The 57,671-nt window shown below is 39.5% G+C and carries 60 protein-coding genes (1 of these 60 running past the window's edge); 29 read left to right on the forward strand and 31 right to left on the reverse strand.

All coding sequences use genetic code 11. The annotated features are described in order from the left end of the window. From IE080_RS13865 to IE080_RS13875, 3 genes are all read left to right on the forward strand, one after another. A partial coding sequence (locus IE080_RS13865) for a type II toxin-antitoxin system RelE/ParE family toxin (RefSeq protein ID WP_189583718.1) occupies positions 1-240 on the forward strand: 240 nt, incomplete at its 5' end. After that, positions 237-545 carry a helix-turn-helix domain-containing protein gene (locus IE080_RS13870; protein ID WP_189583722.1) on the forward strand — a complete coding sequence of 103 codons (309 nt, stop codon included), beginning with the start codon at positions 237-239 and terminating at the stop codon, positions 543-545. The genes IE080_RS13865 and IE080_RS13870, both read left to right, overlap by 4 nt. 227 nt (positions 546-772) lie before the next feature. Beyond that, on the forward strand, positions 773-1,813 hold the full coding sequence (locus IE080_RS13875; RefSeq protein WP_189583724.1) for a Fic family protein: 1,041 nt from the start codon (positions 773-775) through the stop codon (positions 1,811-1,813). 392 nt (positions 1,814-2,205) lie between these two features. Here IE080_RS13875 and lolA1 read toward each other — a convergent pair whose 3' ends face one another. The 11 genes from lolA1 to IE080_RS13930 all read right to left on the reverse strand — a co-directional run bounded on the left by lolA1 (position 2,206) and on the right by IE080_RS13930 (position 12,674). Further along, entirely contained in the window at positions 2,206-2,865 is a 660-nt protein-coding gene (gene lolA1 / locus IE080_RS13880) for an outer membrane lipoprotein periplasmic chaperone LolA1 (RefSeq protein WP_189583726.1), read from the reverse strand. 28 nt (positions 2,866-2,893) lie between these two features. Further along, positions 2,894-5,398, reverse strand: a complete 2,505-nt coding sequence (locus IE080_RS13885; RefSeq protein WP_189583728.1) for an FtsK/SpoIIIE family DNA translocase — start codon at positions 5,396-5,398, stop codon at positions 2,894-2,896. 47 nt (positions 5,399-5,445) lie between these two features. Beyond that, a complete protein-coding gene (locus tag IE080_RS13890) occupies positions 5,446-6,495 on the reverse strand; it encodes a quinone-dependent dihydroorotate dehydrogenase (RefSeq protein WP_189583730.1) in 1,050 nt (349 codons plus the stop codon). A 191-nt stretch (positions 6,496-6,686) separates the two neighbouring features. Further along, on the reverse strand, positions 6,687-7,340 hold the full coding sequence (locus IE080_RS13895) for a hypothetical protein (protein WP_189583732.1): 654 nt from the start codon (positions 7,338-7,340) through the stop codon (positions 6,687-6,689). Between the two features lie 150 nt (positions 7,341-7,490). Continuing rightward, complete coding sequence (locus IE080_RS13900) at positions 7,491-8,285, reverse strand: outer membrane beta-barrel protein (RefSeq protein WP_189583735.1); 795 nt, start codon at positions 8,283-8,285, stop codon at positions 7,491-7,493. 192 nt (positions 8,286-8,477) lie between these two features. Further along, a complete protein-coding gene (locus IE080_RS13905; protein ID WP_189583737.1) occupies positions 8,478-8,705 on the reverse strand; it encodes a hypothetical protein in 228 nt (75 codons plus the stop codon). Positions 8,706-8,938: 233 nt separating this feature from the next. After that, the gene (locus IE080_RS13910) at positions 8,939-9,487 is read right to left on the reverse strand and encodes a hypothetical protein (protein WP_189583740.1); all 549 of its coding nucleotides are present in this window, start codon (positions 9,485-9,487) and stop codon (positions 8,939-8,941) included. 169 nt (positions 9,488-9,656) lie between these two features. Beyond that, positions 9,657-9,947: a hypothetical protein gene (locus tag IE080_RS13915; RefSeq protein WP_189583744.1), complete on the reverse strand. Its 291-nt coding sequence runs from the start codon at positions 9,945-9,947 to the stop codon at positions 9,657-9,659. 31 nt (positions 9,948-9,978) lie between these two features. Next, entirely contained in the window at positions 9,979-10,449 is a 471-nt protein-coding gene (locus IE080_RS13920) for a hypothetical protein (protein ID WP_189583748.1), read from the reverse strand. Between the two features lie 216 nt (positions 10,450-10,665). Further along, positions 10,666-11,223: a hypothetical protein gene (locus IE080_RS13925; protein ID WP_189583751.1), complete on the reverse strand. Its 558-nt coding sequence runs from the start codon at positions 11,221-11,223 to the stop codon at positions 10,666-10,668. A 5-nt stretch (positions 11,224-11,228) separates the two neighbouring features. After that, positions 11,229-12,674 carry a hypothetical protein gene (locus tag IE080_RS13930; protein ID WP_189583754.1) on the reverse strand — a complete coding sequence of 482 codons (1,446 nt, stop codon included), beginning with the start codon at positions 12,672-12,674 and terminating at the stop codon, positions 11,229-11,231. A gap of 306 nt (positions 12,675-12,980) precedes the next feature. Between IE080_RS13930 and IE080_RS19520 the strand changes: the two genes are divergently transcribed. Continuing rightward, a complete protein-coding gene (locus tag IE080_RS19520) occupies positions 12,981-13,199 on the forward strand; it encodes a hypothetical protein (protein ID WP_229800643.1) in 219 nt (72 codons plus the stop codon). A gap of 21 nt (positions 13,200-13,220) precedes the next feature. On the opposite strand, the gene IE080_RS13935 is transcribed toward IE080_RS19520, so the two are convergent. After that, a complete protein-coding gene (locus IE080_RS13935; RefSeq protein ID WP_262893060.1) occupies positions 13,221-13,757 on the reverse strand; it encodes a BF3164 family lipoprotein in 537 nt (178 codons plus the stop codon). 10 nt (positions 13,758-13,767) lie between these two features. Further along, positions 13,768-14,676, reverse strand: coding sequence for a site-specific tyrosine recombinase XerD (gene xerD / locus IE080_RS13940; protein ID WP_189583760.1), 909 nt, complete (start codon positions 14,674-14,676; stop codon positions 13,768-13,770). A 124-nt stretch (positions 14,677-14,800) separates the two neighbouring features. Between xerD and aroQ the strand changes: the two genes are divergently transcribed. From aroQ to IE080_RS13955, 3 genes are read left to right on the forward strand one after another with little or no spacing between them, the layout of a single operon-like run. Then, positions 14,801-15,223, forward strand: coding sequence for a type II 3-dehydroquinate dehydratase (aroQ, locus tag IE080_RS13945; RefSeq protein WP_189583763.1), 423 nt, complete (start codon positions 14,801-14,803; stop codon positions 15,221-15,223). Further along, positions 15,220-16,278, forward strand: a complete 1,059-nt coding sequence (locus IE080_RS13950) for an aminotransferase class V-fold PLP-dependent enzyme (protein ID WP_189583766.1) — start codon at positions 15,220-15,222, stop codon at positions 16,276-16,278. Before aroQ ends, IE080_RS13950 begins: the two co-directional genes overlap by 4 nt. A 5-nt stretch (positions 16,279-16,283) precedes the next feature. Next, positions 16,284-16,874 carry a MarC family protein gene (locus tag IE080_RS13955; protein WP_189583769.1) on the forward strand — a complete coding sequence of 197 codons (591 nt, stop codon included), beginning with the start codon at positions 16,284-16,286 and terminating at the stop codon, positions 16,872-16,874. A 173-nt stretch (positions 16,875-17,047) separates the two neighbouring features. Here IE080_RS13955 and IE080_RS13960 read toward each other — a convergent pair whose 3' ends face one another. Beyond that, on the reverse strand, positions 17,048-18,241 hold the full coding sequence (locus tag IE080_RS13960) for an ATP-binding protein (RefSeq protein ID WP_189583772.1): 1,194 nt from the start codon (positions 18,239-18,241) through the stop codon (positions 17,048-17,050). A 235-nt stretch (positions 18,242-18,476) separates the two neighbouring features. Between IE080_RS13960 and rnhA the strand changes: the two genes are divergently transcribed. The 5 genes from rnhA to IE080_RS13985 all read left to right on the forward strand — a co-directional run bounded on the left by rnhA (position 18,477) and on the right by IE080_RS13985 (position 24,722). Then, the gene (gene rnhA / locus IE080_RS13965; RefSeq protein ID WP_189583775.1) at positions 18,477-18,935 is read left to right on the forward strand and encodes a ribonuclease HI; all 459 of its coding nucleotides are present in this window, start codon (positions 18,477-18,479) and stop codon (positions 18,933-18,935) included. Positions 18,936-18,946: 11 nt separating this feature from the next. Further along, a complete protein-coding gene (locus tag IE080_RS13970) occupies positions 18,947-19,666 on the forward strand; it encodes a tRNA1(Val) (adenine(37)-N6)-methyltransferase (RefSeq protein WP_189583778.1) in 720 nt (239 codons plus the stop codon). Positions 19,667-19,758: 92 nt separating this feature from the next. Further along, positions 19,759-21,228: an IPT/TIG domain-containing protein gene (locus IE080_RS13975; protein WP_189583781.1), complete on the forward strand. Its 1,470-nt coding sequence runs from the start codon at positions 19,759-19,761 to the stop codon at positions 21,226-21,228. Between the two features lie 12 nt (positions 21,229-21,240). Beyond that, the gene (locus IE080_RS13980) at positions 21,241-23,649 is read left to right on the forward strand and encodes a TonB-dependent receptor (protein ID WP_189583784.1); all 2,409 of its coding nucleotides are present in this window, start codon (positions 21,241-21,243) and stop codon (positions 23,647-23,649) included. A 5-nt stretch (positions 23,650-23,654) separates the two neighbouring features. After that, positions 23,655-24,722, forward strand: coding sequence for a DUF4249 domain-containing protein (locus IE080_RS13985; RefSeq protein WP_189583787.1), 1,068 nt, complete (start codon positions 23,655-23,657; stop codon positions 24,720-24,722). Between the two features lie 19 nt (positions 24,723-24,741). Here the strand turns inward: IE080_RS13985 and IE080_RS13990 are convergent, their stop codons facing one another. Continuing rightward, positions 24,742-26,073 carry a saccharopine dehydrogenase C-terminal domain-containing protein gene (locus IE080_RS13990; RefSeq protein ID WP_189583790.1) on the reverse strand — a complete coding sequence of 444 codons (1,332 nt, stop codon included), beginning with the start codon at positions 26,071-26,073 and terminating at the stop codon, positions 24,742-24,744. Between the two features lie 129 nt (positions 26,074-26,202). Between IE080_RS13990 and IE080_RS13995 the strand changes: the two genes are divergently transcribed. The 3 genes from IE080_RS13995 to IE080_RS14005 are packed head-to-tail and all read left to right on the forward strand — an operon-like array spanning position 26,203 to position 27,853. Beyond that, positions 26,203-26,685: a cytidine deaminase gene (locus IE080_RS13995; protein ID WP_189583793.1), complete on the forward strand. Its 483-nt coding sequence runs from the start codon at positions 26,203-26,205 to the stop codon at positions 26,683-26,685. Further along, complete coding sequence (locus tag IE080_RS14000) at positions 26,685-27,350, forward strand: alpha/beta hydrolase (RefSeq protein ID WP_189583797.1); 666 nt, start codon at positions 26,685-26,687, stop codon at positions 27,348-27,350. The genes IE080_RS13995 and IE080_RS14000 overlap by 1 nt, the downstream gene beginning before the upstream one ends. Positions 27,351-27,406: 56 nt before the next feature. After that, positions 27,407-27,853 carry a UPF0158 family protein gene (locus IE080_RS14005; protein ID WP_189583800.1) on the forward strand — a complete coding sequence of 149 codons (447 nt, stop codon included), beginning with the start codon at positions 27,407-27,409 and terminating at the stop codon, positions 27,851-27,853. A 34-nt stretch (positions 27,854-27,887) separates the two neighbouring features. Here IE080_RS14005 and IE080_RS14010 read toward each other — a convergent pair whose 3' ends face one another. The 9 genes from IE080_RS14010 to IE080_RS14050 all read right to left on the reverse strand — a co-directional run bounded on the left by IE080_RS14010 (position 27,888) and on the right by IE080_RS14050 (position 36,064). Continuing rightward, complete coding sequence (locus tag IE080_RS14010) at positions 27,888-29,198, reverse strand: ABC transporter permease (RefSeq protein ID WP_189583803.1); 1,311 nt, start codon at positions 29,196-29,198, stop codon at positions 27,888-27,890. Further along, positions 29,191-30,027 (reverse strand): ABC transporter ATP-binding protein, encoded by an 837-nt coding sequence (locus tag IE080_RS14015; RefSeq protein WP_308428173.1) that lies wholly within the window; start codon positions 30,025-30,027, stop codon positions 29,191-29,193. The genes IE080_RS14010 and IE080_RS14015 overlap by 8 nt, the downstream gene beginning before the upstream one ends. 99 nt (positions 30,028-30,126) lie before the next feature. After that, positions 30,127-31,032, reverse strand: coding sequence for a toast rack family protein (locus IE080_RS14020; RefSeq protein ID WP_229800644.1), 906 nt, complete (start codon positions 31,030-31,032; stop codon positions 30,127-30,129). A 60-nt stretch (positions 31,033-31,092) separates the two neighbouring features. After that, a complete protein-coding gene (dnaJ, locus tag IE080_RS14025; protein ID WP_189583809.1) occupies positions 31,093-32,199 on the reverse strand; it encodes a molecular chaperone DnaJ in 1,107 nt (368 codons plus the stop codon). A gap of 6 nt (positions 32,200-32,205) precedes the next feature. After that, a complete protein-coding gene (locus IE080_RS14030; RefSeq protein WP_229800645.1) occupies positions 32,206-32,790 on the reverse strand; it encodes a nucleotide exchange factor GrpE in 585 nt (194 codons plus the stop codon). A 72-nt stretch (positions 32,791-32,862) separates the two neighbouring features. After that, positions 32,863-33,858 carry a GTPase ObgE gene (gene obgE / locus IE080_RS14035; protein WP_189583812.1) on the reverse strand — a complete coding sequence of 332 codons (996 nt, stop codon included), beginning with the start codon at positions 33,856-33,858 and terminating at the stop codon, positions 32,863-32,865. Positions 33,859-33,936: 78 nt separating this feature from the next. After that, entirely contained in the window at positions 33,937-34,509 is a 573-nt protein-coding gene (locus IE080_RS14040; RefSeq protein WP_189583815.1) for an adenylate kinase, read from the reverse strand. A gap of 24 nt (positions 34,510-34,533) precedes the next feature. Next, positions 34,534-35,061, reverse strand: a complete 528-nt coding sequence (hpt, locus tag IE080_RS14045; RefSeq protein ID WP_189583818.1) for a hypoxanthine phosphoribosyltransferase — start codon at positions 35,059-35,061, stop codon at positions 34,534-34,536. Between the two features lie 85 nt (positions 35,062-35,146). Continuing rightward, positions 35,147-36,064: a M20/M25/M40 family metallo-hydrolase gene (locus tag IE080_RS14050; RefSeq protein WP_189583821.1), complete on the reverse strand. Its 918-nt coding sequence runs from the start codon at positions 36,062-36,064 to the stop codon at positions 35,147-35,149. Positions 36,065-36,228: 164 nt separating this feature from the next. Between IE080_RS14050 and IE080_RS14055 the strand changes: the two genes are divergently transcribed. The 5 genes from IE080_RS14055 to IE080_RS14075 all read left to right on the forward strand — a co-directional run bounded on the left by IE080_RS14055 (position 36,229) and on the right by IE080_RS14075 (position 41,011). Further along, positions 36,229-37,521, forward strand: a complete 1,293-nt coding sequence (locus IE080_RS14055; protein WP_189583824.1) for an OmpA family protein — start codon at positions 36,229-36,231, stop codon at positions 37,519-37,521. A 103-nt stretch (positions 37,522-37,624) separates the two neighbouring features. Beyond that, positions 37,625-38,920 carry an OmpA family protein gene (locus IE080_RS14060; protein ID WP_189584015.1) on the forward strand — a complete coding sequence of 432 codons (1,296 nt, stop codon included), beginning with the start codon at positions 37,625-37,627 and terminating at the stop codon, positions 38,918-38,920. Between the two features lie 64 nt (positions 38,921-38,984). Then, complete coding sequence (upp, locus tag IE080_RS14065; RefSeq protein WP_189583827.1) at positions 38,985-39,635, forward strand: uracil phosphoribosyltransferase; 651 nt, start codon at positions 38,985-38,987, stop codon at positions 39,633-39,635. 9 nt (positions 39,636-39,644) lie between these two features. After that, a complete protein-coding gene (locus IE080_RS14070; protein ID WP_189583830.1) occupies positions 39,645-40,556 on the forward strand; it encodes a calcium/sodium antiporter in 912 nt (303 codons plus the stop codon). Continuing rightward, positions 40,553-41,011, forward strand: coding sequence for a hypothetical protein (locus tag IE080_RS14075; protein WP_189583833.1), 459 nt, complete (start codon positions 40,553-40,555; stop codon positions 41,009-41,011). Before IE080_RS14070 ends, IE080_RS14075 begins: the two co-directional genes overlap by 4 nt. Here IE080_RS14075 and sdaAA read toward each other — a convergent pair. From sdaAA to IE080_RS14100, 5 genes are all read right to left on the reverse strand, one after another. Beyond that, positions 41,000-41,908: an L-serine ammonia-lyase, iron-sulfur-dependent, subunit alpha gene (gene sdaAA / locus IE080_RS14080; RefSeq protein ID WP_189583836.1), complete on the reverse strand. Its 909-nt coding sequence runs from the start codon at positions 41,906-41,908 to the stop codon at positions 41,000-41,002. The genes IE080_RS14075 and sdaAA overlap by 12 nt on opposite strands. Before the next feature lie 98 nt (positions 41,909-42,006). Then, entirely contained in the window at positions 42,007-42,960 is a 954-nt protein-coding gene (locus IE080_RS14085) for an FKBP-type peptidyl-prolyl cis-trans isomerase (protein WP_229800646.1), read from the reverse strand. 6 nt (positions 42,961-42,966) lie between these two features. Continuing rightward, a complete protein-coding gene (locus IE080_RS14090) occupies positions 42,967-44,265 on the reverse strand; it encodes an outer membrane beta-barrel protein (RefSeq protein ID WP_189583839.1) in 1,299 nt (432 codons plus the stop codon). Further along, on the reverse strand, positions 44,246-44,794 hold the full coding sequence (locus tag IE080_RS14095) for an RNA polymerase sigma factor (protein WP_189583842.1): 549 nt from the start codon (positions 44,792-44,794) through the stop codon (positions 44,246-44,248). The genes IE080_RS14090 and IE080_RS14095 overlap by 20 nt, the downstream gene beginning before the upstream one ends. Positions 44,795-44,866: 72 nt before the next feature. Next, the gene (locus tag IE080_RS14100; RefSeq protein ID WP_189583845.1) at positions 44,867-45,271 is read right to left on the reverse strand and encodes an OsmC family protein; all 405 of its coding nucleotides are present in this window, start codon (positions 45,269-45,271) and stop codon (positions 44,867-44,869) included. Positions 45,272-45,342: 71 nt separating this feature from the next. On the opposite strand from IE080_RS14100, the gene IE080_RS14105 reads away from it, so the two are divergent. Continuing rightward, complete coding sequence (locus IE080_RS14105; protein ID WP_189583848.1) at positions 45,343-46,071, forward strand: hypothetical protein; 729 nt, start codon at positions 45,343-45,345, stop codon at positions 46,069-46,071. Between the two features lie 64 nt (positions 46,072-46,135). Next, positions 46,136-47,014, forward strand: a complete 879-nt coding sequence (gene lipA, locus IE080_RS14110; RefSeq protein ID WP_189583851.1) for a lipoyl synthase — start codon at positions 46,136-46,138, stop codon at positions 47,012-47,014. A 74-nt stretch (positions 47,015-47,088) separates the two neighbouring features. On the opposite strand, the gene IE080_RS14115 is transcribed toward lipA, so the two are convergent. Next, positions 47,089-48,579: a M28 family peptidase gene (locus IE080_RS14115; RefSeq protein ID WP_189583855.1), complete on the reverse strand. Its 1,491-nt coding sequence runs from the start codon at positions 48,577-48,579 to the stop codon at positions 47,089-47,091. A 201-nt stretch (positions 48,580-48,780) separates the two neighbouring features. Here IE080_RS14115 and gcvP point away from each other — a divergent pair, with 201 nt between their 5' ends. Beyond that, positions 48,781-51,681: an aminomethyl-transferring glycine dehydrogenase gene (gcvP, locus tag IE080_RS14120; protein WP_189583858.1), complete on the forward strand. Its 2,901-nt coding sequence runs from the start codon at positions 48,781-48,783 to the stop codon at positions 51,679-51,681. Between the two features lie 136 nt (positions 51,682-51,817). On the opposite strand, the gene IE080_RS14125 is transcribed toward gcvP, so the two are convergent. Further along, a complete protein-coding gene (locus IE080_RS14125; RefSeq protein WP_189583862.1) occupies positions 51,818-52,066 on the reverse strand; it encodes a DUF6364 family protein in 249 nt (82 codons plus the stop codon). 85 nt (positions 52,067-52,151) lie between these two features. Here IE080_RS14125 and IE080_RS14130 point away from each other — a divergent pair, with 85 nt between their 5' ends. From IE080_RS14130 to treF, 6 genes are all read left to right on the forward strand, one after another. Beyond that, positions 52,152-52,577 (forward strand): PH domain-containing protein, encoded by a 426-nt coding sequence (locus IE080_RS14130; protein WP_189583865.1) that lies wholly within the window; start codon positions 52,152-52,154, stop codon positions 52,575-52,577. A 45-nt stretch (positions 52,578-52,622) separates the two neighbouring features. Further along, positions 52,623-54,212, forward strand: a complete 1,590-nt coding sequence (locus tag IE080_RS14135) for a M1 family metallopeptidase (RefSeq protein WP_189583868.1) — start codon at positions 52,623-52,625, stop codon at positions 54,210-54,212. Positions 54,213-54,313: 101 nt separating this feature from the next. Then, positions 54,314-54,937: a chloramphenicol acetyltransferase gene (locus IE080_RS14140; protein ID WP_189583871.1), complete on the forward strand. Its 624-nt coding sequence runs from the start codon at positions 54,314-54,316 to the stop codon at positions 54,935-54,937. Between the two features lie 194 nt (positions 54,938-55,131). Further along, entirely contained in the window at positions 55,132-55,944 is an 813-nt protein-coding gene (locus tag IE080_RS14145) for a glycerophosphodiester phosphodiesterase family protein (RefSeq protein ID WP_189583874.1), read from the forward strand. A 72-nt stretch (positions 55,945-56,016) separates the two neighbouring features. Then, the gene (locus tag IE080_RS14150) at positions 56,017-57,258 is read left to right on the forward strand and encodes an MFS transporter (RefSeq protein WP_189583877.1); all 1,242 of its coding nucleotides are present in this window, start codon (positions 56,017-56,019) and stop codon (positions 57,256-57,258) included. Next, a protein-coding gene (gene treF / locus IE080_RS14155) for an alpha,alpha-trehalase TreF (protein ID WP_189583880.1) crosses the window boundary here: on the forward strand, positions 57,251-57,671 show its start. It continues 1,073 nt past the right edge of the window; the window shows 421 of its 1,494 coding nt (coding positions 1-421); the start codon lies at positions 57,251-57,253; its stop codon lies beyond the right edge, outside the window. The genes IE080_RS14150 and treF overlap by 8 nt, the downstream gene beginning before the upstream one ends.

Here is a 57,671-nt window from a genome sequence, read left to right on the forward strand (position 1 = left end):
GACCGAGAACTTTTTAAAAAACTTCAGGATGAAGTTTGGGAGTTTAGAACCAAGTTCAGTAAAACGTATTATCGGCTATTTGCTTTTTGGGATAAAACAGCCAAGGAAGATACAGTAGTGATATCAACCCATGGGCTGATAAAAAAGACAGGAAAAGTTCCAAAAGGTGAAATTGATAAGGCGAGGAAGCTAATGGAGCAATATTTTCTAGAGAAAAAAGAAAAAGGGAGGAAAAAATGAAAACGTACAGTTTAGAGGAGTTGACCGACAAGCATATCGGAAAAAAAGGAACAAAAAAAAGGGATGAATTTGAGAACGAACTTCGTCTTGACTTATTGGGCTATGCCATTAAGCAGGCAAGGAAGGAGCGGAATTTAACTCAAGAGCAGCTCGGGGAATTAGTAGGAGTAAAAAAGGCTCAAATCTCAAAAATTGAAAACAGCACCACAGATGCCAGATTTTCGACAATAATGAAGGTATTTGAAGTTTTGGGAGCAAGTGTAAAATTTAATGTTGAGCTGAACGACAAAAAAATGGCTTACTAAAAAAGAATGCCGAATGCATAACATCACCTTGGAAGACAGCGGGCGGTTCCGAGTAAATAGAAAGTTTAGTATCTTTAAGAAGTTAGGAGTAGGTTGGAAGCGAACGTTTCCAAAAGCCCGCCGTCTCCAAGCTGAATCCCGTTGCGGCTCATTTTATGAAAAAATATAGCTCGAACAAGTAGATAAATGAGCTATAAAAACTACATTTGTGAGCTAAATTATTCGGAATGATTGATTCAAGAGAACAACAGATAATTGACTTTATAAAGCAAAGAGGATTATGTTCTTCAAAAGAAGTCCACGATAATGTAGACATTTCTGTCAGTTATGCAACACTGAAAAGAATTTTATCCAGTTTAATAGCAGACAGTTATCTTGCAACAGTTGGACAAGGTAAAGGAACCAAATATACTATTTCGCCTGTATTTGAGCTTCTTGCGCCAATTGACATTGAAAAGTATTATGAGAAAGAAATTGATGATAGAGCTATAAAAGAAAATTTTAATTTTTCAATTATAAATGAAGTTCTTGCTAAGAATAGCGTTTTTACAGAAGCTGAATTAGAGAAACTCAACTTACTGCAAGCAAAATTTCGGAACAATATCTCACAACTATCAGAAATTGAATATAAAAAAGAGTTTGAAAGATTAGCAATTGATTTAAGTTGGAAATCTTCGCAAATTGAAGGTAACACATATTCGTTATTGGAAACCGAGAGGTTGCTAAAAGACAGGGAAACAGCAGCCGGAAAAACTAAGGAAGAAGCGATAATGCTTCTGAACCATAAGGATGCATTGGATTTCATACTTGAAAATACAGATTATTTAAATCCCTTATCCGTTTCAAAAATAGAGGACATTCATAGTATTTTGACCAAAGAACTCTTAGTAGAGCGAAATCTAAGAAAGCGGCGTGTGGGTATTTCAGGGACAAATTATCGTCCATTAGATAATGAATTTCAAATTTCAGAAGCATTAAGAAATTCTTGTGATGTAATTAACTCTAAGAGAAGTGTTTTTGAAAAAGCGTTGTTGGCACTAGTGTTGATTTCATATATTCAGCCATTTATGGATGGAAATAAAAGAACTGCACGAATTGTGAGCAATGCAATTTTAATGAATGAGAAGCATTGTCCTTTATCCTTTAGAACGGTTGATTCTATTGACTACAAGAAGGCAATGTTATTATTTTATGAGCAGAATAATATTTCCAAGTTCAAGGATATTTTTATAAATCAATTTGAATTTGCTGTGAAAACATATTTCTAGAAATGAAGAAACGAGCCACAACATCGCATATATCCAATGGCTGGTTTACTGCATTTTATAAGTCTTTTCGCCCGCTTAAACTTCATCATGGTTTGACAGTTGAATCGTCCGCAATCAGCCACTGGGCATTTACGTAACGTAACGTGGATAAGCTTTCTAAAAATGGTAATCCAAAGCACGGACAGATTTGGGGCTATGAAAATGAATTAGTAAGTTTCAGCCTTGACAGGACGGAATAGTAAACGGTCTTCACTTCGACAAAATTCCGAGAAAAAAGGACCTGAACCACTAATCGAGTAAACGGCAGTTATACTCTCTGGAAATTGTGATTTTTTGCCTTAGCGCCTTTGGGAGTCCAAAAAAAACTGCGCTTTGCGCCTTTTGCGTGAACCCTACCTCAAATCAATGATCTCAATCTTCCCATACTTCTGGGGATTGAAGGTAAAGAAGCTATCAGGCAGGTCGGCGTTGGTATTGACAGACTTGAACTCATAGCGAAATCTACCCCCTTGGTCATCGAGGATTTCCCAGGCCTTCAAATCTTTGGAGCTTTTTTCAACCCACAATACAACCCGCTGAAAAGGTGCGCTGCTGCGCTCTGCTGTCAGTTCAATTTCTTGCAATACAACACCGTTTTCTGTTTTTTCACCTACTAAGCGGTAGTTGTATCCTTTTTGATACATGGTATAGACGGATGACGGTGTTAACTCATCTTCCAAGTCCGAGGCATTGTTGATGGTAACTTCCTTATAATTGCCAGACTCAATAAAATTCCAGATTGTCTTGCCATTGTTGAAAATCTCCTGATCCGGTAATTTCAAATGGTATTTATCACCTTTGATGGCAATTTCACCTTTTTGCATTTGTCCTTTACTATCAAAGCCATCAAAATAAGTGACTTCGAAGCTGGCTTTCAATCCCTTAAGTCCACGGTATTTTTGGCTCATACCATCCAGCACAGCTTTGGCTTTGGGGTCTTTCTGAGCGTAAAGTGTTCCTGAAAAGGGAATACAGAAAAGAACAATTATAAATGTGAGTAAGAAACGCTTCATGACGATTGATTTGGCTGGAAATGTCCGATTACAAACCGCTCAATAACCGTTCCAAACTTGTTTCATCCTGAATCAAAACTTCCCGTGCTTTACTGCCTTCGAAAGGTCCCACCACTCCAGCTGCTTCCAATTGGTCAACAATCCTTCCGGCTCGGTTGTAGCCAAGTTTGAGTTTACGCTGTATCAATGAGGTACTTCCTTGCTGATGCAGTACAATCAGGCGGGCAGCATCTTCAAATAAAGGGTCTCTATCAGCCAAATCTATATCTCCCAAGTTGCCTTCACCTTCTTCTCCAACAAATTCCGGTAGGAGGTAGGCGTCAGGATAGCCTTTTTGCTCACCAATCCAGTCACAGATGGCATCTACCTCTGGTGTATCCAAGAACGCACACTGCAATCGGGTCATCTCCGAACCTGTTGATAGCAACATGTCTCCCATACCGATCAATTGGTCTGCACCTCCAGCATCCAAGATGGTCCGGCTATCGATTTTGGAAGTTACCCGGAAGGATAGACGGGCAGGGAAGTTTGCTTTGATGATACCCGTGATAACATTCACAGATGGTCGCTGGGTAGCCACTACCAAGTGAATACCAATCGCTCTGGCCAATTGGGCCAAGCGTGCAATAGGTGCCTCGATTTCCTTACCTGCGGTCATCATCAAATCCGCCAATTCATCGATTACAAGCACGATGTAAGGCATAAAGCGATGGCCTTTTTCAGGATTCAATCGCCTCGCTACAAACTTGGCATTGTATTCTTTCAGATTTCTACAGCCCGCATCTTTCAGCAAATCGTAACGCTGATCCATTTCTATACACAAGGAGTTGAGCGTGTAGATTACTTTTTTGGTATCGGTAATAATCGCTTCCTCTGCTCCTGGCAGTTTTGCTAAGAAATGACGTTCAATTTTGTTGAACAGGGTCAATTCCACTTTTTTGGGATCTACCAAGACAAATTTCAGTTGGGAAGGGTGCTTTTTATACACCAAGGAGGCCAAAATCATATTCAATCCGACGGACTTACCCTGACCGGTGGCACCTGCCATCAGCAAGTGAGGCATTTTAGCCAAATCCATGACAAAGACTTCATTGGAGATGGTTTTTCCTAATGCAACAGGTAAATCTTTATCGCTTTTCATGAATTTTTCCGTCCCAATCACCGCCTTTGCAGGTACAAGTTCCCTATTTTTATTAGGCACCTCTATACCGATAGTACCTTTCCCGGGGATGGGTGCAATGATTCGGATTCCTAAGGCTGATAAACTTAAGGCGATGTCATCTTCCAAGTTTTTGATTTTGGAGATTTTTACACCTGGTTCGGGGACGATTTCATACAAGGTGACAGTTGGGCCTATGGTAGCCTTAATTTCCTGAATTCCGATTTTGAAATTGATGAGGGTCTCGACAATCTTATTTTTATTGTCTTCAAGCTCTTGCCGTGTGACGGTTACTTTTTGGAAATCGTATTCATTCAATAAATCCAAACTTGGATACTTGTAGTGAGGCAAGTCCAAGGTAGGGTCATAAGGATCTAGGTTTTGAACTTCTTCGGCAGTTTTTTCCTCATCTTCATTGATTGCTACTGAGAATTTCTTCTCTTCAAGAGCTTTGCTTTCTACGGATTCCTCCTCTAAAGCATCCCTAGTATCTTCAATATTAAATACCAATTGCCCTGATTTGGAAGCTTCTTTTGGTTTCTCCTCTTCTCCTCCTTTGATCACCCAAGAACTCCCATCATCAGATAATTCTTCTTCGGATTCATTCACATCTTCAAGTTCAGGAAACTCCTCCTCATCCAATGCATCGCTTTCATCCAAATCTTCGGTTTCAAAAGGAGATTTGGCTTGTTGTTTTGCAGGAGTTGTGGAATCTGCCACAGCTGATTTAGCCTGACCGAAATTTCCGATTTGTTGGATATTGAAAAATAGGATCAGGAAAATCAGCAAACAGCCGATAAATAAGATCAAACTTCCCCAGCCCAACAAGCTGAAAAGATAGATTCCACTTTCATGACCGAAACCACCGCTCCATTCGCTAAGAAAGCCCATAGAAGGATTCAGTTCAGCCATAAAGCCTAAGAATGCTCCTATCCAGATTAAGAAGAACAAGCCAAATACGGTGTAACGGGTTAAAGAATAGAGTTTATGTTGGAAAACCAAACGGATACCTGCCAAGAGTAAAAATGGAGGAATGAAGAAGGCTCCGATGCCAAACCAGCGACGGATAAAGATATCGGATACTTTAGCCCCGAGTAATCCGAGCCAGTTTTTGGCCTGTTCGGTTGTCTTGATTAGATCATCATCCACCATAGGTCCAAACAAACTTTGATCGGCTTTGCCGCTGAACAAATGGGCTGTAAAAGCAAACAGTAGAAAAATACCCGTACTCAAAAACAAAATCCCGATGGATAGAGGGATTCTTTTGTCTTTCAATAGTCCGGCATTCCAATTCAACTTCAATCGAGAAGTGCTTTTGGTTGCGTTTTCTGGTTTTTTTCTAAAAGTATTTGCTTTAGGTTTATCTGAAGCCATCGGTACTTGCTGAATTATGGGGAATGAAGATAGAGAAAATTTGAGATTTACGGTTTAGTTTTTTTGAAATGTTCGAGTAATCCTTGGTTGATCCGCTTAATCAAGTTCGGTCCCTCATAAATCATGCCTGAGTACACCTGCACCAAGCTCGCCCCCGCTTCCAACTTTTCAATAGCATCAGCAGCTGAGTAGATACCGCCTACGCCAATAATTGGGAAGGCTTGCGTGGATTGTGTGGATAGGTAGCGGATAACTTCAGTACTTCGCTTGGAAAGTACCTTTCCGCTTACCCCGCCTGCACCGATGCTTTCTACCGTAGCTTTGTCTGTTTTCAATTGTGATCGGTCGATGGTGGTATTGGTGGCGATGACCCCGTCTATCTGTGTTTCCTGTACAATCTCAATAATATCATCCAATTGCCCATTCGTCAGATCAGGAGCAATTTTCAATAAGATGGGTTTTGGCTGATCATAGGCATCATTGGCAGTTTTAACTGCATGCAGCAAGGCCTTCAATGGTTCTTTTTCTTGTAAGTCTCGGAGATTCGGGGTGTTGGGCGAACTCACGTTGACCACAAAGTAGTCCACGTAGGGGTGGAGAACGTTCAGGCAATACAGGTAGTCATTGACCGCTTCATCGTTTGGGGTGATTTTGTTTTTGCCAATGTTACCACCGATGATGATGGAGGTTTTACGTTTGCGCAGTCGCTGTACAGCGGCTTCTACTCCTCCATTATTGAAGCCCATGCGATTGATTAAAGCTTCGTCTTGAGGAAGCCTGAAAAGTCGGGGCTGGGGGTTTCCTTCCTGAGGTTTGGGCGTTAGGGTACCGATTTCGATAAACCCAAAACCCAAAAGAGCCATTTCGTCGATCAACTTGGCGTCTTTGTCAAAGCCCGCTGCCAGTCCTACCGGGTTTTTAAATTTCAGTCCAAAAACTTCTTTTTCCAAAAGTGGATCGTCCAGAGAAAAACTATTTTTCAATACGGAGCTTACAATTGGCAAACTGAACGTTCGCTTGATCCAATCAAAGGTAAAGTGATGAGCGGCTTCCGGATCTTTGGTAAAAAGGATGGGCTTGATGAGAGACTTGTACACGCTGCGAGGGGTTGATGACAGCTGCAAAATTAGGGTTTTTTGACGAACAAGCATTCAAAAAGGCAGTCCTTGATGGAGCTGCCTTTGAAATTTTATTAATGGGGTTAGTTTAGGGGGATGTAGAAGATAAATCTTATTGGAAAAATCAACTCTTTGATTTTTTTAATCTACTGTAAATTGTCAAGTACAATTTATTTTAGTTTTACTGTCAGGTAAGGGTAAATCATAAAGTCCTCAATCCCGCCGACTATGGGTGTTATATTGGTTCTAGTTTGGATTCCAAAACTTACTAAGTCCCGTTTGATGATTTCGTAACCTAGGATGATTGGGATGGTAATCTCCTGCCATTTTCTTGATTCGATAAAGGCAAATTCATCAAAAATGGTTATTTCTTGGCGATTGGAAAGAATGATACCCACACCTGTCCCTAAAATTAAATTCTTGATAGCTCCTTCATGAGTGTATATCAGAGAAATTGTATTGTTGTTGTTCTTTAACCTCATATCAAAAATATCCATGATAAAACCTGTGCTTTCACTTGTGAATTCGAAGTCATACCAACCCACGTTTTGACTCCGAGTAAAATCGAATCCTATTTTATTTTTTTTGTCCAGTGAATAGAAAAAACCCAGTCCGCTCATGGTACCAAGCGCATTTTTTTGGTACAAATCAAATGTGAAGTCATTTATAGGATGTATAAATCCATTTGTTTTGACGACAGGCCTTCCGTAATCCACAAAAAAGCTGTGCTGGATTCCTGAATATATTCTAGCCTCAATTTTGCCTTGTTGAGCAAATACGAGATTACTAAATAAAATTAGTATAAGTGTTGTGAAAATTTTCATTGAAAAGAAAGTGAAGTAGTAGTTAGTTTAGGAGGGGTATTTACCAAGTATATCTAGGTATTTTTCCAACTTGAATTCCTTGATAGAAAGAGGGGAATAGATTTTTTACTATTCCCCTGGTATTACTTTTGTTTTCACTAATTCATAGAATTAGTTAATGGGTATTCTGAAACCGATCCAAAGCATTCTTCGTGTCTTTCGCTCATCCATGCCTACATCCACATTATTGATTGGTGTACTGCTGCGTGACATAGATAAACTTCGGTCAATCTGGAAATCAATACTCAAAAGCTTATAATCTAAACCTATACCTGCTGATCCGTTGAGATAAAATCTTCTGTAGGAATCAGTTAAGTCTTGCCTCAACTCGCCAAGCGTATTTTCCAAATCACTTTTTAATGTTGGATCAATGCTTGGACCATCGATTCTTATGCGACTTGTACTGTTTCCAATTGTAGAAGCAAAGGTTGGGACCACTCCTGCATATACTCGTATGTTTTCCAAAAATTCCAAGCGATGTCCGATATATAATGGTATCTCAAAGTTAGTAAACTTAATGTCAAACCTAGAGTAATCAAAATGATTTGGATTTATACTGAATGGAATAAAAAAAACAAGAGGTTCTTGGGTATAATTTAGACCAGTTTGCAAATAGAAATTCGTAAAGTTTTTTCTTCCAAAAGCCCGTAACATAATCATTCCAAGTTGTTGATCATATTCTGCAACTCGTTCAGATCCTAGCATGTCTAAGAAGTTCCAAGGGTAATTTTGAAAATCTAATGTGCCAGCATTTCGTAAGAACTCCACAGTTCCTGCTTCTTTTCCATTGGCATTCCAAATAGAATTCCAAAAAGCTCCCTGGAACCCTACTTCATATTTAGGAATTTGAGCGAATACACTGCTTGCTAGGAGTATGCAGCTGATGAGTAAAGATGTTTTTTTCATATACTCAGTAAAATCAATTGATTGCTTGTAAAAAAATCTTATTGTAGGTGTTTCATCTCTTTTTTACTAAGTTCTTTTGCTATGAGGTCCTGAGGGTGAGATACCTGAACCAACGGGTATGCTTGACTGCTGTAAAGTTCCTGATTATTGCCCCAAATTTTTACTGGAACCTGTACTTGGGAGATTTCACCTTTATCCTTGATCAGGATTAGTTCTTTTTAGTTTGGCGACAACATTTCTTCCCGGATTGGATAAAGCGATAACAGTTTTCCCTCCGGTGGAGGTTAAATTATTAAGTGTTGTAAAGTCAATCACTACGGTGAAAGGAATGACATCCGGATTAATGGCATAGATGGTCACATTTCTGTCATTATCATACGCTGACTCAAATTTCAGTTGTGCAAATGCGTACGAATGCATTAAAAATAAGATAACTACAAAAGAATGGCGCATACTTGTTGATTGCTTTAGCTGGAGTTTGTTTTGGTTATTAAGTTGAAAATGCCTTGTTGAGGCGTGGAGAAATTTAGATTGAAATAAACTCTTTAGTTCCACAACAAATGTACCCTGATGAAACGGGGATAAAAATACCCAAAATTGGGTATTTTTTGGTGGTTATGAGGGGGTTGGGGAAGTTATACAAAATAGAAAAATTACACCAACAAAAAGGTAACACTAAAATACCTTTTCCACTTTCCGTGTTCTTTTCTGTACACAGCAAGATGAGGGCCTTCATATGATTGGTATAAGCATGCATAAGTAAACTCACGGAAAAATACTGGTTTTGAAAAACTTCTGTAGGTACGATATCCCCTCAGAGCTACATCAAATTCAACAATTTCAGGTTTTCCTATATGTGTGTAAAAGGCATTTATAATGCTATCATATCGACTTCTTTCGGAAGACAGGTTTATACCATCAGGGAATAATTCTTTTCGAAATTTGTAAGGAGCGCTTCCTTCGGTGCAGATTCTTTCCGTTTCCTCTCGTGAAAAAACGTCTTTAATCAAAATTTTCTGCCTAAAATCACTTTCTAAATTCCAAATTCCTTCCACCGTACAGGAGTCAAGCCAAGGAATCTTCCAATCGGTTTCTGCGTCTTCAAATAGGAATATTTCTTGACCCGAGGCTAATTCATTCTCAAAAACAGCGGCCATCAGTGCCTTGGTCTCTCTGTCTTCCTGTGAGATGCAACTGAACATACCGGTACAGATAAGTAAAATAATACAATATCTCATTGCTTGAGGTGGTTTTCAAGAATTCTTCTTGAAGTATAGAAGGTGGTAGGTTTTCGCTACGCACCTTCTTATCCAAATCCCAACAATCTTCTTTTTTAGAACACGTTGGAAAATCAAATACTATATATAATGGTTATTCATAAGGGATTATTTTTGTTACTTTTCCATCACTTCCGAAAATTATTTCTATGCCCGATGATGCAGCAAATGGAGGCTGATAAAAGTAAAGAGAGTCTAATTGATTAAAGTATGAAATTCCTCGGGAATCAGGAAGCCCCATAATCCTAATTACTTCTGCTTTATCCATGCCTAATTCAAGCAATCTTGAATTAGTTACATTTTTGTAGGACTTATAAACTTTTGGCAGGTATAAAGCCAGCATGATAACCATTGCAAAGGGGATAATTATTAGTAGCTTTTTCATTCTGTACTTCCCGTTCGGATTATGAAGTTTTTTATTCTTCGGCTCCTGTATGGATATTGATTTGGTAAGCAATGATGGTAAATCCTAAAATAAATCTGTCAGCATGAAGGTATTCGTCTTGAAAGATCATAAAAAACGAGGCCTTGTCTTTAATAGCAAAGTTTGCCCAATCCTCGTAACTCAAGTCTTTATCATAAATAAGCTTCATTTCCGATAACTCCTTCCTTGAATAGTGCCTTGTCTGATGCCCTTGAAATGGGAGATGTGCAAGGTATAGAAAGAATGATGGGTGGTTAAAATTATCTCTATAAATCCTGATTTCTTCGGCTCTTGCATTCTCAGGAACATTGTATTTACCTTCTTCCTGAAAGAATTTTGTATTTGCTCCGTACCTGTCCATCAGTATAATGTACATATCGGAATTCAGATCTGAGCTGTTACGAGATGAGGAATTAATTCCCCAAATACAGATCACAGTTAGGATAATGGATAAAATTTTCATTGTGAGCAAGATTTACTCCCTAAGGCTCTAATCAACATTTTTGCTTCATTGTATTTCTCATATTCACTTTTCAAGGGTGGCGGTAGTTTCATGTTTTTCATCAGTTGAAATGCAATGGTACCATCCAATCCTTCCCATGCTAAAGATTTATAGAAGCCATTTATAAGTAAGTCCCTCCCGAAAGCCTTCATAGACTTGGCGGGAGGGCATTACCAATTAGTTATCGTCGACCGCTAGATTTAATTGGATAAATACCTCACATAGTTTTTGCCATTCATTCTGTTGATTTTTTTGAAGGATAATGATCATTTCTATATATCCGTGGACAACTTGAATAAGGGCTAAATCTCCTTGAATTAAAGGAGCTGAAACTTGGTAAACGCTATTAATTAGCCGCTGATCTACTAATTCTATAGATTTATTCTTCAGATTTTCTTTCTGTATTTCATAAGACTTCCCAATAATTGAACTTTGAAAAATTAATTTCTCGAAATCTTCCGAGTCCAAATATTCCCATAATTCAGATTTCGCAAACGTTGGAATATCTTCCCGTCCCAATGCACAAAATCCCCCATCAAGGGTAAAGTATTCATTAGTTAAGAAATGACTTAAATGAAGTGGGAAACTTGTATATCTTGCGAGGGTAATCTCAGTATTTCCATGAAATAATAAATTTAGTATTGCATACTGCTCTTTGCTTAATTTTGGCATTTCTTCCTGCTGTGCCTGTAGCGTTATGGGAAGAAGAAAGAGGATGATCGCTAGTTTTTTCATCGTGTTTATTTTTTACAACGTTTTCCTTTAGCATTGGAATTACCTAGTGCTTCATTTGCGATAATTTCTAGAAATTCAACAAGTCTGTTGCCCGCTAGGTCTTTAAATGCTTGATTTGGTTCTTTGGTGTCGTAATCAACTAAACCAGCAAATGCCATAGCATAGTAGTAGTCAAAGTTTAAATTCCCCCTGGTTTCCCCATAGTTTTTATCCCAATTCCACAAAGAGACGGCCATTCCTAAAACATATTGCCTCATTAATTCGTGGTGTGCATTTGGAAGATTGAATATGTTATTTTCTTTTGCGAAATTATCTAAGCCTTCAGCAAAATTAGTATTAGTTTTAGCCATGTATAAGAAATATGCATGAACATTTTCATGAATTATGGTACGAGCAATTGATAATTGAGTAGCGGAATTTAAGTAGCTATCGTTTAATGTGACTGTTATTGTGCCGTTGATGTTTGTTGTTAATCCATTTCCGTTTATTTTTCCGTTATTGATTTCATACGGGATTTTGCTGGCATCTTCAAACATTTTCATAATTGTCCCATTTAAGTTACCTACAATTGGTGGGATTCTAAAGTCATTATCATAGTTGCGTAAAGTTTCTATAAAGATTTGGCTAGCGCATGGATTAGTAAGTTTATTTGTTACTTTTGGGCGCATTAGTACAGGCACCCTTGTTTCTGTATTCCCTGAATCCCCGATTGTGCCTATTGCACCTCCACCACCCGATCCTGGGTAATTATAAATAGGATCTACGCCACCTAAGGAAGGTCCAGCTCCCGAACTTACAGTACATTCCGTGACATATCGGTATTCTGTTTCTCCTTGTGTAACATGGCAGTTATTAGCGCCTGCACATACGATGTTGTGGATTACAATGGTAATTCTGTACCGTTGGCATGATACTAAGTGGTTGATAGAAGGGTCTTTTTTCGAACTGTTTTCTAAGGAGCTAGCAATATCTGGATGCCGTGTCGTTAGTATCTGCCCATCCTCTATGCCGAATCCTACAAAAAACCGTTCGTCATAGGTCCAAATATCCAAAGTTCCGCTCCAGTCTGCCGGGATCTTATTGTAGTATATCTCTTGGAAATCTTTGATATCCTGCTCCGCAGAAGGATAGTATCGCGCTATCAAGGGCATGTAAAAGGTTCCGTTTACACTGGGGCTTTCCACAAATAGGATGTTTTGGATGATAGATGTTCCATGTGCTTCTACGTTTAAGGAGTTCATGACATCGCTTGGGAGAAAGACTTCGGCATTTTTCAATGGGATTTCATACACCTTGCGACCATCCTCGAAATAGCAGGAGTGGAATTTACTCCAGTCAGGGTCTTTTTCGAAGAAGGGCATCCGAAGCTCCCCGGAATCTTCTCTGTAAGTATCGTTCCCTGTCTTTTCAGGGATCCATGTTTCTTTTCTTTGTTCAAACCACTGCTTCACTTGAAGTATTTCTCCTTTGTCAGGGTTCTGGATTTCCGCCAGTTTTTCCTGCTCTTCAAGACAGGACGAGGCAAATAAACCTAGTCCTAGGAGTAAAGCAAACGAAACAGCTTTGTTTGCAACCTTACTTTTGCAAAGATAAACTAAGTCTGTAAGGTTAAAGGGGGGGGGTAAATTTAAAGTTTCTCATAATGATTGGTTGGTAAAATGAAAAGCGTAATTGTTGTAATGAGCGCAGCTTTGAAGCGGATGATTTTAATCATCGTTTTTATTCTGCAACTCATTCAATAAAAGTAACCATGGGAATTGAGAATAAAAATACCCAAAATTGGGTATTTTTTTGCTGGTTATGAGGATGTTGGGGAAGTGATTTATTCTCCTCGTTTACTCGGGTTTACAAGCAGCTTTACACTTGTCGAGCAGATACAAGTAATACATTTTTCAGCAACCGGTAAAAAGAATAAAACTAGATTAATGAAAATGTTAGTCCAACAAGCCATTGCTAGTTTGCTGATTTCTGACTAATAAGTAAACTTGATCAATCCTTCATCCAAGGTATAGTTGACACCTATTATTGTTTATAAGAAGATTTTTATCCTTGCTGTAGGCATGCCTTCCCTCCCAAGCCATACCTTCAAGAAGGGGTACGGTTGCTTGCTTACTATCAAGAGAAGGAAAGGAACCTGTTCGGCTGATTTCTTCACCTTCTTTGGAAAAAGTCAGTAAGTGGCTGTCTTGGGTGTAAGTCATGGCAACCATTTCCTGATTCTTGAGATGAAATACAGGAAACATAAAATCAGCTGTTGCCGGTGTTTTAACAATGGTTTTTGGGCTAAGGATTTTATTTTCAAGTGCTTGATAGAGCTCGTAAAAAATTATTTTTCTTTGACTGGGGTCGTATACATAAAATGATTTGTCCTGTTTGTCTACTTGTAAAAATACCGGGCTGAGCATTTCCTCCGGACCTGTGCCAAATTCAATTCCTGATGTGATGAATGATAAGTCTTTCCAATCATATATAGAGATAACATGACCTGTTCGGGCATTTAACACAAGTAAGTAGTCATCCAAAGATTCAACCAAATAGGAGTAATCAACATTTTTTCCTCGGCAAAAACTCTTGTAATACTTGCCTCAAATAATCTCGGTCCAGATGGGTGTAGATTTCTGTGGTTGTAATGCTTTCGTGACCGAGCATTTCCTGCACGGCACGTAAATCGGCTCCTCCTTCGACTAGGTGAGTGGCAAAACTGTGGCGAAAGGTGTGAGGGCTCACATTTTTCTCCAAACCAATAGCCTCTACCTGTTTTTTGATAATCAAAAATACCATCACTCGGGTGAGTTTTTTTCCTCGGCGGTTTAAGAATACGTATTGCTCATGCCCTTTCACCAGTGGCATATGTACTCGTATTTCTTCCAGATAAATTTGCAAATACTTCAAAGCGTCTTGTCCCACAGGTACCAGACGCTCCTTATTTCCTTTGCCGATAATCCTAAGAAATCTTGCATCGGCATATACATGGGAGAGTTTGAGCTCAACGAGTTCGGATACTCTCAGTCCCGAACTGTATAGCATCTCCAACATGGCTCGATTGCGATGTCCCTCAGGGCTACCTAATGGGATGCTCTCTAAGATGGATTGGATTTCATGAAAGCTGAGGGTATCGGGTAGTTTTCTTCCTAGTTTGGGGGTTTCCAGTAGCTGGGCCGGGTCTTCTGTAATCAGGTCCTCATACATCAAAAACCGAAAAAAGGCCTTGATCCCCGACACAATACGTGCTTGGGTATAAGCTGAGATTTCCAAAGCTGCCAAACTATTGACAAAACTTCGAAGATGGGGTAATTGAGTTTGTAATGGCGGGGTGTCGGAAAACTGCTGCTCCATGTACCGCTGTAACTTCTCCATATCCTGCAGGTAGGCGAGAATGGAGTTTTCGCTTAGAGAGCGTTCTAATTTGAGGTAATGCTGAAAACGTTTGGTTAGATTTTCCCAGGAAAGCATGGCTTGTATAAAGATTAAAATTGGCAAGTAATCACAGAAAAAGCAAAGGAACTTTAGAGGATATTTTGGGCATGCACCAAATTACTGATACTTTTGGGTATTCAAACCACTAAACCAGATTCCTTTGAAAATCATCATCATCAACGGTCCAAACCTCAACCTGCTGGGCAAGCGGGAACCGGGAATATATGGCAGTCAATCCTTTGAGGAGTTTTTTAAGCAATTGCAGCAGCAATTTCCTCAGCTTGAGCTTCATTACTACCAATCCAATGTGGAGGGAGAACTCATCAACAAAATCCATGAAGTAGGTTTTTCCTTTGATGGGATATTGTTGAATGCTGGAGGATATACGCACACATCGGTGGCCATCTCGGATGCGATTGCGGCAGTGCAAACGCCGACGGTAGAGGTGCATATTTCTAATATCTACAAGCGGGAAGAGTTTCGTCATAAAAGCATCATCTCCCAAGCTTGCGTAGGGATGATCTCAGGTTTGGGCTTGAAAGGATACGCATTAGGAATCCATTATTTTATCACACACTCATGAAAATCACATTTGCTCCAGGACCGTCCAAAGTGTACGATGGACTACCTCAATATATGCAAGATGCATACCAACAAGGCATCTTAAGTGCTAATCACCGTTCTCCTGTTTTTATGGACCTATACCAAGAAGTAGAGCAGTTGATGCGGGAAAAATTGCACGTGCCCGCTGATTTTAAATTATTGTTCACTTCTTCTGCTACAGAAAACTGGGAAATCATTTCTCAGTCCATCGTACAGGAAGCCAGCTTCCATGTGTATTCGGGTTCGTTTGGAAAAAAATGGTTCGATTATGCCAAGCATATTGTGCCTGCTACCCAAGGACTCAAGTTGGATGCCAACGAGGTGATAGATGTCGCGTCTCTGAACATTGGCAATACCTGTGACGTCATCTGCCTGACTCAAAATGAAACCTCCAATGCTACCCAAGTCAGAAATGAATACCTGGCTGCGGTGGCTGCAAAATATCCTGAGAAATTGATTGCTGTGGACACCACATCATCCATGGGGGGCATTGCGTTGGATTGGCAGTACGGAGATATTTGGTACGCATCGGTTCAGAAGTGTTTTGGTTTGCCCGCAGGTTTGGGGATCCTATTACTTTCCCCAAGAGCCATTGCCAAGGTCAAGGAAAAAGGGGAGTCGGGAAGGTACAACAGCCTTTCGTTTATGCTGGAAAATGCTGTCAATTATCAGACCCATTATACGCCGAATGTATTTGGGATTTATTTGCTCAAAAGAGTCTTGCAGGGCATGCCTGAGATACAGCTAGTCGATAAAAAAATCAAGGAGCGTATGCGTGCCTTGGAAGACTGCATTGCCAATACCACGCAGATGCGCATGCTGATTACCAACGAACAAGCCAGAAGTAGCACGGTCATGGGAGTGACTGCCAAGGAAGATTTTATCGCTTCTATCAAAAAAGCAGCCGAAAAAGTGGGAATGCAACTCGGAGGAGGTTATGGTCCTTTGAAAGCGACAAGCTTCCGAATTGCCAATTTTCCTGCGATTACGGATGAGGAGTTTAACAGATTATTGGATTTCCTTAAAAACTACTGACAGCCATGTTTGATCTCAAGCAGATTTTCTCTGTGACGCTGATTTTATTTTCTGTGATTGATATTTTGGGTTCTGTGCCTATCATCATCAATTTGAGAAAAAAAGTAGGTCATATACAGTCTAGTAAAGCTACCTTGGCTGCTGGGTTTTTGATGTTACTGTTTCTCTTCGTTGGAAAGTCTATTTTGAGCCTTTTTGGCATAGGAGTGGAGGATTTTGCCATTGCAGGAGCCTTGATCATTTTTGCTTTGGGGGTGGAGATGATATTGGGTATTGAATTGTTTAAGCCTGACCCGGAAGCCTCGACCACTTCGGCATCCATTGTCCCAATTGCTTTTCCCTTGATTGCGGGGGCAGGAACCCTCACTACCATCCTGACTTTAAAGGCAGAATTTACCCAAGCCAATATTGCTGTGGGAATCATAATCAATTTAGCGATTGTCTATGCAGTATTGAAAAGTACGAATTGGCTGGAGCGAAAATTAGGAAAGACGGGGTTGGATGTATTAAGAAGAATTTTCGGGATTATCCTCTTGTCGATTGCGGTCAAGATATTCAAGACAGCATTGATGTCTGGTGATATGGTGGCAGTTTAGTTTATTAGGGATAACTGTCGCTTTGGAAGAAGAATAATTTTATTTACTCGATGTATTGAGTAAAATTACTCAGTATATTGAGTAAAATTTTTAAAACATGTTTAAATAATTGGTAATTAGTAAGTTATAGAAATATTTTTAAGCAATAAAAGCAACCTCAATGGTCGCTTTTTTTAGAATAAATCAGTCATATCCAGCGCTAAAAACTCTTGCCAAGGAATTCCATCGTTACCAATAACAAAAAGCTTATCAGGGGCAAACTTATCTTTGAAGGCATTCAGTCCAGTCAATTTTCCTGTGAGCCCTGATTTTACTTCTAGGCCAATGAGTTTTTTTTGATATTCAACGACAAAGTCCACTTCATCATTCCCTTCTTTCCAATAATAGATGGATAATTTTTTGTTTCTAAAGCTTTGGTTCATCAGGTGAGCACCAACAGCGGATTCTACCCATCTTCCCCAGCTAATAGGGTCTTGACGGAGGTTTTCGTAGCTTTCATTGGATATTCCTGACATGATAGCAGTATTGTGAACCTGGAATTTAGGGCTAGAAGCACGTTTTCGGATCATGTTTGGGCTGTATTTTTCAATGCCTCCCAGCAGGCCTGCATCATTTAGTAATTCTAGGTAATTGGCTAGTGTGGTCGTATTTCCTGCTTCGGTGAGTTGTCCCATGATTTTGGTAAAGCTCAAGATTTGCCCTGAATAGACGGAGCCTAATTCAAAGAGTCTTTTCATCAGAGCCGGCTTATCCACTCTTGTCAGCATCAGGATATCTTTAGAAATACTTGTTTCCAATAAGGAGTCCCGAAGATAGCTTTTCCAACGATCCTCATCTTCTCGTAGTGTAATGGCACCGGGGTAGCCTCCAAACCATACGTATTCTTCCGCACTTAGTCCAAATGCCGTCTTCATCTCTGTTAAGGTCCAATGGCCCAAATAGGTGGCTTCAAATCTTCCAGCCAATGACTCTGTCAAGCCTTGTTGGAGCATGAGACGGGAGGAGCCCAAGAGGACAACTCTGATATCCCGTTCTTCCAAGCTGTCTTTATCCCATTCAGCTTTGACCTGTTCACTCCAGTTATGGATTTTCTGAACCTCGTCAATGACCAGTAGAAGTGGCTTGTCTGTTTGTAGGGATTGCTGAAGCCTTGCTGCTTCCCATTGTTGATTGATCCATGCTTGGTCCCCCGCAGGTACGGCATCGGCTGCTACAAACTTTGAAGGATAGTTGAGTTCCTTCATGACCTGCCTGACAAGGGTAGTTTTGCCCACTTGACGAGGTCCATAGATGACTTGGATGAACCTTCGAGGTTCATTGCCAAGTCTATGATGAATTACTTTTTTGTCCGAACGATAGAAGCTCATTTCGTTGAATAATAGCTACTTACAAATTTACGCGTTTTATTGAGTAAAATTACTCAATCTATTGAGTAAATTTTTAAAATTAAATACAAATCATTGAAAGTGAGATTGATATGAAACTATTTTTTGTTAATTTTTGAAGGAGGTCAAAGGTACTTTTATTCTTTTGATTGTTAGCTTTGCAAATCCTACCTCCTTACTTTGGGATATTATTCGTTTTTAAATGTTTTCTTTGTGCATGATTTCAATTTTTACAGACGGAGCGGCCAAAGGCAATCCCGGACCTGGGGGTTATGGGGCAGTATTGTTGTACAAGCAACACCGCAAAGAGTTATCAGGAGGCTTTCGGATGACCACTAATAATCGTATGGAGCTATTAGCTGTGATCAAAGCCTTGCAGGAACTGAAAGTTCACGGGATTCCTGTGACGATTTATTCTGATAGTAAGTATGTAGTGGATGCCATCGAAAAAGGTTGGCTGTGGGGTTGGCAGAAGAAAGGCTTTAAGGATAAAAAAAATCCAGACTTGTGGCGCGTGTATATTCCACTGCACGTCAAGTATAAGCCCAAATTTGTCTGGGTGAAGGGTCATGCAGGGAATGCAGAGAATGAGCGCTGCGACCGATTGGCGGTAGAAGCTGCCGAAGGGACCAACTTACCGGCAGATATTGGCTACGAGCGTGCTGAAGATTTTTAATGGGCTCAACCATGCGTAAAGGATATTTTCAGTTTAAGCAATTTGGGGTGAAGCATGAAAAATCTGCCATGAAAGTATCTACCGATGCTGTAGTGCTGGGGGCTTTGGCTGGCTATGAATCCAGCTATGCAACAATTTTTGAAGTTGGCTTGGGTACAGGAGTGATTTCATTGATGCTGGCTCAGCGGTTTCCGCAAAGTAAGATTACAGGAGTTGAAATTGATCAAGAAGCTTTTGAAGAGGCTTGTCAGAATGCCAAAGAAAGTCCTTTTAAATCACGTTTGGATTTTTTACATACTTCGTTTCAAGAGTTTTTATTAGGTGCAAATGAAGGAACTGTAGATTTACTAGTCAGTAATCCGCCTTATTACCCCGATCATTTGAAGTCAAGCGATCGTAAACGAAATCTTGCTCTTCATACAGATGCCCTGAGTTTTGAGGAATTAGTATCAGGAGCTAATTATCTCTTACGTGAGCAGGGAGAGTTTTGGGTGATTTTGCCTGAGCGGCAGATGTTGGATTTGATTGCTAGATCAAAGGCTTATGGGTTCCAGCTTTTTGCACACGTGATTTTGAAAGATAGAAAGGATAAACCTGTACTTCGGTCGATTTGTGGGTTTTCAAAAAAGGAAAGAATTTTTTTTCAGAATGAAATTATTATTCGGGATAATTTAGGAGAATTTAATTCTGATTATGCTTCCTTATTGAAGGAATTTTTGCTGATTTTTTGAGATTGCGTTAATTAAACGGTAAGCACTGATTTTTGTTGTTTCATTTAAAAAAATATTCGTTTATTTTTAGCCCTGCATTTAATACGATTGTGATGAAAAAGTACAAGTTTGGCTTACTTTCACTCCTGATTTTCATTTTTGGTATTTTTATCTCTTGTGAAGAAGCTGAAGATTTTACGACCTCCCTAGCCACAGAAGACGTGCTTTACCTGAGTGGTGAACGTGTGCGATTATTAGGGAGAATATTGACTACTCAAGCAGTCAATGCGACAGATCACGGATTCTACATTGCTACCAATGAAAGTTTTACCCAACCTTTGATTATTTCTTTGGGACAACGTACGAATCCAGGTAGGTTTATAGGTGAAGCATCGGGATTACAAGTGGATCAGCGGTACTTTGTCAAGTCATTCCTTGCTTTGGAGGGAGAGATGCTGTTTGGGAATATCATAGAATTAAACACACTTACTCCTGCTGCTACAGGATTACAGCCCAATAATGGGAGATTTGGGGAGATCATTAATATTTTGGGGAGAAATTTCACCGCTGATACGCGTGTTTTTTTTGGAAATACAGAAGGTCAAGTCGTAGGAATAGATTTTGAATCCCGGATTCGTGTTCGGATACCGGTAGCAGAGGCTCCAGTAGTGACGATCCGTGTTGTCAGTCAAGGGAGGGAAATGGTAGTATCGGAAGTATTTGAATATACTACCGGGACATACAGGAAAATCAGTGACTTTCCTGGTTCACAGCGGTTTTTTAACAATGTGTTTCTTCAAAGCGGAAAGGACTTTTATGTTGGTCTTGGCACTGAGCGTGGATTAAGTTTCAACTCACAGTTTTGGAAATTTGATGTTTTGGCCCAACAGTGGCAACAAGTTCCATTTGAAGGTACACCGCTTAGATTTGCTTTTAATTCTACGCAGTACTTTGGTTCTGGGTCAGTGTTACTAGATAGATTTCCTTTTTTTCTGGTTCCAGATTTTTGGAAGCTAGAGTCGGATGGTTCATTTACCCGGCTTCCTGACCTACCTTTTGTAGAAGCAAATGCCTTAGCTTATGAATTGGATGGCCAACTATATGTGGCGGGAGGAGAGAATGGCTTTGGTAGAGAAACTTATCGGTATAGCCCAGCTACAGGTAATTGGATGAGGGTAAATAACACTCCGTTTAGGGTTACCAGAGCTACTATATCGTTTGTTTACGAAGGTAAAATTTATATCCTGAACCCTGAGACCCGTGAATTATTTGCTTACACTCCAAGTACGGATACTTGGTCTTTTGTGACTAATTACCCTGGACAGCCTGGAGGCACAGGTGGTTTCGGGTTAGTAGTTGATGGTAGAGCTTATATAGGAATGGAGTTTCGATCCAACCGTATTTGGGAGCTCAACTTGAGTAATATGAATTGGGCATTGAAAAATGATTTTCCTGGCATTATTCAGGCTAGCAATGCGGGTGTATTTCTTCATGATGGTCTTATTTACTTTCTAAGAAGTGCTGATTTACAGTTGCAAGGCCCCATGGAAATGTGGGAGTTTGACCCAAAAGGATTTAATTGATAAGCATTTACTATGAAGAAATTTTTACTTGTAATTGGTTTACTACTCTTCATCATCCCAGGAGTGGTGCTTGCTCAGCAAAAGGCCACCGTTGTAGGAAGAGACATTGGTGAGTTAAAAAATATACGGATTAGCGGCCGTTTGATTGATCAGATATCGGGAGAACCATTGGTTGGTGCCACTGTTACTATTCGTGAATTGAATAAAACAGAGGTGACCAATACTAATGGAAGCTTTTTTCTGGTTTTAGATCGGGCAGAATATACCTTGGAGTTTAGATATGTGGGCTACGAGACTATTATTTATCCTATTATAGCTGTTGGAGAGGGCAGGATCAGTTTGACCATGATCCAGGAAGATTTCACCCTTGATGATGTGGTGATTTTTGGAAGGGATCCAGAGAAAAACTTGCGCAGTACGGAAATGGGTGCCATCAGCATCAATATGAATACGCTTAAGGAGCTCCCACCATTTTTAGGGGAAGTAGATATTATCCGTTCCATTGCGACTTTGCCAGGGGTGTCTCAAGTAGGGGAGGCTTCTTCTGGATTGAATGTCAGGGGTGGAGGTGCAGACCAAAACCTCATCATGTTTGCAGGTGCACCGATCTACAATCCTTCCCACTTATTTGGTCTATTTACTGCATTCAATCCAGATGTGGTCAATGATTTCACCTTGTATAAGGCGATCATTCCAACAAGGTATGGTGGAAGAGGTTCGTCTATTCTTGATATTACGCCTAAATCAGGCAGTTTGGACACCTGGGGGGGAGATATGATGGCAGGATCTGTATCTGGTAAGCTATCAATAAATGGTCCCGTGGTTAAAGATAAAATTTCTGCGAAAGTTGGTTTTAGAGGATCTTATATTAACTGGTTACTTAACTCATTAAATAATCCTGAATTGCGTACCAGTCAGGCTAATTTCAATGATGTGAATGGTATTTTGTATGGAGAAATCAATGAAAACCATAACATCACCTACAGTTTTTATCGCAGTTATGATGATTTTGCATTGGCCTCAGATACAACTATTTCTTGGACCAATCTCAGTCATTCTATTCGTTATAATGGGAAGCTTTCTGAAAAGTTTTTTGTGGATGCTATTGGGTTTTATACCTTCTATGATTTTAGCATTTTCAACCGCTCAGGGATCAATAATTTTGATTTGAAGTCAGGTATCGAAGATGTTGGTGCTCGATTGAATTTCACTTACAATCTCGGGGATAGGAATAAATTATTTTTCGGAGCTGATACTAAAAATATTACCATCAACCCAGGAGAGTTGATTCCAGGAACCAATGAAAATGGGGAGATGAGCGTCCTGCCTCAGCTGGTGCAGCCTGAGTTTGCTAGAGAATCCGGGGTATATTTTCAACATGATTTTGAAATAGGAGAAAAACTCGGTTTCTCATATGGCTTGCGCTATGATTCGTATCAGTATTTTGGTCCACGTACAGTTCGCTCCTATGCCCCCAACCTTCCCATCAACTCAGCAAATGTAATTGGAGAACGTACGTATGCAGATGGAGAGGTCATTCAGTCCTATGATGGCTTCGGGCCAAGGGCCTCCTTTCGATATTCGATCAACTCCAAAACATCGATCAAAGGCGGTTACAATAAAATGTATCAATTCATCCATTTGATTTCCAATACCGCCACTATTGCACCTACGGATGTGTGGAAGTTGAGTGATGAATTTATCCGTCCACAAATCGTCGATCAATATTCTTTGGGATTATATAAAAATTTCAAAGGAAATATTTTTGAGACCTCTTTTGAAGTTTATTATAAAGACATTCAAAATGTAGTGGACTATAAAGACGGTGCACGCTTACTCCTTCAAAATAACCTAGAGACGGAAATTATCCCTGGAGTAGGTCAGGCATACGGTGTAGAAATGTATGTCAAAAAGAACTTGGGGAGATTGACTGGTTGGCTTAGTTACACGTATTCGAGAGCCTTGAGAAGGGTACTTACACCATTTGAAGAAGAGATTATCAATGACGGGAATTGGTTTCCTGCCAATTTTGACAAGCCTCATGATTTGACATTGATTGGAAACTATAAATTGGCTTCCAATGTCTCATTATCTGGTACCTTCTTCTACAGTACCGGAAGGCCTGTTTCTTTTCCTGAGGCAAAATTTGATTTTGCAGGTAATTCTTTAGCGTTCTTTAGAGACAGAAACTTGCAGAGAATACCTGATTTTCACCGTCTGGATTTGTCCTTAAACTTTCAATTGAAGGGGAAAGGAAAGTTTTATGAAGGAGATTGGACATTTGCTGTAATGAATGTCTATGGTAGAAAAAACCCATTCTCTATATTCTTTGCTGACCAGGCAGGTTCACCTCCTCAAGCTTATAGATTAGCTATTTTGGGTGTTCCTTTACCTACTTTAAGTTATTCCCTTAAATTCTGATGCGCATGTTCCAACGATTTATATTAGTAGCACTTATTTTATTGGTTTCATCTTGTATCGATCCATACCGTATTTCTTTACCGGAAGGGCAGCGCTTATTGACTGTTGATGGATTTATCACAACAGATTTTGGTCCGCACAGGATTACTTTGACACGGTCAGATACTTATGGGAGTGTTTTTGAGGGATTGATTAGACCTGTTAGCCAGGCTACTGTTGCAGTTCGCGATAGTCAGGGTGAAGTGACGTTTTTGGTGGAAATGGAACCTGGAATATATGAGACGCCCCGCTCTTTTAGGGCAGAAGTAGGCCGCTCCTATATTTTACAGATTACACTTCAGGATGGAAAAGCATATACCTCTTTGCCAGAAACGGTTAATCCAGTACCTGCTATTGATTCTTTGAGCTATCGATCTGTTCAGATAGCAACGGATAGTAGAGTGGAAAACAGATCTGGTGTTCAAATTCTTGCGTCTTTTCGGGACCCTGCCGATCAGACTAATTTCTATTATTGGAGAACTGTGCCAGGAACCTTTGTAGTGGTAGCGAATCCTGAGCTACATACCTTTCCTCCAGATCATCCCACTAATCCTCGAGGCCCCAATCCCAAAGATTGCTGTGCCACCTGTTTTCTTGTGGATCCTAGTAGAATCACAGGCTTTTCTATAGCTTCGGATGAAGACTTCAATGGCTTATCCAATAGGCTTCCAGTGGCATTTATTGAGGACAATGGATTGCGATTTAAACGAACATATCGTGCCCAAATCCAGCAATTAGGCATCTCTGCACAGGCACACCGGTTTTTAAGACTAGTGGAACAACAAGTTTCTCTAACTGGGAGTGTTTTTGATCAACCTCCAGCTAATATCCGTGGAAATATGATTAGTTTATCTGACCCCGATGAAACTGTCTTGGGCTATTTTATAGCAGCTTCTGTGGATACCAAGCAGATTTATATTGAGAACGAGCGCTTACAGTTTTTACAAACACCGAGAATCATACCAGATGATTGCCGTACTGTGCCAGGTGCAGTAGTAGATCCACCAGCAGATTGGAATCCGCCAAGAAATTAAGTGGAGCACTCACGTTGAGTCAATCTAGGTGCTCTTCCCTGAAAATGATCCCATGTTTTTCCAATGCCTGGAGAATAGGGTGATAGATTTCGCGGCTAGTAGGTCTCAAAAGACCTCTTGATTGAATTACCCCATCCATAAATAGATCCACGGCTATTGCAAGCGGCAATCCTACAGTCTTGGCCATAGCCGTATAGGTTTGATTGATTCCCTGGTCTACGAGACTTGATGTTAGTGTTTGGATTCCTTTTGGTGTCTGAATTTCAAAAATATGCTGCATCACAATCAAATCCTTGTCTGATTCTTGGAGTAGCCATTTAGGTTCTAGGATTGCTTGTAAAATAGCCGCTGGACTTCCTTGTGTGAGCGGTAGATGCTCATTGGAAAATAATCCCAAATATGTCAGTTTTTCTAAAATAGGTTCATCAATCCAAGGAAGGTACGCTGTCAGTTTTTCTTCTACCGTCTTTGTTTCATGAAACGGGAGAAAAGAATTGAGAAATGTACGTTTGGTAGCCTTACTGCTTTCAAAGTTGATGGTGAACGAATCATCGGTCATTCCTAGCTGCACAAAAACATTCCAAGCTTGGCAAAAGCCTTCTTTTCTCAGGGTGCCACGGAGAAGGGTAGGGGTTTTTTGAAGATTATAGACTTCTCGATAGGCTAGCGAATCTCTATTGGCATATCCTTCAAATATTCCATAATTTTCTATTGCTATCTTCTCAAACCTTTCGAAAAGTTTATGGTACGGAATGTACTTGTACTCATTGTTGTCCAAATATTTTGCAGTTCCTTGACCTGCAAGGACTACATTTCTTGGGTTCCAAGTGAATTTATATTTCCAAGGATTGTCATCTGATTCTGGAGCCATCAGTCCTCCGGTATAGGACCTAAAACTTAGAATGGTATAGCCTTTGGTATGAACCTCATCGATAATTTTCATGGCAGACATATGGTCAATCCCAGGATCTAATCCACATTCGTTAAGAAAGAATAAGCCCTTTTTTTCAATTTCACTTTGCATTTTTCTGAGTGCATCGGATTCGTAGGATGCCGTGAAAAAGTGCTTACTAAACTCTAAACAATCTTCGGCAATCATAGGGTGTAAGTGGGCCGGAAGCATGGAAATCACTAAATCTGACTCCTGAATTAATTTTTTACGACCTACTACATCATTTAAATCGATGCATTTCGCAAGCCCTCTCGGGTTTTGTTTGATTTTTTCCTCTGCAAGGGTAAGTGAAAGATCGGCTACAATAATTGTTCGATTTTTTTTGTTGGCAGTTTCCAGCAAATAGTCAATAAGATAAGTAGCAGATTTTCCCGCGCCAATGATGAGGATCTTTTCCATATACAGCGATTATATTGTTATGCAAAATGTCAAAAAAGACCGAATGTGAAAAATACAGGCACAACTAAATTAATATATTAACATTTTCTAAGTTTTTTTCGTTAATTCAATCCCATTTAAGTGCGAAGCATGCGAAAAAGAATAGAACAGACAGTGTGTCTGATGGAATTGGATCTCTCGGAATTGTCATCCGTAGAAAATACATTGATCGAAAAAGCAAAGGAGTTGATGGAAAAAGCATATGCTCCTTACTCAGAGTTTTTTGTTGGGGCGTCTGTATTGCTTGAAAATGGCGAGATATTTTCGGCAAATAATCAGGAGAATGTTTCTTTTCCTGTGGGCGTTTGTGCCGAGCGCGCAGCATTAGCCTATGCGATAGGTAATTTTCCAGATCAAGCGCCTGTGAAGATTGCAATTGTGGCTAAAAAGCAAGGGCTAGATAGACTAGCAAATGTAACTCCCTGTGGCTCATGTCGACAAACCATCAATGAATACGAACTCAAATTCAAAAAGCCTGTAGAAATTCTAATCCTTACACCCGAAAATACCGTATTAAAGGCCGAGGGAATAGAGAATTTCCTTCCTTTTAGGTTTAAAGATTTGAATGATTAATGAAAGCAAGTATCCGATATGAGCACCAAGCTCATTACTACACTTCCCACTTAGTCAATAGACGTGAAAAAAATATCTGGGTAGTTCTTCACGGTTATGGGCAATTATCCAGTTTTTTTCTAAAAAAGTTCGAGACAGTTTTTTCGGATGATACTCTTTTCTTAGCTCCGGAAGCTACCAACTATTCCTATTTGCAGGGATTTTCTGGTAGGGTAGGAGCTAATTGGATGACTAGGCATGAACGGGAGGCTGCGATTGCCAATAATAACCGTTACCTCAATGCCGTCCTTCAAATGCAAGTTATAAAATTTGATAAGACACCGAATATCCATATTCTAGGTTTTTCACAAGGAGCAGCGACAGCGACCCGTTGGGCTGCGCAGTTGAATTTACCAGTGACTTCACTGGTTTTATGGGCAGGAGGGTTTGCACATGATTTGGATGTGCATGCAGCGGGAAACAGGTTGCGTGAAAGCCAGATTTATGTAGTGCAAGGAACTCAAGATGAATTTATTACTGAAGAATCAAAACAAAAACAAGCAGAATTGATTTCCACTTTGGGCCTTCCTGTAAACCATAAAAGTTTTGATGGAGGGCATGAGTTGAACATGGAAGTATTTAGAGAAATACTGCTTTCAAAAGAATGTGAGGGAAGCAGTCGTTAAATGTTTGATATTTAGAAGGACTTATTTAATTTTCCCAAAATTTTAGAACAATACTCATGTTAGCGCTTTCAGAAAAAGAAGTGGAGAAGATGGCAGCCTTGCTGCTAAAAGGTATGATATGTTTTTATCAAATCGACAACAAAAAGATTCATTCCATGCCGGATGATGAGGACTATTTTAACTACGATTTGACTCCCGACGAGGAAGATATCTTAGATGAAATTGAAGATAATCCAGATAATTATGCTGAGTTTACCAAAATGGAGCCCAATCAGGAGCATATGTTGATGGAAAACTTCACTGAGCGTATGGTCAAAGAGAAAATGTTCCAAGATGAATTGGTCAATGCACTATCTAAGCCAAAAGCCAGTACCGGGTTTAAATTTTTGATTAACAATTCTGGTAAGTACAAAGGGTTATGGGAGGAGTATCACTTGACACGTTATAAGGATTGGGTAAAAGAGCAAATAGACAGTTATAATTACTCTGAAGAAGAGGAATAATAGAAAAGGGAGCTTTCGGGCTCCCTTTGTTCATTTAATGAGATGATCTCAACCAGCGCCACAAAGTTTTGTAACTGACTTTGGTGCCATGCGTTAGGATGCCGATTCGGTAAATTTTTCCTGCTAGCCAAGTGGTGCTTAAAAATCCTCCGATCAATAAAGTCATAGATAGCAGTAGCTCCCACCAAGGTACACCAAAGGAAACACGACCCATCATAGCAATCGGCGATGTCAGAGGTATAATGGAAAGCCAAAAAGATACCTGACTCTCGGGATCATTAAGAACAAATACAAAAAGACCCATGTAGGAAATGATCAAAGGAATAGTAATGGGAAAAACAAACTGCTGGGCCTCCGATGGACTGTCTACAGCTGAACCAATTGCAGCAAACAAAGCCCCGTAGAGCAGGTATCCTGCTAAAAAGTAAAAGGTGAATAGGAGAATTATCGATACAAAATCAATTCCCTGAATAACCTGAATGATTTCTACAAATTCACTGGGGTTATCGAGTGATTGACCAGTGCTATCGAGCTGAAGTTCCATGAGCTCCTGTTGGGGCATTTTTTGACCAAAATATCCGGTTACTATGGAAGATAAGCCAGTGATGAGTAGTACCCAAATAGAAAATTGTGTAAGTCCAACAGCACCTATTCCTGCAATTTTTCCCAACATCAGCTGGAATGGTTTCAGGGATGAAATTAATATTTCGACAATGCGACTGGATTTTTCTTCAATGACGCCTTGCATGATTTGATTGCCATACAAAAAGATGAAGAGGTAAATCAAGATTCCTGTGATGAATCCAATCACATAGTTTACTGTAGCGCTGCTGATTTTTTCCTCTCCTTTTTTGTCTAGTGTTATGTTTTGGACAGATACTTTGGTGCGGTAACTCTCCAAAATTTTTGGGTCAAAGCCAGCTTCATATAAACGTTGTTCCTTAATTCTCCTCTTGAGGCTAGCCTCAACAAAGGAAGTAATGCCCATACTAGGGCTCTGCATCGTAAAAAATGTAAATCCAGAAGGCTTTGTTAAATCTATCACCGGGATATATAATAATCCATAGCGTTCCCCATTTTGAACCATGGCTTTTGCATCATCTAATGAAGTGTTGGAAAACGAAAAAGCGTATTGCTCCGAGCTTTCGATGAAAAACAAGTTGTTTTCATCTACTACTTCGATGATTCGGAGTGAAGGCTTATCCATATCTTCCAAAGCTATCCAAAGGAAAAGTCCGATAATCGCAGGAAATATGAGAGGAGTTAATAAGGTGGCTAAAAGAAAAGATTTTTTTTGTACCCTAGAGAGGTATTCGCGCTGAATGATTAACCAGACTTTATTCATGGCTCAGGGTTTTTACTTGTTGGATAAATATTTGTTCCATGCTGGGGATCAATTTGGTGAACTCCTTTACTTCACCCATAAGCATCAGATTTTGCAAGTATTCATTGGTCTGCATGCCATTTAGGCTGACTTCGAGCGTGACAATATCTTGATCTTTATTGATTAAAGTGCCTTCAGGCAATTGATCGGTAAATGGTTTTAACTTGACTTGGTATCTATCTGCGGCAAATGTTTGTTTGACCTCTTGAAGTCTTCCTTGTAGGATGATTTCTGACCTGTTTAAGAGAGCTATCGTGTCACAAAGTAACTCCACAGACTCCATACGATGAGTCGATAGGATGATGCTCATGCCTTTTTCACGGAGTTCTAGGATTTCATTTTTGATCAACTCCGCATTTACCGGGTCAAAGCCTGAGAAGGGCTCATCTAAAATCAGCAATTGCGGCTCGTGTATAACGGTGGCGATAAACTGAATTTTTTGAGCCATGCCTTTTGATAGCTCGTCTATGCTTTTATTGCGCCAATGTTGGATATCGAATTTTTTTATCCAATTGCTGACATGTACTTTGGCGTCATGGTCTGATTTCCCTTTCAACTTGGCAAAGAAGACGAGTTGATCCCAAACTTTCATTTTTTTGTAGAGGCCTCTTTCCTCCGGGAGGTAGCCTATATTTGCAATATGCTTGGGCTGTAAAGCTTCGCCTCGAAAGAAAATTTTCCCGCTATCCTGTTCAATGATCTGATTGATAATTCGAATAAGGGTAGATTTCCCCGCTCCATTTGGTCCTAAAAGACCAAATATTCCTTGTTGAGGTATGGCAATACTCACGCTGTGAAGCGCCGTGGTATTTGCGTAAGATTTGTGGAGTTGATGAGTTTCTAGGATATTCAATGCCTTCGTTGGATTTTCTTTGAAGGCTAAAAATTACTACTTTAAGGTAACAGAACCAATAGAAACATCTAAAGTTAACTCCATAAGATTAGGCGCATCTTCTCTGAATGATTTGCTGATGTATGTTTTGTTTCCAATATCCTTCAAATGTTTGGGAACATAGGTACGGCACATGGCAGTTGATTTGATCTTTACAATGTATGGTTGGCTTTCGTCCGGTAAGGTTAAGTTGATTTTTCCAGCCCCTACTACTGCATTGAGCTGGGTTCTTTCGGTCATTATTCCGGTAAAATAAAGATCCATACTACCGTAATTGATTTCAAAATTCATCTGCTTTGCATTGAATAGATTCAATTGTTTGGCATGTAGATTCCCCATGTTAATGGTAACAGAGAGGGTGTCCATCTTTACCGAGTTAGCAGTCTTCCTGCTATAATCAAAATTAATATCTGCACTTGCAGAGCGAATTTTGCAATTAGAAACGGGGATTTGAGAAAGATCAATGTTGGCTACACCTACACCAAAATTCAAATTTAGATCATATAAGAAATTGGAGTTGAGATCAATGTTCCATCGATGTCCAAAATCATCATTGCTGCTCGGGAAAAGCTTGTAGGAAAGGGATTTTCCAAGACTTTCGGACTCCACATTGCGATGAATCAGATTGGCATGCATGGTCTGATCCTTAATTTGGTAGGAAAATGATGGGAGAATGTTGACTTTCGAAAGATGGGAGTGAATATGCAAAGGATCTGAACCGGCCTCTCGTTTGATGCTTGAGATGCCTTTATACACGTTGAAGTCTAGGACTACCAGATTAAATCCCTGATTTTCTATAATCTTAAAATCCTTAGTAATCTGTGCTTGCAAATCTGAAAGTACGCCGATCAGCAGACTAATTAGTAAGATAATCCTATTCAACATAACTATCAGAAACGGCAATTGGGTGTAAAGGTTTTCGAAATCTAACAAAAAAGCCGGAAATAAATCCGGCTTTTATTTTTAGAAGAACTCCTTCATCTTGTCGAAGAAACTCTTTTCTGATTTCCCTGGGTCTGGTTTGAAGTTATCGGAGTTTTTCAATCCTTCGAGAATGCTTCGCTCTTCTTTGCTTAACTGCTTTGGTGTCCAGACATTTACATGAATCAATTGGTCACCTCTCGAGTATCCGTTGAGGTCTTTAATACCCTTGCCTTTTAGGCGTAGGATTTTGCCACTTTGAGTGCCTGGCTCAATCTTGATTTTCACTTTTCCATCAATGGTAGGAACTTCAATTTGCTCTCCTAATGCAGCATCAACAAAACTGACATATAAATCATATACTACATTATTGCCATCTCTTTGAAGTATTTCATCCTCTACTTCTTCAATGACGATCAATAAATCGCCTGGTATACCTCCTGCTGTTTCATTGCCTTTACCTGACATGCTTAATTGCATGCCATCAGCCACACCTGCTGGAATATTGATAGTGATGACTTCTTCTTTTAGAATAAGTCCTCTTGGATCTGCTTCTGCTGGTTTTTTATCTACGATTTGACCATTTCCGCCACATACATGGCATGGAGATGCAGATACCATTTGCCCTAGCATGGTGTTGACCACCTTTTTAATTTGGCCTGTACCTTGGCAAGTTTGGCAGGTTTTGAACGTTACTCCTTCGGCAAGAACCTGTCTTTTGACTTTTATTTTTTTCTCAACTCCGTTAGCAATTTCCTTAAGGTTTAGCTTAAGTTTTACACGTAGGTTGGTTCCTTTTTTGGTACGTCTACCACCTCGTCCTCCTCCAAAGAAAGACTCGAATCCTCCGCCTCCGAAGATATCTCCAAATTGTGAGAAGATATCCTCCATGTTCATTCCGCCACCGCCAAAACCACCATTGCCGCCGAGGCCTTGATGTCCGAATTGGTCGTAACGTGCCTTTTTATCCGGATTGCTCAATACCTCATAGGCTTCCGCTGCTTCTTTAAATTTGTCTTCAGCTTCAGGATTGTCCGGGTTTTTGTCGGGGTGATATTGGATCGCAAGCTTTCTATATGCTTTCTTGATTTCTTCAGCACTAGCGCTTTTGCTTACGCCCAATACTTCATAATAATCTCTTTTTGCCATGATTTCTTAAGCTCCTATTACAACTTTGGCATATCTTACTACCTTGTCTCCAAGGGTATATCCTTTCTCTACTACATCAATTACCTTGCCTTTCATGTCCTCAGTGGGAGCAGGGATTTGTGTGATTGCCTCTTGAGTATCAGCATCGAATGGTTTTCCGATGATATCAGTCATCACCTGTAAGCCTTTGCCTTCCAATACCTTCACAAGCTTATTGAAAACCAATAAATTTCCTTCTCTTACGTTTGCAGCATTATTTTCTGACTCACTTGCCTTGAAGGCTCTCTCAAAATCATCTACTACAGGAATAATTTCCTTCAAAACATCTTCTGAGGCAGTTTTGATTAAGTCAATTTTCTCCTTGGCTGTTCTTCTTCTGAAGTTTTCAAATTCAGAATAAAGACGAATGTATTTGTCTTTGGCGTCGGCAACTTCTAATTGAAGTTTTTCTATTTCTGAAACGTTTGTGTTTTCTTCTACTGAATTGGAAGAATCACTGGAAGAAACGTTTTCAGTTGTTACATGTTCTTGTTCGTTCATTTCTTTGGTAGCTGAATTTACGTGCTCTTCGTTCATGATATCTTTTTCCATCGTGTTGCTATTTTTACTCAAATTTCCTTACTCAATTCATTTGCCATCCCTTACAATCTGACAAAGTGGCATTTAATCATTGGTAATTGCCTGCCAGAGAAGATCCTTCAGTTTGTCTAAGTTGTATTGACTGACAGAAGAAATGAAAATGGATGGGATATCTTTTGGGACATCTTTTTTCATTTCATTGATCAACTCTTCATCTAGCATATCAGCTTTGGTGATAGCGAGAATTCGCTTTTTGTCCAATAATTCAGGATTGTACTGCTCCAATTCACTCAATAAAATTTCATATTGCTGCTGAATATTATCTGCATCAGCTGGGATCATGAATAATAAAATAGAGTTGCGTTCAATATGTCTTAAGAAGCGTAAACCTAATCCTCGTCCTTCAGCAGCCCCCTCGATAATTCCCGGGATATCCGCCATAACAAAGGACTTATCGTCTCTGTACGATATCACACCTAAATTTGGGACAAGTGTGGTGAAAGGATAATCTCCGATTTCAGGTTTTGCCGCCGAAATTGACGCCAATAGTGTAGATTTTCCTGCATTAGGGAAGCCCACTAATCCTACATCTGCTAGGAGCTTTAATTCTAAAACTATCCACTCCTCGATCCCAGGTTCCCCCGGTTGTGCATAGTGTGGTGCCTGATTGGTGGCAGTTTTAAAATGGTCGTTGCCGAGCCCACCTCTTCCGCCGGGAGTTAAAATTACTTCCTGACCATCTTCTGTGATTTCAAAGAGGACCTCCATGGTTTCTGCATCCTTCGCCACAGTCCCCAAGGGTACATCTAGGATGATATCTTTTCCATCTCGCCCTTTTCTTCTGCCGCCTTCTCCATTTTTCCCTTCTTCGGCAATGACATGCTTCTTATATTTAAGGTGTAGGAGTGTCCAATGTTGGGCATTTCCACGAAGAATAATATGACCACCTCTTCCCCCATCACCTCCATCAGGGCCACCCTTTGGTACGTGTTTTTCTCTTCTAAAATGGACAGAACCTGCCCCTCCTGCGCCCGAACGGGAACAGAATTTTACATAATCTATAAAGTTTGAATCTGCCACGGCTATTGTGTTAAATAAAAATGGCTAAGCGTATAAGCTTAGCCAATTTCCTTTGCAAAGATACAAAATATTTAAAGATTAATAACTTTCAAGCACCTTACTGATATTTTGGAAGATTTCATCGATTTCTCCAACACCATTAATTCTGGTGAGTTTTCCTTGTTTTTCGTAGTAAGAAGCCACAGGTAAGGTTTCATCCAAATATACATTAATCCTTGTTTGGATTTTTTGCTCATCCTGATCGTCAGCTCTTCCAGATGTTTTGCCTCTTTCTCTGATCCTGTTTTTCAATACTTCTTCATCTACTTCAAGAGCGATCATTCCTGAAATCTGAGAACCGATTTTCACCATCAATTGGTCGAGGGCATCTGCTTGCGCAACTGTCCGTGGGAAACCGTCAAAAATAAAACCATTAGTCTCCGTTGTTGAAACCAGCTTGTCTTCAACCATGCTTATAACCACTTCATCCGGTACCAAATGACCTTGGTCCATGTAGGTACGTGCCAACTTTCCAAGGTCAGTTCCTTCACCAAGATGTTTTCTGAATAAATCACCAGTTGATAAGTGGGTCAATTGAAACTTTTCAATGATTTTTTCACTTTGGGTTCCTTTTCCGGCTCCTGGAGGGCCAAATAATACAAGATTGATCATGCTTATTTATTTTTCTGCTGCTACTTATTTTAATTGATATATTTCTGGGAGATTTCTCCCTAAGCCATCATAGTCCAAACCATATCCAACCACAAATTTATTTGGGATTTCAAAACCTACGTATTTGCAGTCTATTGGATGCTTCAACGCCTCTGGTTTTAATAAAAGGGTGACTACAGAGATAGATTCAGGAAGCATAGTGCCTAATTCTTCCAATATTTTTTTCATACTTAAGCCTGTATCTACAATGTCTTCTACTATGATCACATGCCTTCCTTTCAATTCAGTGTTTAAGCCTAATATCGATTGAACTTCCCCTGTAGATGTTGTACCATGATAGGATGCAACCCGAATGAATGAAACCTCAATAGGACAAGAGATGTATTTCACAAGATCAGATAAAAACATAAATGAACCATTCAATATGCCTATTAATAGGGGCGTCTTGTCCAGATAATCTCTAGTGATTTCAGTTCCCAGCTTTAATAACCGATCTTGTATCGTGTCGGCATTTATAAATGGTTGGAATTCTTTGTCTTTGATTGTGATCATATAGTAAATAAAAAAGCCCTTAACCGAAGGGCTTTACAAATATAAAAAAAAATGAAGCCCTTCGTTACTTTTATCTGCTAATAACTTATAGATGTCTGACAAGGTATTGATACATTGCCGTCATTGTCTCCAAATCTTTTAAGGATACTTTTTCATGAGGACTATGTACATGGTCTTCTGGGGCTCCAATAAAACACCAATCAATTAGATAAGGCGAAAATTGGATCTCTCGCCCATCGGAACTTCCGTTTGCTTCGACTTCTAATTGAAAAGGTATTCCACTTTCTTTTGCTAGCGCTATGATTCTATCTATGAATTTTTTTCGTGGGATATGTCTGTCACGAATAGAAATCACTACGCCCTCATGATGCTGTACTCCGTCTGTGACCCATGTGATGTCTGAAATCAAAGCATGTTTAATGGGGGCTGTTTGTTGAATGAAATGGAGTAAATAAGGGAGACTGCCACCACCATGTTCTTCGTAGGTGGAAAATACGATCCAACCATTTTCTATAGTTTCACATAATTCCAAAGCATTGTATATGCCTAATTTATTGTCCAAATAAGGTCCAGAAATAAAATCCTCATCAATCGTCCATGGATTTGCGAAAGACAATCGTGTTCCTCTTGCAATTGCTCTTGGGAAATCATGATATAATGCTCCATCGTTTTCAATGAGTTTGCATCTAATAGGTCCCAAGTCATCTTCGCCTTCCAAGATGTAGCCGGTTTCAGCTTCTGGACCACCGATAGGTATTAATTGGTTATTATACCGAACCATGAAACCAATCGTGTCTATATGCGCAAAAACGGCAGTTTGGGGATTCCCAAACTTTAATAGAAGACAATCATGAAATTCTTCTCCATAATAAATGTCAGGTATAACTTTAAATTCCGATATTCGTTTAGAGATATAATTATGTAAAAAATTAGCTATTAAAGATTCGTCCCCAGATGTACCTTTTATTTTGGACAAATCATTCAATAATTGATAATTTGGCATAGTTTATGTTAAAGTTTGTGAAAATAAATTACATGCGAAAATCGAAAAGATTTTTGATAAAGTTTAAATAATTAAATTAATAGCATACATTTGTATGTAGTTAAAACTTACGAATCTAAAATCAAATCATTAAACACTTAAAAATCTGAAAAAAATTTTTTATTATGAAAAAAATCATACTATCAACATTAATTGCAAGCTCTCTTGCATTAGGTGCAAATGCACAAGACGACTTTAATAAGTGGTCATTAGAGGTAAGTGGAGGATTTAATAAACCAATGGCTCCTTTAACTGCTGGTTTTCTTTCTCCAACATTAAACATTGGCCATGCTGACCTTGGAGTTAGATATATGTTCAATGAAAAATTCGGAGCCAAAGTGGACTACGGATTCGGTTCCTTCTCTGAATCCAGTGGCAACAGCCCTTCGTTCTCTACAAATTACTTTAGAGCAAATCTATCTGGTGTAGCGAATCTTGGTAGAATCATGGGTTGGGAGTCATTCACAAGACGAGTAAATTTACTTGGGCATTTGGGTGCTGGCTTTGGTAATGTTAGAGCACAAGAAAATACTTTCAACGATTTTACAGACAAAGTATATAATATCATGACTGGTCTTACTGGTCAAGTTAAATTAACAGAAAGAATAGCCTTAACAGGTGATATTAGTACAATTTTGAATGGTAGGCAAACAGTTTCTTTTGACGGAGCTTCTGCTATTTCTCCAAATGATATGATTGGTGCTAATAACAATGGTTTCTTTGGAGCCAATGGTACATGGTGGACAGGTACATTAGGTCTAACATTTTATCTAGGCAATAAAGATACACATGCTGATTGGTATATCGCTGCTGATAAATATGCTACTAAAGAAGAATTAGCTCAGCAAATCGGTGAGATTAAAGATATGCTTAAAGATTCTGACGGAGATGGTATTCCTGATTACTTAGATAAAGAACCAAATACTCCTGCTGGAGCTAGAGTTGATTCTTTCGGTAGAACCTTAGATTCTGATGGTGACGGTATCCCTGATCACTTAGATAAGTGTCCATTCGCTCCAGGACCTGCTTCTAACAACGGTTGTCCTGTAGAAGAAGTGAAAGAGGTTGATTACTTCAAAAAAGCTATTAACGAAGGTTATGTAAACGTTTACTTCGCATTCGACAGTGCTAAGCCACTAGGTTATTCTTCTTCTTCAGTTAACTATGTAGCTAACTTCTTGAAGAGAAATCCAGGTGTAAATGTTGAAATCAAAGGTTTTGCTGATGAGTTGGGTCCAGAAGATTACAATATGAAGTTATCTGAAAGAAGAGCGAAATCAGTTTACGACTTGTTGATTGCAGCAGGTATCGATGCAGGAAGACTTTCTTACAAAGGATATGGTGAAGACACTAGCGTAGATAAGCGTTCTGCTGATGCGAGACAACTTGCCAGAAGAACAAGCTTTGAAGTGAAATAAAAAAATAATAATTCAGATTATAAACCCACTTATTTTTTAAGTGGGTTTTGTTTTTTTAAAGGAAGAACTAATTACATTTGCACTCAAATTAAAAGATTATTATATGAAGAAGATTCTAGGCCTTGTAGTTGTAGGTTTTTTATTATTTACACCTTTGTTTGCTCAAGTTGATTTTAATCGATGGTCAATTGAAGTTGATGGTGGTTTTAATAAACCAATGGGGCCATTGACGCCTGGTTACTTATCCCCAACTTTAAATGTTGGACATGCAGGAATAAGCGGGAGATACATGATCAATCAATATTTTGGAGTAAGTTCTGACTTAGGTTTCGGTGTGTTTCGTGAGGTGAGAGGAGAAAGTCCAAGATTTAGAACAAGTTACCAGAATTTGAATATTCAAGGTGTTGTAAATTTTGGTAGAATCTTGAATTTTGAGTCATTTATGCCAAAGTTAGGGCTATTATATCATGGTGGTGTTGGAGGTAGTAGATTAGATTATGAACCAAATTTATTTGGCATTGAAATTCCAGCGGAGTATGCATATACGATTGTGAACGGTTTTACTGGATTATTTAGTATTTCTCCAAGAGTTGCTCTTAAAGGTGATATTTCTGTTTATTTGAATGGTAGACAAACGTTTACATTTGATGGGATGTCATATAATGCTCCATTTGTAGTTGATCCTCCTAGAAATCCTTTCGTTCATGCTACAGGTACTTGGTGGACAGGTACACTAGGACTAGCAATATATTTAGGTAAAAAAGATGTTCATGCTGATTGGTATATAGAAGGTGAAAAATATGCCACTAAGGCAGAATTAGCGCAACAAATCGGAGAATTAAAAGATATGTTGAAGGATTCAGATGGAGATGGTATTCCTGATTATATTGATAAAGAACCAAACACCCCTATTGGTGCTAGAGTTGATTCTTTTGGTAGAACTTTAGATTCTGATGGAGATGGGATTCCTGACCATTTGGACAAATGTCCTTTTGTTCCGGGTCCTGCATCAAATGATGGTTGTCCAGTTAAGGAGGTTAACGAAATTGATTATTTCAAAAAAGCTATCAATGAAGGATATGTTAATGTTTATTTTGCCTTTGATAGAGCTAAACCTCAACCATTTTCATCTTCTTCTGTTAATTATGTGGCCAATTTTTTGAAAAGGAACCCAGGTGTTAACCTTGAAATTAAAGGTTTTGCTGATGAGTTAGGGCCAGAAAATTATAACATGAAGTTATCTGAACGAAGAGCAAAATCAGTTTATGACCTCTTGATCGCTGCTGGTATTGATGCAGGTAGACTTTCTTACAAAGGATATGGTGAAGACACTAGCGTAGATAAACGTTCTGCTGATGCAAGACAGCTTGCAAGAAGAACAAGCTTCGAAGTGAAATAATAAAATTTCATATATCAATAAAAAACCCGAACTTAGTTTCGGGTTTTTTTATGCCCTTATAGCCATGTTTATATTATCAGCCATACCCACGATAGCCAACAAGCTTATTGCAGAGCTCCGAGATAGCCAAGTTCAAAAGGACAGTATGCGTTTTAGACATAATCTAAAGCGGTTGGGCTTTATGTTGGCCTATGAAATTTCAAAAGACTTTGATTATGTTCCTCAAGAAATAAGAACCCCTCTAGCTACCACAACCATAGCGTTGCCTGAAAATGTGGTGCTAATTTCTGTCCTGAGAGCAGCTATGCCTTTTTACAATGGCTTTTTGGAAGTTTTTGACCATGCCGAAAGTGGTTTTGTAGGCGCGTATAGAATTGAATCTAAAAATTCAGATGATTCAGTAGAGATTGATTACTTATATCAAGCTTGTCCAAATTTGGAAGGAAAAACAGTAATCATTATTGATCCTATGTTGGCTACAGGGAAATCCTTTGTCAAGACATTTCAAAATTTACTTAAAAATGGGAACCCTAAATCCGTTCATATTGCGGCGGTAATCGCTGCGCCGGAAGGAGTGGATTTTATTCAGCAACAACTAAAGGGGCATTCCGTAAAGATATGGAGTTGTGCCTTGGACAGTCATTTGAATGAACATTCATATATAGTTCCTGGGCTAGGAGATGCGGGGGATTTAGCTTTTGGTGAAAAATTATAATTTACTGCTGTGGTATATCTGTTCTTAGTGATTGGCTTGGGTATTTTGCTCTATGGAGGTCATTTACTGGTTGAGGGGGCGTCTGGAATCGCCTCTAAATTTGGATTGAGTGCTGGTCTTATTGGATTGACGGTCGTTGCATTTGGCACTTCTGCACCGGAATTATTGGTAAGTATCAATGCAGCCTTGAAAGGAACAAGCGATATTGCTATTGGAAATGTGGTGGGCTCTAACATTGCAAATATCTCTCTTGTGCTTGGGTTGAGTGCTATTTTGTATCCGATTACTATTCAAAAATCAGTTATCAAATTGGATTACCTAGCGATGCTGATTTCTTCTATCCTATTAATAGCATTGAGCTGGAATGGACTTATCTCCAGAGGTGAAGGTGTTTTTTTTGTTATTTGTTTGGTAGGATTAAATTGGTATTTCTTTAGAAAATTAAGTGGGGTCTTGGATGAGGATGAGGTTGTCCCTGCCAATCTTTTAAAATCCCTTCTTTTTTTAGTTTTAGGTGTAGGGGGGCTCTATGTTGGCTCAGATATGTTTGTTGATAATGCTGTGAAGATTGCGAAGGATTTTGGAGTAACCGAGCGGGTAATTGGAATTACCGTGATTGCTATTGGAACAAGTTTACCAGAGTTGGTTACTTCTATCATTGCCGGATTGAACAAAAAGACTGATATAGCAATCGGGAATGTGCTTGGAAGCAATATTATGAATGTGTTGGCTATTTTAGGGATTACCAGTATTGTGCAACCTATTCCTGTTTCTGAAACTTTTTTGACGCAAGACTATATGTGGATGCTAGGTATTACTTTGTTGTTGTTTCCAATTATTTTAACCGGTCGGTTAATTAAACGTTGGGAAGGTGGATTACTTCTAGCAGTGTATTTTATTTATATTTTTCTGTTGCTATGATAGAATATATCCTCAAAGTCTTTTTCATTTACATTGCTACTCTTTTTAAGTTCATTGCAGGTCCTGTATTGGGCTTGGCTGCGGGATTGAGTGCTTTAGAAATGTTGGTGGTAACTGTAGGGGGGATGATGACAACTGTCTTTTCAATAACCTTATTAGGAGATTGGTTTCGGGCTAATTGGAAGCTTGGTTTGACAAAGAAAAAAAAGGTGTTTAGTCCAAAAACGCGAAAAATTGTGACAGTTTGGAGGAAATATGGGGTAGTTGGAGTAGCGACATTGACTCCCTTGTTACTTACTCCTGTTGGTGGTACTGTAATTATGAATGCTTTTAATGTAAAAAAAGAGAAGATTTTCCTTTACATGTTCTTAAGCGCCATGTTTTGGGGACTTATCTTCTCTTTTTCGATTCAATATATTTTGGAGATACCCTTGATTGGAGATTTACTGCGGTAGTTCTTCATCAGGTAATATCTCAATATCTTGGATCAATACTCTTTTGGCAATTTCCTGCCCTGTAAGTGTAGCTGCCAATCCCCCTAAAGCAGTTTCTTTATAACGGGTTTCCATGCTTGCACCAATTTCTCCCATAGCTTCAATACACTCGTCAACAGGGATGACTGCACTAACGTCCGCAAGGGCTATTTGCGCTGAACTATTGGCAATTGCCGAGGCACTGGCATTCCTCACAACGCAAGGGATTTCAACCAAGCCAGCCACGGGATCACAAACCAGTCCCAACATACATTGAATGGTAATGGCAACTGCGTTGAATATCTGATCGATACTACCTCCCAGACAAAATACCATAGCGCCAGAAGCCATCGCTGCTGCCGAACCTGTTTCTGCCTGACAACCACCTACAGCCCCTGCCAAGCTTGCTTTTTCTTCAATGATTAGGGCAATACCGGCACCAACTAATAAACCTTCTAATATTTTTTGGTCTTCTAGCTGATGAATTTCCTGTAATGTATACAATGTGCCTGGAAGAATACCAGAGGCACCTGCAGTAGGAGCAGCTACTACACGTCCCATGCATGAATTAACCTCTTTAGCTGCAAGCGCTCTAGCTATCAATCGTTGAAATTCAGGAGACAAGACGCTCAAAGGGTGTTTGTATACTTTCTTCGCTCCGTTATTAATCATGCCTGATCGAGACGTCATATCTTCTTGAAGACCTGTGTCTACAGCTTCTTTCATGACCTGATAAGCTTTGCCTAAACCAGTCCAGATATCGGCTTCTTTTTTGTTTTTTTGAGTCATCTCATACTCAATGACTGAATCGTACAATGTGATGTCTTTGTCCAGACAGTACTGTTTCCAGCCTTTGAAGCTATCGAATAAAAAGCTCATATTATTTGGGTTTATTCGTTTGTAAAATTCACCAATTCCATTGGTATTTACAACAAAGAAAAAAGCCCTCATTTGGTTCATCAAATGAGGGCCTTTTATTAATTAATGGAAACTATGCGTGCTTTAAATAGCAAGGGTTCAAAAGGTCTTGCGAGTTCAGGGAGAAGACCGCGACTAAAAAGGTCTTGCCTGATTGCAAAAGGGAATACTTGAGTAGTCGCCCCAAATCCAAGTCTTGAAGGAAGAATCACTTCTATTTCTTGGTCAACTTTTACTCCAAGCATGGACAAATTCAAAAATGCCTGATTTTCTTGATTTCCTATTCTTATTTGAAATGAATTGGCGCCTGTTGGAAGATTGGCGAAAGGATTGTTGACATCTATCTGAGCTATGGAGTAGTTAAACCGGACTAAGCTTCCTCCTTCACCTTCACGGACGCCACTGCCTTCTTTTACAGTCCTTATATACATTCCGGCACTTGTCTTTTGAAAATCTTCAAACTCATTTTCGGTAATGAATTTTTCGATTATTTGCTCCTCCATTTCATTGATTTGTGCTTGGCTGTATATTTTCGCAAATTTTATTCGAACCACAAGATTGGAGTTAGGCTGAATAAGCTGTTGAAAACTGTATCCTCCATAAGCTAAGTGAGAAGGGATAAATAATTCTAAGGTTTCGCCTTCTCTAGCAATTCCACTTGAAAAATTAATACCTCTTGGGACTAAGCCTAACTCTGAATGCGCATACAATCTAGGCGGCTTATTCTCATCTAAGTGTGTGTCTATTAGCTGCCCATCAATTGTTCTGATTTCGTAATATACCCCTAGAATATTGTTGTTAACAATTTGCTGACCAGATTCATTACTTTCTACTTTTCTGTAAAAGTACCCTAATTGTGTTTCAAGTGCATCAATGTTATTTCGTTCTAGAAAATCTCGGAGTATTTTCATATCTCGTTCAATTGCAATTTCGAGCTCACTTTCTGAGTTGATACAAGCACTCATCCATGACATGACCATTAATGCTACTAAGCTAGTCCATACTTTCTTCATATTTTGTTACTTTTTAAACTGGAAATTCATTCTAAGATTAATACCTCCGATGGAAAACTGTTGTTCTGCGAAGGTTTGATTACCAACTGACATTTTGTAAAATGGCTCAATATACAAAAATGTACCATTGGAAAGATTCTGCTCGAATCCTACGGCAACATTTACCAATTGGCCAATATTGACATCAGAGCTGCTGGCATCAGGGACGGATCGCTGAGAAAAGCTTTGGATCCCGTTACCAATGTTACCAGCGGCACTTAAGTTTGCAAAATTCAACGTGCTTATTCGCTCTTGGTTTAGGTAAAACATATTGGAAATACCTGATACAAAGTAAATATCTGCTTTGTTGCGCTCCAATAATTTATATTTCAAATTGATGGGGATTTCTAATTGTCCAAATCGTAGTTCCTCTGTCGCACTGATTAAATTACCTGCGAAAAACTGGTTTCCAGCTATTGCCTGTTCTCGAAACTGTTGACCGGAATAATTTTGCATGGCATCGGAAGTTCTAGCATTCAACATGCCACCATTTGAATTGGGATTTAAGTTTTGCTGAGCATATGCAATGCCCATGTCTATTTTTAGTTTTTTGGAAACAGCAATCTCCGACATGATACCTGCAGACAGACCAATAGTTTGGTTTGCATTGCTGACAGCTTGAGGAGCAATTAGTAACCCAAGTTTAAAAGGGTCTTTGCTTGTTTGCTTAACTGATTCCTGTTCTTCTGCCAATAAATTTTTGATATAGGTTTCGGCGGATTTAGAGTCTAGTGTTTTGTCTGTTAGGGAGCTAAAAGGAACATAAGTAGATTCGAGCGTATTCAATTCAGCTGTAGTTTCTGGAACATTTATTTCTGCTACCAAAGGATTCTCAGCTGGTCTTGAAGTGATTTCGGCTTGTTTTGCTGATGATTTGGGAAAAGTTTCCGCGGCTTGGACAGGGCCTCTCGTATTTGCTGCCATTGACCCCAATTCATCTCTTGATGTTATATCTTCTAAGGTCTCAATACTGCCTAAGTCTTCCAATTCATAGGATTTACTTTCTTTAGCTAGGGTATCTGCAAAAGATAATAATTCATTCGGTTCCTCTATCGCTTCAGGAGTTCTGCCTAACCAAATTGCCAACGCTAAGGAAGCAGCGATTCCAGAAACCCACCAAGGCCAAATAGGATATTTTTTCTTTACAGGTTTATTAAAATATGCAGCAGAAAATCGTTCCCATTCTTTCTGAGGAGCTGTCTCCTCATGGGACTGGAATAATGTTTTGATTTTATCTGCTAACTTTTTATCGAATGGCTCCTTCATCACTTTGTTTGTTTAGGAGTGTGATTTTTTCTCTTAACTTTTCTTTGGCCCTTGCCAGGTAGGTTCTTGATGTACTGGAAGGGATAGTGAGTTTTTCTGCAATTTCATTGTGTGAATACCCTTCGATTTCATAAAGATTGAAGACTATTCTGAGCATGTCTGGAAGATTTCTCAAAAGGTTTAGTATATCTTCTTTGGACAACTCATCAATCACCGAGGGGTCTAACTCACGAACATGAGCATGCTCTATATCGAGCACTGCCTTGTATTTGTTGTTTTTTCGATAATAGTCAATGGAAGTATTGACGATGATTCTACGAAACCAACCCTTGAAAGAATTTTGTTGCTCATAGGATTGCAGCTTGTCAAAAACCTTCATGAAACTATCATTGACGATTTCGCAAGCTTCCTCCTTATTGTAAGAATACCGCAAAGCAATACCCATAGCGAAGCCATAGAAATGTTTGTACAACATTTCCACAGCCTTCGGGTCACCTTTTTTTGCTTTTTGGATTATAAATTCTTCCAAAGACGCTTATTATTTCTTTCTACAGACAAGACGCAAGAGAAGTGTGATACGCTACAGGGGGATGAAAAAATATCAAAAATTAAAATTAATGGTTTGTTTCAATGCTGGATCCAAGCTTAAAGCTACCGGGCATGTTTTTGCTGCATTTTTTAGTTTTTGCAATATCGTAGGATCATTTACAGGTTTTTCCCAATGAAAATCAATAACAATTTCACTGATTTTTCTTGGTTGGGAGTTCATGATTTTAGTGATTTCCCAACTCAGACCTTCCAAAGAAACTCCATCTCTTTCTGCCACGATTCCCATAATCGTGACCATACAGCTTCCAAGGGCAGCCGCAACTAGGTCTGTGGGCGAAAATGCTTCACCCTTACCATTATTGTCAACAGGTGCATCTGTGATTACTTCAAGCCCGGATTGCAGATGTCTCATATTTGTTCGTAGATTTCCTTGATAGACACTTTTAATAGTAGGCATAAACTCTTACTTTTATTTTTGGTTAGATAACTTAGTGGGCAAGTTAACGTTAATATTGCATCCGTGAAATGATGAACTGTCGAATTTACATATTTTCAATACTCTTTTTGGGTCTCTCATTGACTCTGCATGCGCAAAGAGAGGATGCGGGGAATTACGAGTATGACCGAGAAGTACTTTTTGGTATCAATAAAAATACCAATGGAGGCTTGATTGGAGGCTTTTCCTTCAAAATGGCCCAGCGCTTAGATGATTCCCAATTCCAGTTTTTTGGTTTGGATCTGGCAAATGTCAAAAACCCCAAGGAGGTGAGATATAATACGATTTTGGGTAATTCCTTTATTTTCGGCAAATCCAACTATCTGTATTCCATTAGACCCTATTATGGTCGTGAGCTGATTGTATTTAAAAAAGCCCCTCAACAAGGAGTGCAGGTGTCTGTTCTGGGTGCTGTAGGCCCAACTGTGGGAGTGGTTGCACCTTATATTATTGAATATGCAGTCAATCGATTGGAAACAGTCCGAGAGCAATATAATCCAGAGGTACATCAAAGCAGATTCAATGTGTTGGGGCCCGGGAGGATTTTTGAGGGTATCGGTCAGTCGGAATTTGCATTCGGTGGAAATGCCAAGGCTGCATTATTTTTTGAATTTGGTGTATTCCGAACAAATGTGACCGGTTTGGAACTTGGCTATCAATTAGAAGGTTTTACGAGAGAGATTCCTTTGATGCCTACCGTTGAAAACAGACAGTTGTTCCAATCAGTGTACTTCACCTTTTTCTACGGATTTAGGAAATGAGGATTCCATTGGGTTAATCCATCCTTAGCCCTTACCTTTGTTACTTAATACTAATTCAGAAGCAATGATAGAATTACCTGTAATTTCTGAAGAAACTACCAAGCGAAAAAAACCCGATTGGTTGCGCGTGAAACTTCCTGTAGGGAAGGAATATGCCAAAGTCAGAAAGCTAGTCGATCAACATAAATTACATACCATTTGTGAAAGCGGTAATTGCCCAAATATGGGTGAATGCTGGGGTGCAGGGACTGCAACTTTCATGATTTTGGGAAATGTATGTACGCGCTCTTGTTCATTTTGCGCAGTTGCTACAGGAAGACCACCGGAGTATGACACTGATGAGCCAAGAAGAGTAGCGGAGGCCATTAAATTGATGGGAGTGAAACATGCGGTGATTACTTCTGTTAATAGAGACGAACTAAAAGACCGTGGTGCCGAGATCTGGTATCAGACTGTGGTCATGACGAAAGAAATGTCTCCTGAAACAACTATCGAGACCTTGATTCCTGATGTGAAATCTAACTGGGACGCTCTATATAGAATGATCAGCGGAGGACAGGAAGTGGTTTCCCACAATATGGAAACAGTGGAGCGGTTATACAGGAGAGTGCGTCCTCAAGCTAAATATGTTCGATCTTTGGAGCAAATCAAATTGACCAAAGAATATGGTAAACGTACAAAGACCGGAATTATGCTGGGTCTGGGCGAAACCAAAGAAGAGGTCTATAAGGCAATGGATGATCTTGCCGCTCATGGATGTGATATCTTAACCTTAGGTCAATATTTGCAACCTACCAAAATGCATATTGAAGTGGCAGAATTTATCCATCCTGATTTATTTGCTCATTATCGCGAAGAAGGTCTCAGAAGAGGTTTGAAATATGTGGAGTCTGGACCATTAGTTCGTTCTTCATATCACGCAGAAAGACATGTGAATGTATAATCATTAAAGGGAGGTAATCCGCTAGTCATAAAAATAAAAAAGGGCTTTTGAAATTTTCAAAAGCCCTTTTTGTTTTATCGCTCTCCTCTGTTATTGGAGCCATCTACTGGATTTCGTTGATCTCTGTTCACTAAGTCCCAAGATAAATGGAAGATTAACCTTGCTCTTGTGGTCATTAATGGAAACTCAATCTTGTCCACTGTATCAGCTGGCGTATGATAATCATTATGCAAGCCTGAGAAGAAGAAAATTGATGGGATGTTATACTTAGCAAAATTATAGTGATCGGATCTGAAGTAGAACCTATTAGGGTCTGCTGGATCATCATAGCGATAATCTAAATTCAGACCTGTATAGGTGATATTGTTATAATCTAAAATAACTTTCAAATGACTGGATAACATCGCTGAACCAATCGCGTATAGATAATTGGTATCTTCTGCATCTTTGTAAATATTGTCAATTCTTCCCAACATGTCTATATTCAGGTTATTGACCGTATTTTCCAATGGGAAAATCGGATTTTCAACATAATACTGAGATCCTAGCAAACCTTTTTCTTCCGCTGTTAAAGCGATGAATAATACACTTCTTCTTGGTTTGATTCCATCTTTAGCAGCCATAGCAAAGGCTTCGGCGATTTCCATCAACGCTACGGTACCTGACCCATTATCATCTGCCCCATAATTGATACTTCCATCGGCATTTGGAGCTACGTGATCATAGTGTGCGGAAATAACCAATACTTCTTCTTTTTTATCAGTTCCTTCTAGGTAACCCAATACGTTTTCTGTAGAGACTGTTTTTGTCTGCTTTTTAACTTGGTAGGTAGCCTGAGCAGGAGCCACAGATGCAGGATTAGCCATGGCAGCTTTCACTTGATCAACAGTTACACCGAATATTGAAGCCATTTGTGAACCACTTACCATAAATGCTGGCTCTTGAACTGTTGGTCTTTCAAAGCCCAAACGTCCACCTGACATAGCAGCATATCTACTGGCTAATCGATCGAAGGCTGTTTGGTCTTCCATTGTAGTAACGATTACTCCAACTGCACCTGCATCGATAGCATCTTTTACAATATTTTGAGTGCGTGCGCCGATAGCCCATACTGCGGCCAATTTTCCTTTGACGTCAACTTTAGCCAAACTTTCTTTTGATCCATCACCCACAAAAACGATTGGAGCTTTTTGGCTTTTTTTCATGTCAGCATCACCCACAAAGATAAAATCTTTGTTCAGCTGCATTTTATTTTTACCTATTTGTAGCGTTACATCAGGGTAACTGTTAGATACAAGTTCAAATACCTGATAATAACTACCGTCTACAGGCCCTGTAAGACCTAATTTCTCAAAATGGTCTTTGATGTAGCTTGCTGCTTTTTTTTGTCCTTCAGCTCCAGTGTCTCTTCCTTGAAGTTCTTCAGAGGCGATGTATCTCAGATGCTTTTCAAGATCTTCTGCTGTAATGGTAGTAGCATATTTAACAGCAGTAGCATCTTGTGCATGGACGGTGAACGATAGCATATATGCCAACGCACCCACCAACCAAAATCGTTTTTTCATAGCGTTACTTAGTTTTCATTTATTTTAAGTGGCTAAACATAAAAAATATTCCAATCACATTAAAACCGTTTATCAAGAAGCTTGTTATCTAAGAGATTTCTTGGGCGTTAAAAATCCTTTTACGTTCAATAATTTATACCTTTGCACTACGAAAATAAAAAGCGGATATAACCCAAATAAATCCTCACATTTCAACCGATTATGAAAATTAATCTTCATCCGAGTACAACCTTCGAAAACAGGCATAATGCTCCTTCAGTGGAGGAAATCAGTGCTATGTTGAGTGCCATTGGCGCATCCTCTCTTAGTGAGTTGATTGACCAAACGATACCGAAATCTATTCAGCTGACCAAGCCCATGGATCTTCCTGCTGCCCAGTCTGAAGCAGAGTTCTTGAAGGACTTCAAAAAGCTGGCGTCCAAAAATAAGATTTATAAGTCTTTCATCGGCTTGGGGTATTATGATACCATTGTGCCAGGAGTGATTTTACGAAATATTTTGGAAAATCCAGGATGGTATACAGCCTACACGCCCTATCAAGCTGAAATCGCTCAAGGTAGGTTGGAGGCATTGATCAATTTCCAAACAGTTGTGATGGAATTGACTGGTATGGAAATGGCCAATGCATCTTTATTGGATGAAGCTACCGCAGCAGCTGAGGCAATGACTATGTTGCATGCATCCAAGCCAAGAGAAAAAAAGAATGCAAACAAGTTTTTTGTGGATGAAAAAATCTTCCCTCAAACAAAAGACTTATTGATCACAAGAGCAGAGCCTATCGGAATTGACTTGCAGATCGGCCCTCTTTCATCATTGGATTTGACGGATGCGGATCTATTCGGCGTATTGCTTCAGTACCCTAACATGGATGGGGAGGCGATAGACTATACCGATTTGGTGGCTTCTGCCAAAGAAAATCACGTATTCACTGCTTTTGCCTCAGATTTGTTAGCCTTGACTTTATTGAAGTCTCCAGGTGAGATGGGGGCAGACGTAGTAGTAGGTACAAGTCAGCGCTTTGGAGTGCCTATGGGTTATGGAGGACCTCACGCAGCGTTCTTTGCAACCAAAGATGCTTTCAAAAGACAAGTTCCTGGTAGAATCATCGGTGTATCTGTAGATAGAGATGGTAACAAGGCTTACAGAATGGCTTTGCAGACCAGAGAACAACACATCAAGAGAGAAAAAGCTACTTCTAATATCTGTACAGCCCAAGTGTTACTGGCTGTAATGGCTGGCATGTACGCAGTATATCATGGTCCAAAAGGATTGAAAGAAATTGCACTTAGAACGCATGGATTAGCAAAAATCACACTTCAAGCATTGAAAGCAATGGGCTTTGATGGAGTAAGTGAGTCCTTCTTCGATACTATTGGAATAAAAACTGACGAAGTTCAGCAATCAAAAATCAAGGCATTTGCACTATCTGCTGAAATGAACTTCAGGTATGAAAACGGCGCTATCTTCTTGTCTTTTGATGAAGCAAAAACACTGGAAGATGTAAAAGCAGTTGTTGAGGTATTTGCAAAATCAACTGACAAAAAGGTAAGTGTAGATTTTGATTCTTTAGTCGAAGGTTTGACCTTGGAGTTGCCGGCTTCATTGGCCCGTACGTCTAAGTATTTGACCCATCCGGTATTCAATCAAAATCATGCAGAGCATGAGATGTTGAGATACATCAAGCGCTTGGAAGCGAAAGATCTTTCATTGGTACATTCGATGATTTCATTGGGCTCTTGTACCATGAAATTGAATGCTACTACGGAGATGATTCCTGTTACTTGGCCAGAGTTTGGGCAATTGCATCCATTTGCTCCACAGGATCAAGCAGCTGGTTATTACGAGTTGTTCCAGAATCTACGCAATTGGTTGACCGAAATCACAGGTTTTGCTGATACTTCCTTGCAACCAAATTCTGGTGCGCAAGGAGAATACGCAGGTTTGATGGTCATCCGTGCTTATCACATGAGCAGAGGTGATCACCATAGAAATATTGCTTTGATTCCAACTTCCGCTCACGGGACCAACCCTGCTTCTGCAGTTATGGCAGGTATGAAAGTGGTATTGGTGAAGTGCGATGAAAAAGGAAATATTGATGTCGCTGATCTGAAAGAGAAAGCGGAATTACATAAAAATGAATTGGCATCTTTGATGGTAACGTACCCATCTACTCACGGAGTATTTGAAGAAGCTATCCAAGAGATTTGCCAGATCATCCATGTTAACGGTGGTCAAGTGTATATGGATGGTGCTAATATGAATGCACAGGTTGGTTTGACTAGCCCAGGTATGATTGGTGCAGACGTGTGTCACTTAAACCTTCACAAGACTTTCTGTATCCCTCATGGTGGTGGTGGCCCTGGTATGGGACCAATCTGCGTGGCCAAACATTTAGCTCCATTCCTACCAGGAAATCCAGTAGTGAAAACAGGCGGAACAGAAGCAATCACTTCTATCTCTGCCGCACCTTTTGGTAGTGCAAGTATCCTTCCTATCTCTTATGCTTACATCGCAATGATGGGAGGAGAGGGTTTGACCAATGCAACCAAACTTGCAATCCTGAATGCCAACTACATGAAAGCCAGATTGGAAGCTCATTATCCAATCCTGTACACAGGTGCTAATGGAAGAGCAGCACATGAAATGATTTTGGATTGCCGTTCGTTCAAGGATTTTGGTGTGGAGGTAGAAGATATCGCTAAGCGATTGATGGATTATGGATTCCATGCGCCAACTGTATCTTTCCCTGTTGCCGGTACCTTGATGATTGAGCCAACCGAGTCTGAAACCAAAGCTGAATTGGATAGATTCTGTGATGCGATGATTGCTATCCGTGAAGAGATTCAGGAAATCCAAGATGGTGTTGCTGATAAGCAAAACAACGTGTTGAAAAATGCACCGCATACAGCTAACCTTGCGCTAGCAGATGCTTGGGACTTCCCTTACAGCAGAGAAAAAGCAGTGTATCCTTTGCCTTATGTGAGAACAAATAAATTCTGGCCTACTGTCAGAAGAATTGATTCAGCCTTCGGTGACAGGAATTTGGTGTGTAGCTGTATTCCTGTAGAAGAATATGCTACAGACTCAGTGATTGAGAAGTAAGAATGATGGATAAGATTTTCCTTATCTAAAAAATAAGAAGGCTAGCTGAATATTCGGCTAGCCTTTATTTTTTTGCTAGTGCGGTCTAATGGTTCCTAAAAGCTCTTTGGGAGTCATAGTTGAGAAATCACTTCTTTTAAAATCTTTCGTATTTTTGAGCTCTCGCTTCTTCTAATTCTTTTTTATAATCAAAATCCTCTGGTAATTTGATTGAGCCAATTAATTTTTTCACGTTTGCTGAAATTTCCTTTGGTTGGCTTTCATCAGTCAGTGATTTTAAATAATTTTCTATCACTTGAGAAAGACTTTTCCCTTGATCTTTTGCATACGATTTGGCAGATTCAATGACTGATTTATCGATTATAAGTCTTAATTTGGCCTTCATACAATGCAATGATCATAATTAGGTATAATGTAAGTAATTTCGAATTAATTGACTATCGTTTGTTTGACTTTAATTTTTCCATTTCATGAAAACATACAAAGCCCGCAAAGGAAAACTTATAACAGGATTAGTAATCCTTACAGCATTTTTACCATTTATTGGAGGCTTTTATAATGCTGACAATCTTTTACGTATGCTTCTTGGGTTTTTCATATTGGCGCTACCATTTGCTATTGTCCTTTGGATCTATATTGATACTTCTTATCGAATTGTAGATGGTGTTTTTTATTATCGCTCCGCATTTTTAAAAGGAAAAATAGATATTCAAACAATCACAAAAGCCAGTAAGGATGTCACGTATTTTACGGGTGTAAAGCCAGCTTTAGCGACCAAAGGGATTATTATTTATTTCAATCGATTTCATGAAGTCTACATTGCACCCGAAAATAATGATGAACTCATCGCTGATTTATTGAAAATTAACCCCGAAATTGAAGTGGTCAATAAGTGATGCATACATCACTTCTCAAGATACTCTTCCAGTTTTACCCAGACTATGAAAAAGCAGTTATTTATCTTACTTTCTTTGCTGTTTTTTGCCCACCAATCTTTTGCCCAAATCCAAAAGAACTGGACTTGGGGAGGTCCTCTGCATCCTTTGCAGCAGCAGTTTCAGGTAGTACATTACCATTTGGATTTAGAGATTTTTCCTGAAAATCATAGAATCAAGGGCAGTAATAAAGTTACCTTTCATGCAGAAGATAGGTTAGACACCTTGCGATTGGACTTGATAGAGGAATATCAGGTGAGTAAGGTCATTATGGATGGAAAAGAAATCCGATTCGAACACAATGGTGATGTTCTGGATATTTTCCCTATCGACTGTACGTGTAATGAGGTAGAAATATTTTACGAAGGAGAGACGCCTATTGCCATTCGGCCTCCTTGGACAGGTGGATTTACTTGGGAAATAGATGAGCTGGGAAACCATTGGATGGGGCTTTCTTCACAAAATGAAGGTGCCAAAATATTTATGCCTTGCCTGGACCATCCTTCTTCAGAACCTATCAATGGTGTGGATTTATTCTTTACCGTACCCAAGTCCTATTTTGTTGCTTCCAATGGAAGGCTAGCCGCCCAAGAGGACTTAGGAGATAGCTATCGTTATCACTGGACTTCCCAATATCCCATCAATAATTACAATGTGAACTTTACCCTTGGAGTCTTTTATGAAGCATCCAAAGTTTATCAGTCGGTTGATGGAAAGGAAATTCCTATGCATGTCTATGTCTTGCAGCAAAACAAGTCCAAAGCTTATGATTTGTTGCAGGTCTTAGAAACTTCCACGCAAACCTTGGAGAAGTATTTGGGACCATATCCTTTTGGAGATGATAAAATTGCGGTAGTTGAAACCCCTTACCTTGGTATGGAACATCAGACCATCAATGGGTATGGGAATAACTTTCAGTTTGAAAAAGTAGGGGAGGTATGGGCTGATTGGCTATTGCATCACGAACTCGGACATGAATGGTTTGGGAATAAAGTTTCGGTCAAAGATTGGGCAGACTTTTGGATTCATGAAGGCTTGACAGCCTATGCGGATTGGTTGTTTTATTTGGAGCATGGGGGGGAAGAGGCCTATCACCAAAAAGTCGCTTCCGTTCGGGTGAATATCCGAAATCTGAGACCCGTCGTATCACCCCGCAATTCACACTCAGATTTTGCTTATCATCCAGAGATTTATACTAAAGGGGCTTTTATCATTCACTCGTTGCGGTATTTACTGGGAGATGAGGTGTTTTTTCCTATGCTGAAAGCTTTTGCCTCAGATGAGCGCTTCACCTATGAAAATTTAGTCGACACCAATGATTTCACCAACTTTGTGCAGCAGTATGCAGAACAGGATTTGCAGGGATTCTTTGATTTGTACCTGAAGTCTGTTCGCTTACCTCAAGTAAAGGTCTCCAAAAAAGGGAAGCGAGGTTATGCAGTGAGTCTGCCGAATATTGATTTTGCCATGCCCGTAGAAATCAAAACCAGTAATGGTTTGGAGCGACATGTGCTTTCGGCAACTCCTGTTTTGATAAGAAGTGACGGACCTATTTTGGTGGATCCGAATTATTGGTATTTGTTGGATAGGAGGTAGCTAGTAAATAATCATTACGCTTTGTGAATTCTTTGAATCTTCAAGGAAAGGTAAACTGATTTTATTGGTGAAAGCGGTAGCCGTCATAATTTAACAACTAAATGAAAAAACTAATTGATATAGAGAATTGGGATAGAAAGGAACATTTTCTTTTCTTTTCAGAGTTTTCTGAACCCTTTTTTGGGGTTACAACTAGGGTAGAGTGTACGAGGGCATATGAAAGTGCCAAGCAAAAGAGAATTTCTTTTTTTCTTTATTACCTATACAGGGCACTTAAAGCAGTAAATGCAATAGACTATTTTCGCTATCGAATCCTAGATGGTCAGGTTTATGAATTTGATACGATTCATGCCTCACCTACTATAAGGCGACCCAATGGGACCTTTGGTTTTTCTTACCTTTATTACTGTGAAGATGAAGAAGAATTTTATCAAAAAGCGCAGCAGGAAATCGAAGCAGTAAAAAAGTCAACTACGCTTTTTCCTGTGGTTTCAGGGGAAAATGTAGTCCATTTTTCAGCTATTCCCTGGGTTGATTTTTCAAGTATTTCTCATGCAAGAAATTTTGCGCAGCCAGATAGTTGCCCCAAAATATCTTTTGGTAAACTTACGGAGGTTAATGGCGTTAAATCTATGGCTGTATCCATTCATGTACATCATGCGTTGATGGATGGGCTTCATGTTGGACAGTTTGTAGAGCAATTTCAAGCCGTATTGGAAGAATAATCAATAATTCGAAGTTTGCATGTCAAAAAAAATCAAATCTTAAAAAAGCCCTCCTCTGTGCCATTGAAGTATCAGAAATATGAAAATGGGATCATGAACTGGGCAACTGATTTAATTTCTTTCCAAGGAGCGGGATTTGTTATCATTGAATAGTATAAAAGGTTAACCTCTTTTTAAAAATATACCTCAAGACCATGAAGATTATTCTTGTCTCGATTTTAGTTTTTGTTGGTTTCAGTTCCATAAAGGCTCAAAGCCTTCGAACTCTGATTGAACAAGAGCGTCCTGTTATCTTTTCTCATCGCGTTGCATTAGAACCTGATTGGGTGGAGAATAGTCTGTATTCCCTTGAGAAATCCGGTGAAATGGGGTTTATGTTCCACGAGATTGATGTAGTGGAGAGTAAGGATGGGGTTTTGTATGTGTTGCATGACAAAACTTTGGACAGAACCACCTCGTCCACGGGAGCGGTAAAAGAATTAGCTAGTGCTTATTTGGATGGAGTGCTATTGAATGGCCTTGAAGAGCGCTTACCACGTTTGGAAGATTTTTTGGCTATTTGTCAGGAGAAAGGATTTTACTTGATGCTAGATGTCAAAGAAGCCTCCTTGGAAAAAGTGATGGCAAAGGTGAAAGAATTTGACATGTTGGAGCGAGTAGTGTTGTTAACGTTTGGTAAGGAGCGTTCAGCTGAAGCTTTGGAGTTAGGAGAGCGGTTCCTATTGTCAGTATTGATTACAGAGGAAGAAGATTTTGACTATTTCCTTTGCAAAACGGAGCAGCCTTACTATTTGGCGGCCTATATCAATAAAGATGGACCAATTGATTTATTTGAAAAAGCACGTTCTCTAGGTCTTCCAACAATCACCGATGTATTGGGAGCGATTGATGCGCGGGCACAAAACGAGGGGATAGCTGTTTACACTGAATTTTTACACAAAAGAAAGCCTAGTATCCTGGTCTCCGATTATCCGCTTCAAATCAAGCAGGTGATGAGTAATGATTGATGGTTTTGTGATTTGGAAATAATTTTAGCAACTTAAAACCCTATTTCCATCCATCATCAACCATCATTCTCTATGAATGCCAAATTATTGATTCGCTTGTCCTTGATTTTTAATTACATGGTGTTTGCCGTGTTGTTAAATTCAGTGGGGGCAGTAATCCTGCAAGTGCAGCGTACATTTGATGTCACCAAGGCTGAAGCCTCTGTTTTAGAGGGGTTCAAAGATTTACCAATCGCCATTTTTTCATTTGTAGTAGCTTCTTTTTTGCCAAAAATCGGTTTGAAGAGAGGGATGCTGATTGCCTTAGGTTTGGTAGCGGCTATGTGTTTCATCATTCCTGTGATGGCCAATGATTTTTGGTATTTCAAGATGCTTTTTGCTGCGGTAGGAATCTCTTTTGCAGTCATCAAAGTTTCAGTGTTTGCTATGATTGGTTTAGTCACCGATGATACAAAAGAACACAGTAGCTTGATGAGTACCATCGAGGGCTTTTTTATGATTGGGGTGCTGTTGGGCAATGTGTTTTTCAGTCTATTTGTCAATGATGCAGATCCTCGATCTACTGCATGGCTTTCTATTTATTGGTATCTAGGGGCATTAAGTTTGGTAGCTGCTTTATTCCTCTTACTTGCCCAAGTCAATGAATCTGCATCCAAACGAGAAGACACTGGTGCTTGGGAAGAGTTTTTGGATATGATCAAATTGGTGGCCAAACCTTTGGTCTTGGTGTTTGCTGCCTCAGCATTTCTATTCGTATTGATTGAGCAAAGCTTTATGACATGGACACCCACCTTTTATCAGGATGTGTTGAAAGTTCCGGCGAGCATGGGCATACAGGCAGGGGCAGTTTTGGCAGGTGCTTTGGCAGTTGGACGCTTATTGGCAGGAGTGATTTTGAAGCGGGTACATTGGCTTACCTTTACCTTGACAAGTACAGTTTTGGTGGGGGTATGTGTCCTACTTACCTTGCCTTTGACACAAAATCTTCCGGATGTCACAGAAACTGTCACTTGGTTCAATGCACCATTTGTGGTGTACTTGTTTCCCATATTGGGAGTCTTTTTAGCGCCTATTTATCCTACTATCAATTCTGTGGTGTTAAGCGCTTTGCCAAAGTACATGCAGAGTTCCATGTCAGGCTTGATTGTGGTTTTCTCTGCCTTGGGTGGTACAACAGGCTCTATTATCACAGGGAATATTTTCGAGCGCTATGGGGGAACCAATGCCTTTTATTTTTCATTGATACCCATTGTGGCACTTTGCCTGATTTTATTTCTATTACATAAGCAAGTAAACAAACAACAACATGCATAGTCCCGAACAGGTATTTGGGGAGCTGTTTGAAGCAATTCAAATGCAAGGAGTTTTCCCAGATTCCAAAACATTTGTAGATATGATTCCCAAGATTTCCGTGGAGGAAATTATTGCCCAGTACCATCAGGAAAACAATTCTGAAACCTTTGATTTAACCGTTTTCGTGTCTCAATACTTTACTTCCCCAAGCTTGGGTCCGCTTTTGGTAATGGAGGAATCTAGTTCATTGGAAGAGCGATTGCATCAGCAATGGAAGGTCTTGACCAAAGAAGCAGATGAAGAAAAAGAAGGATCTTCTTTGATACCCTTACCATTTTCCTATGTAGTACCCGGAGGAAGGTTTGGAGAAATCTATTACTGGGATAGTTACTTTACGATGCTTGGCTTGAAAGAATCCGGGCGTGTGGATTTGA

It is taken from the genome of Mongoliitalea lutea, from assembly GCF_014652135.1.
Classification (GTDB): Bacteria; Bacteroidota; Bacteroidia; order Cytophagales; family Cyclobacteriaceae; genus Mongoliitalea; species Mongoliitalea lutea.

Bases quoted from the DNA above. Each gene is read 5' to 3' on its own strand.
- IE080_RS13870 (WP_189583722.1), top strand. From the start codon at position 237: ATGAAAACGTACAGTTTAGAGGAGTTGACCGACAAGCATATCGGAAAA.
- IE080_RS13875 (WP_189583724.1), top strand. From the start codon at position 773: ATGATTGATTCAAGAGAACAACAGATAATTGACTTTATAAAGCAAAGA.
- lolA1 (WP_189583726.1), bottom strand. From the start codon at position 2,865: ATGAAGCGTTTCTTACTCACATTTATAATTGTTCTTTTCTGTATTCCC.
- IE080_RS13885 (WP_189583728.1), bottom strand. From the start codon at position 5,398: ATGGCTTCAGATAAACCTAAAGCAAATACTTTTAGAAAAAAACCAGAA.
- IE080_RS13895 (WP_189583732.1), bottom strand. From the start codon at position 7,340: ATGAAAATTTTCACAACACTTATACTAATTTTATTTAGTAATCTCGTA.
- IE080_RS13900 (WP_189583735.1), bottom strand. From the start codon at position 8,285: ATGAAAAAAACATCTTTACTCATCAGCTGCATACTCCTAGCAAGCAGT.
- IE080_RS13905 (WP_189583737.1), bottom strand. From the start codon at position 8,705: ATGCATTCGTACGCATTTGCACAACTGAAATTTGAGTCAGCGTATGAT.
- IE080_RS13910 (WP_189583740.1), bottom strand. From the start codon at position 9,487: ATGTTCAGTTGCATCTCACAGGAAGACAGAGAGACCAAGGCACTGATG.
- IE080_RS13915 (WP_189583744.1), bottom strand. From the start codon at position 9,947: ATGAAAAAGCTACTAATAATTATCCCCTTTGCAATGGTTATCATGCTG.
- IE080_RS13920 (WP_189583748.1), bottom strand. From the start codon at position 10,449: ATGAAAATTTTATCCATTATCCTAACTGTGATCTGTATTTGGGGAATT.
- IE080_RS13925 (WP_189583751.1), bottom strand. From the start codon at position 11,223: ATGAAAAAACTAGCGATCATCCTCTTTCTTCTTCCCATAACGCTACAG.
- xerD (WP_189583760.1), bottom strand. From the start codon at position 14,676: ATGCTTTCCTGGGAAAATCTAACCAAACGTTTTCAGCATTACCTCAAA.
- IE080_RS13950 (WP_189583766.1), top strand. From the start codon at position 15,220: ATGAAAATCACATTTGCTCCAGGACCGTCCAAAGTGTACGATGGACTA.
- IE080_RS13955 (WP_189583769.1), top strand. From the start codon at position 16,284: ATGTTTGATCTCAAGCAGATTTTCTCTGTGACGCTGATTTTATTTTCT.
- IE080_RS13960 (WP_189583772.1), bottom strand. From the start codon at position 18,241: ATGAGCTTCTATCGTTCGGACAAAAAAGTAATTCATCATAGACTTGGC.
- rnhA (WP_189583775.1), top strand. From the start codon at position 18,477: ATGATTTCAATTTTTACAGACGGAGCGGCCAAAGGCAATCCCGGACCT.
- IE080_RS13970 (WP_189583778.1), top strand. From the start codon at position 18,947: ATGCGTAAAGGATATTTTCAGTTTAAGCAATTTGGGGTGAAGCATGAA.
- IE080_RS13975 (WP_189583781.1), top strand. From the start codon at position 19,759: ATGAAAAAGTACAAGTTTGGCTTACTTTCACTCCTGATTTTCATTTTT.
- IE080_RS13980 (WP_189583784.1), top strand. From the start codon at position 21,241: ATGAAGAAATTTTTACTTGTAATTGGTTTACTACTCTTCATCATCCCA.
- IE080_RS13985 (WP_189583787.1), top strand. From the start codon at position 23,655: ATGTTCCAACGATTTATATTAGTAGCACTTATTTTATTGGTTTCATCT.
- IE080_RS13990 (WP_189583790.1), bottom strand. From the start codon at position 26,073: ATGGAAAAGATCCTCATCATTGGCGCGGGAAAATCTGCTACTTATCTT.
- IE080_RS13995 (WP_189583793.1), top strand. From the start codon at position 26,203: ATGCGAAAAAGAATAGAACAGACAGTGTGTCTGATGGAATTGGATCTC.
- IE080_RS14000 (WP_189583797.1), top strand. From the start codon at position 26,685: ATGAAAGCAAGTATCCGATATGAGCACCAAGCTCATTACTACACTTCC.
- IE080_RS14005 (WP_189583800.1), top strand. From the start codon at position 27,407: ATGTTAGCGCTTTCAGAAAAAGAAGTGGAGAAGATGGCAGCCTTGCTG.
- IE080_RS14010 (WP_189583803.1), bottom strand. From the start codon at position 29,198: ATGAATAAAGTCTGGTTAATCATTCAGCGCGAATACCTCTCTAGGGTA.
- dnaJ (WP_189583809.1), bottom strand. From the start codon at position 32,199: ATGGCAAAAAGAGATTATTATGAAGTATTGGGCGTAAGCAAAAGCGCT.
- IE080_RS14030 (WP_229800645.1), bottom strand. From the start codon at position 32,790: ATGGAAAAAGATATCATGAACGAAGAGCACGTAAATTCAGCTACCAAA.
- IE080_RS14040 (WP_189583815.1), bottom strand. From the start codon at position 34,509: ATGATCAATCTTGTATTATTTGGCCCTCCAGGAGCCGGAAAAGGAACC.
- hpt (WP_189583818.1), bottom strand. From the start codon at position 35,061: ATGATCACAATCAAAGACAAAGAATTCCAACCATTTATAAATGCCGAC.
- IE080_RS14050 (WP_189583821.1), bottom strand. From the start codon at position 36,064: ATGCCAAATTATCAATTATTGAATGATTTGTCCAAAATAAAAGGTACA.
- IE080_RS14055 (WP_189583824.1), top strand. From the start codon at position 36,229: ATGAAAAAAATCATACTATCAACATTAATTGCAAGCTCTCTTGCATTA.
- IE080_RS14060 (WP_189584015.1), top strand. From the start codon at position 37,625: ATGAAGAAGATTCTAGGCCTTGTAGTTGTAGGTTTTTTATTATTTACA.
- upp (WP_189583827.1), top strand. From the start codon at position 38,985: ATGTTTATATTATCAGCCATACCCACGATAGCCAACAAGCTTATTGCA.
- IE080_RS14075 (WP_189583833.1), top strand. From the start codon at position 40,553: ATGATAGAATATATCCTCAAAGTCTTTTTCATTTACATTGCTACTCTT.
- sdaAA (WP_189583836.1), bottom strand. From the start codon at position 41,908: ATGAGCTTTTTATTCGATAGCTTCAAAGGCTGGAAACAGTACTGTCTG.
- IE080_RS14085 (WP_229800646.1), bottom strand. From the start codon at position 42,960: ATGAAGAAAGTATGGACTAGCTTAGTAGCATTAATGGTCATGTCATGG.
- IE080_RS14090 (WP_189583839.1), bottom strand. From the start codon at position 44,265: ATGAAGGAGCCATTCGATAAAAAGTTAGCAGATAAAATCAAAACATTA.
- IE080_RS14100 (WP_189583845.1), bottom strand. From the start codon at position 45,271: ATGCCTACTATTAAAAGTGTCTATCAAGGAAATCTACGAACAAATATG.
- IE080_RS14105 (WP_189583848.1), top strand. From the start codon at position 45,343: ATGAACTGTCGAATTTACATATTTTCAATACTCTTTTTGGGTCTCTCA.
- lipA (WP_189583851.1), top strand. From the start codon at position 46,136: ATGATAGAATTACCTGTAATTTCTGAAGAAACTACCAAGCGAAAAAAA.
- IE080_RS14115 (WP_189583855.1), bottom strand. From the start codon at position 48,579: ATGAAAAAACGATTTTGGTTGGTGGGTGCGTTGGCATATATGCTATCG.
- gcvP (WP_189583858.1), top strand. From the start codon at position 48,781: ATGAAAATTAATCTTCATCCGAGTACAACCTTCGAAAACAGGCATAAT.
- IE080_RS14125 (WP_189583862.1), bottom strand. From the start codon at position 52,066: ATGAAGGCCAAATTAAGACTTATAATCGATAAATCAGTCATTGAATCT.
- IE080_RS14130 (WP_189583865.1), top strand. From the start codon at position 52,152: ATGAAAACATACAAAGCCCGCAAAGGAAAACTTATAACAGGATTAGTA.
- IE080_RS14135 (WP_189583868.1), top strand. From the start codon at position 52,623: ATGAAAAAGCAGTTATTTATCTTACTTTCTTTGCTGTTTTTTGCCCAC.
- IE080_RS14140 (WP_189583871.1), top strand. From the start codon at position 54,314: ATGAAAAAACTAATTGATATAGAGAATTGGGATAGAAAGGAACATTTT.
- IE080_RS14145 (WP_189583874.1), top strand. From the start codon at position 55,132: ATGAAGATTATTCTTGTCTCGATTTTAGTTTTTGTTGGTTTCAGTTCC.
- IE080_RS14150 (WP_189583877.1), top strand. From the start codon at position 56,017: ATGAATGCCAAATTATTGATTCGCTTGTCCTTGATTTTTAATTACATG.